General features: G+C 71.4%; 55 protein-coding genes (1 of these 55 running past the window's edge). 23 read left to right on the forward strand and 32 right to left on the reverse strand.

What is annotated here, in order from left to right:
- Positions 1–190: 190 nt before the first annotated feature.
- The 3 genes from AC07EQ_RS25425 to AC07EQ_RS25435 all read left to right on the forward strand — a co-directional run bounded on the left by AC07EQ_RS25425 (position 191) and on the right by AC07EQ_RS25435 (position 3,009).
- The gene (locus AC07EQ_RS25425) at positions 191–1,279 is read left to right on the forward strand and encodes an acyl-CoA dehydrogenase family protein (RefSeq protein ID WP_478390389.1); all 1,089 of its coding nucleotides are present in this window, start codon (positions 191–193) and stop codon (positions 1,277–1,279) included.
- Entirely contained in the window at positions 1,276–2,223 is a 948-nt protein-coding gene (locus AC07EQ_RS25430) for an acyl-CoA dehydrogenase family protein (protein ID WP_478390390.1), read from the forward strand. The genes AC07EQ_RS25425 and AC07EQ_RS25430 overlap by 4 nt, the downstream gene beginning before the upstream one ends.
- Before the next feature lie 168 nt (positions 2,224–2,391).
- Positions 2,392–3,009, forward strand: a complete 618-nt coding sequence (locus tag AC07EQ_RS25435) for a TetR/AcrR family transcriptional regulator (protein WP_358569158.1) — start codon at positions 2,392–2,394, stop codon at positions 3,007–3,009.
- Between the two features lie 4 nt (positions 3,010–3,013).
- On the opposite strand, the gene AC07EQ_RS25440 is transcribed toward AC07EQ_RS25435, so the two are convergent.
- Positions 3,014–3,385, reverse strand: a complete 372-nt coding sequence (locus AC07EQ_RS25440; RefSeq protein WP_358569161.1) for a MerR family transcriptional regulator — start codon at positions 3,383–3,385, stop codon at positions 3,014–3,016.
- Positions 3,386–3,433: 48 nt separating this feature from the next.
- Between AC07EQ_RS25440 and AC07EQ_RS25445 the strand changes: the two genes are divergently transcribed.
- Together AC07EQ_RS25445 and AC07EQ_RS25450 are read left to right on the forward strand one after the other, a co-directional pair.
- Positions 3,434–4,300 (forward strand): NAD(P)H-binding protein, encoded by an 867-nt coding sequence (locus AC07EQ_RS25445; protein WP_478390391.1) that lies wholly within the window; start codon positions 3,434–3,436, stop codon positions 4,298–4,300.
- A 330-nt stretch (positions 4,301–4,630) separates the two neighbouring features.
- The gene (locus AC07EQ_RS25450) at positions 4,631–5,920 is read left to right on the forward strand and encodes an MFS transporter (protein ID WP_478390392.1); all 1,290 of its coding nucleotides are present in this window, start codon (positions 4,631–4,633) and stop codon (positions 5,918–5,920) included.
- 285 nt (positions 5,921–6,205) lie between these two features.
- Here the strand turns inward: AC07EQ_RS25450 and AC07EQ_RS25455 are convergent, their stop codons facing one another.
- Genes AC07EQ_RS25455 through AC07EQ_RS25480 form a run of 6 tightly spaced genes read right to left on the reverse strand, consistent with a single transcriptional unit; the run spans position 6,206 to position 14,295 of the window.
- Entirely contained in the window at positions 6,206–7,966 is a 1,761-nt protein-coding gene (locus AC07EQ_RS25455; RefSeq protein ID WP_478390393.1) for an acyclic terpene utilization AtuA family protein, read from the reverse strand.
- A gap of 58 nt (positions 7,967–8,024) precedes the next feature.
- The gene (locus AC07EQ_RS25460) at positions 8,025–9,050 is read right to left on the reverse strand and encodes a phosphotransferase family protein (RefSeq protein WP_478390394.1); all 1,026 of its coding nucleotides are present in this window, start codon (positions 9,048–9,050) and stop codon (positions 8,025–8,027) included.
- Positions 9,051–9,095: 45 nt separating this feature from the next.
- Positions 9,096–10,754, reverse strand: a complete 1,659-nt coding sequence (locus tag AC07EQ_RS25465; RefSeq protein WP_478390395.1) for a class I adenylate-forming enzyme family protein — start codon at positions 10,752–10,754, stop codon at positions 9,096–9,098.
- A gap of 30 nt (positions 10,755–10,784) precedes the next feature.
- The gene (locus tag AC07EQ_RS25470) at positions 10,785–11,705 is read right to left on the reverse strand and encodes an SMP-30/gluconolactonase/LRE family protein (RefSeq protein ID WP_478390396.1); all 921 of its coding nucleotides are present in this window, start codon (positions 11,703–11,705) and stop codon (positions 10,785–10,787) included.
- The gene (locus AC07EQ_RS25475; protein WP_478390397.1) at positions 11,702–13,042 is read right to left on the reverse strand and encodes a phosphotransferase family protein; all 1,341 of its coding nucleotides are present in this window, start codon (positions 13,040–13,042) and stop codon (positions 11,702–11,704) included. Before AC07EQ_RS25475 ends, AC07EQ_RS25470 begins: the two co-directional genes overlap by 4 nt.
- On the reverse strand, positions 13,039–14,295 hold the full coding sequence (locus tag AC07EQ_RS25480; protein ID WP_478390398.1) for an acyl-CoA dehydrogenase family protein: 1,257 nt from the start codon (positions 14,293–14,295) through the stop codon (positions 13,039–13,041). The genes AC07EQ_RS25475 and AC07EQ_RS25480 overlap by 4 nt, the downstream gene beginning before the upstream one ends.
- Before the next feature lie 317 nt (positions 14,296–14,612).
- On the opposite strand from AC07EQ_RS25480, the gene AC07EQ_RS25485 reads away from it, so the two are divergent.
- Entirely contained in the window at positions 14,613–15,440 is an 828-nt protein-coding gene (locus AC07EQ_RS25485) for a crotonase/enoyl-CoA hydratase family protein (protein ID WP_478390399.1), read from the forward strand.
- Between the two features lie 433 nt (positions 15,441–15,873).
- Here AC07EQ_RS25485 and AC07EQ_RS25490 read toward each other — a convergent pair whose 3' ends face one another.
- Together AC07EQ_RS25490 and AC07EQ_RS25495 are read right to left on the reverse strand one after the other, a co-directional pair.
- Complete coding sequence (locus AC07EQ_RS25490; RefSeq protein WP_478390400.1) at positions 15,874–16,761, reverse strand: crotonase/enoyl-CoA hydratase family protein; 888 nt, start codon at positions 16,759–16,761, stop codon at positions 15,874–15,876.
- Entirely contained in the window at positions 16,758–17,543 is a 786-nt protein-coding gene (locus AC07EQ_RS25495) for an enoyl-CoA hydratase/isomerase family protein (RefSeq protein WP_478390521.1), read from the reverse strand. Before AC07EQ_RS25495 ends, AC07EQ_RS25490 begins: the two co-directional genes overlap by 4 nt.
- Positions 17,544–18,159: 616 nt before the next feature.
- Here AC07EQ_RS25495 and AC07EQ_RS25500 point away from each other — a divergent pair.
- On the forward strand, positions 18,160–18,852 hold the full coding sequence (locus AC07EQ_RS25500) for a histidine phosphatase family protein (RefSeq protein ID WP_478390522.1): 693 nt from the start codon (positions 18,160–18,162) through the stop codon (positions 18,850–18,852).
- Positions 18,853–19,204: 352 nt separating this feature from the next.
- Here the strand turns inward: AC07EQ_RS25500 and AC07EQ_RS25505 are convergent, their stop codons facing one another.
- The 6 genes from AC07EQ_RS25505 to AC07EQ_RS25530 form a co-directional block, all read right to left on the reverse strand.
- The gene (locus tag AC07EQ_RS25505; RefSeq protein WP_478390401.1) at positions 19,205–19,945 is read right to left on the reverse strand and encodes a polyamine aminopropyltransferase; all 741 of its coding nucleotides are present in this window, start codon (positions 19,943–19,945) and stop codon (positions 19,205–19,207) included.
- Between the two features lie 116 nt (positions 19,946–20,061).
- Positions 20,062–20,445 (reverse strand): four-helix bundle copper-binding protein, encoded by a 384-nt coding sequence (locus tag AC07EQ_RS25510; protein WP_478390402.1) that lies wholly within the window; start codon positions 20,443–20,445, stop codon positions 20,062–20,064.
- Positions 20,446–20,726: 281 nt separating this feature from the next.
- Entirely contained in the window at positions 20,727–21,683 is a 957-nt protein-coding gene (locus AC07EQ_RS25515; RefSeq protein ID WP_478390403.1) for an LLM class F420-dependent oxidoreductase, read from the reverse strand.
- A gap of 22 nt (positions 21,684–21,705) precedes the next feature.
- Positions 21,706–23,241, reverse strand: a complete 1,536-nt coding sequence (locus AC07EQ_RS25520; protein WP_478390404.1) for an acyl-CoA synthetase — start codon at positions 23,239–23,241, stop codon at positions 21,706–21,708.
- Positions 23,242–23,270: 29 nt separating this feature from the next.
- A complete protein-coding gene (locus AC07EQ_RS25525) occupies positions 23,271–23,930 on the reverse strand; it encodes a PaaI family thioesterase (RefSeq protein WP_478390405.1) in 660 nt (219 codons plus the stop codon).
- Positions 23,927–24,691, reverse strand: coding sequence for a crotonase/enoyl-CoA hydratase family protein (locus tag AC07EQ_RS25530; protein ID WP_358569209.1), 765 nt, complete (start codon positions 24,689–24,691; stop codon positions 23,927–23,929). The genes AC07EQ_RS25525 and AC07EQ_RS25530 overlap by 4 nt, the downstream gene beginning before the upstream one ends.
- Positions 24,692–25,042: 351 nt before the next feature.
- Here AC07EQ_RS25530 and AC07EQ_RS25535 point away from each other — a divergent pair, with 351 nt between their 5' ends.
- Positions 25,043–25,921 carry a LysR family transcriptional regulator gene (locus AC07EQ_RS25535; RefSeq protein ID WP_478390406.1) on the forward strand — a complete coding sequence of 293 codons (879 nt, stop codon included), beginning with the start codon at positions 25,043–25,045 and terminating at the stop codon, positions 25,919–25,921.
- An 81-nt stretch (positions 25,922–26,002) separates the two neighbouring features.
- On the opposite strand, the gene AC07EQ_RS25540 is transcribed toward AC07EQ_RS25535, so the two are convergent.
- The 7 genes from AC07EQ_RS25540 to AC07EQ_RS25570 all read right to left on the reverse strand — a co-directional run bounded on the left by AC07EQ_RS25540 (position 26,003) and on the right by AC07EQ_RS25570 (position 34,782).
- On the reverse strand, positions 26,003–26,875 hold the full coding sequence (locus AC07EQ_RS25540; protein WP_478390407.1) for a LysR family transcriptional regulator: 873 nt from the start codon (positions 26,873–26,875) through the stop codon (positions 26,003–26,005).
- 274 nt (positions 26,876–27,149) lie between these two features.
- Positions 27,150–27,722: a GNAT family N-acetyltransferase gene (locus AC07EQ_RS25545; RefSeq protein WP_478390408.1), complete on the reverse strand. Its 573-nt coding sequence runs from the start codon at positions 27,720–27,722 to the stop codon at positions 27,150–27,152.
- Between the two features lie 58 nt (positions 27,723–27,780).
- The gene (locus AC07EQ_RS25550) at positions 27,781–28,926 is read right to left on the reverse strand and encodes an acyl-CoA dehydrogenase family protein (protein WP_478390409.1); all 1,146 of its coding nucleotides are present in this window, start codon (positions 28,924–28,926) and stop codon (positions 27,781–27,783) included.
- Positions 28,927–29,067: 141 nt separating this feature from the next.
- On the reverse strand, positions 29,068–30,204 hold the full coding sequence (locus AC07EQ_RS25555; protein ID WP_478390410.1) for a thiolase family protein: 1,137 nt from the start codon (positions 30,202–30,204) through the stop codon (positions 29,068–29,070).
- Positions 30,205–30,318: 114 nt separating this feature from the next.
- Positions 30,319–31,854: an AMP-binding protein gene (locus tag AC07EQ_RS25560; protein ID WP_478390411.1), complete on the reverse strand. Its 1,536-nt coding sequence runs from the start codon at positions 31,852–31,854 to the stop codon at positions 30,319–30,321.
- 121 nt (positions 31,855–31,975) lie between these two features.
- Positions 31,976–33,295 carry an MFS transporter gene (locus AC07EQ_RS25565; protein WP_478390412.1) on the reverse strand — a complete coding sequence of 440 codons (1,320 nt, stop codon included), beginning with the start codon at positions 33,293–33,295 and terminating at the stop codon, positions 31,976–31,978.
- A 179-nt stretch (positions 33,296–33,474) separates the two neighbouring features.
- The gene (locus AC07EQ_RS25570; protein WP_478390413.1) at positions 33,475–34,782 is read right to left on the reverse strand and encodes an MFS transporter; all 1,308 of its coding nucleotides are present in this window, start codon (positions 34,780–34,782) and stop codon (positions 33,475–33,477) included.
- A gap of 459 nt (positions 34,783–35,241) precedes the next feature.
- Between AC07EQ_RS25570 and AC07EQ_RS25575 the strand changes: the two genes are divergently transcribed.
- From AC07EQ_RS25575 to AC07EQ_RS25605, 7 genes are all read left to right on the forward strand, one after another.
- On the forward strand, positions 35,242–36,384 hold the full coding sequence (locus AC07EQ_RS25575; RefSeq protein ID WP_478390414.1) for a lytic transglycosylase domain-containing protein: 1,143 nt from the start codon (positions 35,242–35,244) through the stop codon (positions 36,382–36,384).
- Between the two features lie 17 nt (positions 36,385–36,401).
- Complete coding sequence (locus tag AC07EQ_RS25580; RefSeq protein ID WP_478390415.1) at positions 36,402–37,271, forward strand: helix-turn-helix domain-containing protein; 870 nt, start codon at positions 36,402–36,404, stop codon at positions 37,269–37,271.
- Positions 37,246–37,689, forward strand: coding sequence for an acyl-CoA thioesterase (locus AC07EQ_RS25585; RefSeq protein ID WP_478390416.1), 444 nt, complete (start codon positions 37,246–37,248; stop codon positions 37,687–37,689). The genes AC07EQ_RS25580 and AC07EQ_RS25585 overlap by 26 nt, the downstream gene beginning before the upstream one ends.
- Positions 37,690–37,963: 274 nt before the next feature.
- On the forward strand, positions 37,964–38,776 hold the full coding sequence (locus AC07EQ_RS25590; protein ID WP_478390417.1) for a hypothetical protein: 813 nt from the start codon (positions 37,964–37,966) through the stop codon (positions 38,774–38,776).
- Positions 38,773–39,543, forward strand: a complete 771-nt coding sequence (locus AC07EQ_RS25595; protein WP_478390418.1) for an energy-coupling factor transporter transmembrane component T family protein — start codon at positions 38,773–38,775, stop codon at positions 39,541–39,543. Before AC07EQ_RS25590 ends, AC07EQ_RS25595 begins: the two co-directional genes overlap by 4 nt.
- Positions 39,540–40,394 (forward strand): energy-coupling factor ABC transporter ATP-binding protein, encoded by an 855-nt coding sequence (locus tag AC07EQ_RS25600; protein ID WP_478390419.1) that lies wholly within the window; start codon positions 39,540–39,542, stop codon positions 40,392–40,394. The genes AC07EQ_RS25595 and AC07EQ_RS25600 overlap by 4 nt, the downstream gene beginning before the upstream one ends.
- The gene (locus AC07EQ_RS25605; RefSeq protein ID WP_478390420.1) at positions 40,391–41,185 is read left to right on the forward strand and encodes an energy-coupling factor ABC transporter ATP-binding protein; all 795 of its coding nucleotides are present in this window, start codon (positions 40,391–40,393) and stop codon (positions 41,183–41,185) included. The genes AC07EQ_RS25600 and AC07EQ_RS25605 overlap by 4 nt, the downstream gene beginning before the upstream one ends.
- Positions 41,186–41,228: 43 nt before the next feature.
- Here the strand turns inward: AC07EQ_RS25605 and AC07EQ_RS25610 are convergent, their stop codons facing one another.
- On the reverse strand, positions 41,229–41,921 hold the full coding sequence (locus tag AC07EQ_RS25610) for a DUF2306 domain-containing protein (protein ID WP_478390421.1): 693 nt from the start codon (positions 41,919–41,921) through the stop codon (positions 41,229–41,231).
- Positions 41,922–41,978: 57 nt separating this feature from the next.
- Positions 41,979–42,233, reverse strand: coding sequence for an SHOCT domain-containing protein (locus AC07EQ_RS25615; protein ID WP_478390422.1), 255 nt, complete (start codon positions 42,231–42,233; stop codon positions 41,979–41,981).
- A 239-nt stretch (positions 42,234–42,472) separates the two neighbouring features.
- On the opposite strand from AC07EQ_RS25615, the gene AC07EQ_RS25620 reads away from it, so the two are divergent.
- The 3 genes from AC07EQ_RS25620 (at position 42,473) to AC07EQ_RS25630 (ending at position 45,420) form a co-directional block, all read left to right on the forward strand.
- Positions 42,473–43,465: an NAD(P)-dependent oxidoreductase gene (locus tag AC07EQ_RS25620; protein ID WP_478390423.1), complete on the forward strand. Its 993-nt coding sequence runs from the start codon at positions 42,473–42,475 to the stop codon at positions 43,463–43,465.
- Positions 43,462–44,448, forward strand: coding sequence for a DUF1015 family protein (locus AC07EQ_RS25625; RefSeq protein ID WP_478390424.1), 987 nt, complete (start codon positions 43,462–43,464; stop codon positions 44,446–44,448). Before AC07EQ_RS25620 ends, AC07EQ_RS25625 begins: the two co-directional genes overlap by 4 nt.
- A gap of 231 nt (positions 44,449–44,679) precedes the next feature.
- The gene (locus AC07EQ_RS25630; protein ID WP_478390425.1) at positions 44,680–45,420 is read left to right on the forward strand and encodes an NPP1 family protein; all 741 of its coding nucleotides are present in this window, start codon (positions 44,680–44,682) and stop codon (positions 45,418–45,420) included.
- Here the strand turns inward: AC07EQ_RS25630 and AC07EQ_RS25635 are convergent, their stop codons facing one another.
- Positions 45,421–46,263, reverse strand: coding sequence for an alpha/beta fold hydrolase (locus AC07EQ_RS25635; RefSeq protein ID WP_478390426.1), 843 nt, complete (start codon positions 46,261–46,263; stop codon positions 45,421–45,423). It lies immediately after the preceding gene.
- 168 nt (positions 46,264–46,431) lie between these two features.
- Positions 46,432–46,623 carry a hypothetical protein gene (locus AC07EQ_RS25640; protein WP_478390427.1) on the reverse strand — a complete coding sequence of 64 codons (192 nt, stop codon included), beginning with the start codon at positions 46,621–46,623 and terminating at the stop codon, positions 46,432–46,434.
- A gap of 118 nt (positions 46,624–46,741) precedes the next feature.
- Here AC07EQ_RS25640 and AC07EQ_RS25645 point away from each other — a divergent pair, with 118 nt between their 5' ends.
- Positions 46,742–47,704: a GlxA family transcriptional regulator gene (locus tag AC07EQ_RS25645; protein ID WP_478390428.1), complete on the forward strand. Its 963-nt coding sequence runs from the start codon at positions 46,742–46,744 to the stop codon at positions 47,702–47,704.
- 4 nt (positions 47,705–47,708) lie between these two features.
- Here AC07EQ_RS25645 and AC07EQ_RS25650 read toward each other — a convergent pair whose 3' ends face one another.
- The 5 genes from AC07EQ_RS25650 to AC07EQ_RS25670 all read right to left on the reverse strand — a co-directional run bounded on the left by AC07EQ_RS25650 (position 47,709) and on the right by AC07EQ_RS25670 (position 51,484).
- A complete protein-coding gene (locus AC07EQ_RS25650) occupies positions 47,709–48,092 on the reverse strand; it encodes a TraR/DksA family transcriptional regulator (protein ID WP_478390429.1) in 384 nt (127 codons plus the stop codon).
- 41 nt (positions 48,093–48,133) lie between these two features.
- Positions 48,134–49,150 (reverse strand): TerC family protein, encoded by a 1,017-nt coding sequence (locus tag AC07EQ_RS25655; protein ID WP_478390523.1) that lies wholly within the window; start codon positions 49,148–49,150, stop codon positions 48,134–48,136.
- A gap of 308 nt (positions 49,151–49,458) precedes the next feature.
- Positions 49,459–50,142: a class I SAM-dependent methyltransferase gene (locus AC07EQ_RS25660; RefSeq protein ID WP_478390430.1), complete on the reverse strand. Its 684-nt coding sequence runs from the start codon at positions 50,140–50,142 to the stop codon at positions 49,459–49,461.
- Positions 50,139–50,837, reverse strand: coding sequence for a TIGR04282 family arsenosugar biosynthesis glycosyltransferase (locus tag AC07EQ_RS25665; RefSeq protein ID WP_478390431.1), 699 nt, complete (start codon positions 50,835–50,837; stop codon positions 50,139–50,141). Before AC07EQ_RS25665 ends, AC07EQ_RS25660 begins: the two co-directional genes overlap by 4 nt.
- Positions 50,831–51,484 (reverse strand): glycosyltransferase family 2 protein, encoded by a 654-nt coding sequence (locus AC07EQ_RS25670; protein ID WP_478390432.1) that lies wholly within the window; start codon positions 51,482–51,484, stop codon positions 50,831–50,833. Before AC07EQ_RS25670 ends, AC07EQ_RS25665 begins: the two co-directional genes overlap by 7 nt.
- Positions 51,485–51,627: 143 nt before the next feature.
- On the opposite strand from AC07EQ_RS25670, the gene AC07EQ_RS25675 reads away from it, so the two are divergent.
- From AC07EQ_RS25675 to AC07EQ_RS25685, 3 genes are read left to right on the forward strand one after another with little or no spacing between them, the layout of a single operon-like run.
- Positions 51,628–52,953 (forward strand): hypothetical protein, encoded by a 1,326-nt coding sequence (locus tag AC07EQ_RS25675; RefSeq protein ID WP_478390433.1) that lies wholly within the window; start codon positions 51,628–51,630, stop codon positions 52,951–52,953.
- 4 nt (positions 52,954–52,957) lie between these two features.
- Positions 52,958–53,662 carry a response regulator transcription factor gene (locus tag AC07EQ_RS25680; RefSeq protein ID WP_478390434.1) on the forward strand — a complete coding sequence of 235 codons (705 nt, stop codon included), beginning with the start codon at positions 52,958–52,960 and terminating at the stop codon, positions 53,660–53,662.
- Between the two features lie 58 nt (positions 53,663–53,720).
- Positions 53,721–54,749 (forward strand): sensor histidine kinase, encoded by a 1,029-nt coding sequence (locus AC07EQ_RS25685; RefSeq protein WP_478390435.1) that lies wholly within the window; start codon positions 53,721–53,723, stop codon positions 54,747–54,749.
- Here the strand turns inward: AC07EQ_RS25685 and AC07EQ_RS25690 are convergent.
- On the reverse strand, positions 54,711–55,775 hold the full coding sequence (locus tag AC07EQ_RS25690) for an NAD-dependent epimerase/dehydratase family protein (RefSeq protein ID WP_478390436.1): 1,065 nt from the start codon (positions 55,773–55,775) through the stop codon (positions 54,711–54,713). The two genes, AC07EQ_RS25685 and AC07EQ_RS25690, sit on opposite strands and share 39 nt — an antisense overlap.
- Positions 55,776–55,911: 136 nt before the next feature.
- Here AC07EQ_RS25690 and AC07EQ_RS25695 point away from each other — a divergent pair, with 136 nt between their 5' ends.
- On the forward strand, positions 55,912–55,988 hold the 5' portion of the coding sequence (locus AC07EQ_RS25695; protein WP_478390437.1) for a molybdopterin-dependent oxidoreductase. The gene runs 1,444 nt beyond the window's last position; 77 of the gene's 1,521 nt are visible here — the first part of the coding sequence; it begins with the start codon at positions 55,912–55,914; its stop codon lies off the right edge, out of view.

Genomic DNA, 55,988 nt, shown 5'->3' on the forward strand with positions numbered 1-55,988 from the left:
ACGCAGTGCTCACGCCACCACGGGCGGGCACGACATCCCAGCAGCGATCAACTCTCCCGGCCTACCGATAGGGGCACGATCTTTCCGCAGGACTCAGGCGTCCAGGAAAACGAAGTGCTCACCTACCGGCCGGCTACCAACAGGAGTTTGCCGGATGGCTCACTCCCAGAACTGATTAGGAGACCGTCGCATGAGTCCGCTGTCCGACCTGCGCCGGGAAGTGCGGGACCTGTGCCGGAGTTGGCGGGCCGACGGCCGGTACCGGCCGCGGCCGGACGCCTGGCTGCGGTCCTTCGACCTCGACTTCAGCAAGGAGCTCGCCGAGCGCGGCTTGCTGGGCATGACCTGGCCGCGTTCGGTGGGCGGCGGCGAGCGGTCCAACCTGGCGCGGCTGGTGGTCACCGAGGAACTGCTGCGGACGGGCGCGCCGGTGGCCGCGCACTGGATCGGCGACCGGCAGATCGGCCCGTCGATCCTGCGGCACGGCACGCCGCGGCTGCAGCAGGAGATCCTGCCCGGCATCGCCGCGGGCGAGTTCGTGTTCTGCCTGGGCATGAGCGAACCCGACGCCGGCTCGGATCTCGCCGCGGTGCGCACCACCGGCACCCGCGTCGCGGGCGGCTGGCGCATCGACGGCCGGAAGATCTGGACCAGCCACGCGCACCGCGCCACGCACGCCTACCTGCTGGCGCGCACCGAGAAGTCCGAGGTGAAGCACGCCGGGCTCACCGAGTTCGTGCTGGACATGAGCGATCCCGGGGTGTCGGTGTCGCCGATCGTCGACATGGCCGGCTCGCACCACTTCAACGAGGTGGTGTTCGAGAACGTCTTCGTGCCCGAGGACCGGGTGATCGGCGTCGAGGGCAACGCATGGCGGCAGGTCACCGAACAGCTCGCCTACGAGCGCGGCGGGCCGGAGCGGGTGCTGTCCACGTATCCGGTGCTGGAAGAGCTGCTGGGCGGCGGCAACGAAGACGTGGCGGCCGAGGTCGGCGAGCTGGTGGCCCGGCTGGCGACGCTGCGGGCGTTGTGCGCACAGGTCGCCGCGGCGGTCGACGCGGGCGAGGCTCCCGTGCAGGCGGCCGCGACGTTGAAGTACCTCGGCACCGCGTTCGAACGCGACGTGCTCGAATGCGCCCGCCGGGCAATGGATTCCGGGATCGTCTCGCCCGAGAGCACGCTGGGCGAGGCCATCCTCGCCTCGCCCGGTTTCAGCATCCGCGGCGGTTCCTCGGAGGTGCTGCTGTCCATCCTCGCCAAGCAGGAGGCCCGACGTTGAGCAACTCGCTGATCACCGAGGTCGCCGCGGACGTGCTGTCCGGGGCGTCACCGGAGGCACCGGAGGGTGCGCTGCACCCGCTGTGGCCGACGCTGGTCGAACTGGGCTGGCCGCAGGTCGGCATCCCCGAGGAGCGCGGCGGAGCCGGCGGGACGCTGGGCGACCTGACGGAGCTGATCGCCGCGACGGCGGCGAGCGGCGTGAGCGTGCCGCTGCTGGAAACGTCGTTGGCGCAGTGGATTCTCGGCGAGCAGCTCCCGGCGGGGCTGGTCGTCGCGGCCACCGGCCTCGACAACGTCCCGTGGGCCAGGCACGCCGACCACGTCGTGGTGTGCCCCGAACGGGAATCCGCCTACCTGGCCGAGCCGAACGGCGACGTCGAGCACGGGCAGAACCTGGCCGGTGAACCGCGCGACACGATCCGGGTTTCGGGTGCCACGACTCCCCTGCCCGACGCTCCCCCGCACGACGCCGTGCTCGCCCGCGCCGCTGTGCTCAACGCGTCAGCGCTGCTCGGCGCCGCGCGCGGCGCCTACGCGCGCACCCGAGAGCACGTCACGCAGCGGGAGCAGTTCGGTCGCCCGCTCGTCGCGCTCAAGGCGGTGGCCAACGGGCTGGCCGAGATGAGCACCCACCTGGTCGCCACCGAAGCCGCGGTGGCGCGGGCGGTGCGGATCCACGAGGAGGACTCCGCGGAACGCGCCTTCGCCGCCTCGGCGGCCGCGAAGATCACCGCAGCCCGGACGGCCACCAGCATCGCCCGTGCCGCGCACCAGCTGCACGGAGCGATGGGCGTGACCCGCGAGCACTCGCTGCACCACGTCACGCGGAAGTTGTGGGCATGGCGCGACGAATACGGCAGCGAGCGACGCTGGTCGGCCGAGCTGGGGCGGGCGGCGCTCGCGGCAGGCGAGACCGGCCTGTGGGAGCAGCTCACCGCCTGAGCCACTGACTCGTGAGTGTTCGCTCCGGTAAGAACCGGAGTGAACGCTCACGAGCCTCGTCCCCCGCGGCCTTGGCAACTACCAGCCGGAACCGGCCCGAAGGGGCAAGCCGGACTGCCCGGCCCCGCACCATGTCCGATGCCGGGCCGCAGCCCGTATTCTGATGGCGTGACGGCGGCATCCGAATCCTCTGCCCACAACGGCTCCGCCATCCCGCGCGGCCAGGGCGGCGACGCGCTTTCCGTCGCGGCGCGCGAGATCTTCGCCGAACGCGGGTACCACGGCGCGTCCATCCGGGACATCGCCAAGCGGGCCGGGCTGAGCCTGTCCGCGCTGTACTACTGGCATTCCAGCAAGCAGGAGCTGTTCGCCGGGCTGCTGGAGGACAGCGTCAACGACTACGTGCAGGCCTGCGACGCGGCCCTGCGCGACTGCGGCGACGATCCGGCCGAGCGGCTGAGCGCGATCGTGCGCGCCACCGTGGACTACCGGGTGCGGCGGCGGGTGGAAAGCACCATCGCGGTGCGGGAGATCCGCAACCTGGAGGACGAGCACGCGCGTCGGCTCGGCGCGCTGCGCGAGTCGGCGACCCGGCTGTTCCAGGACATCATCGACGACGGCGTGCGGCGCGGGGAATTCCGCTGCGAGCACCCCGCCGAGGCCCGCCGCGCGATCCAGGCCGCCTGCAACGCGATCCCGCAGTGGTACGACCCGGAAAGCGATGTGGGCGCGGCCGAACTCGCCGACCGCTACGTGGCGATCGCGCTGCGCGTCGTCGGCGCCTGACGACTCAGAGCTCGCGGACGAAAGCCGCGCAGTCGGGGCAGTCGTCCAGGTATCGGTGCCGGCAGTCGGCGGTGTGCCGGAGGTACGTGATGGCCTGCTGCGTGCGGCGGACTTCGCTTTCGAGGGCGGCGATCTTCTCCCGCACGACCGCCTGCGCCGCCGACTTCTTCGGCGCCATGGCGGCGGTGACCTCGGGCAACGAGAGTCCCACGCGCCGTAGCTTCAGCACGGTGCGCGCCTGTTCCAGGGCGGCGTCGTCGAAGATGCGGTAGCCGTTGCCGTCGCGGGGCACGGCGAGCGCGCCTGCCTGTTCCCAGTGCCGCAGCACGTGGGCCTCGATGCCGAGCTCCGCGGCCGCTTCCCCGATGGTCCTCACCACGCGCACCTTGCCTTCATGTCGACCTGAACCCCTAGTGTCCGCGGCATGTCTGGAACCATTCTCCCCGCGGTCGGCGAGCGGACCTCATCAGTCCTGGTCACCGGCGCCACCGGCAACCTCGGCCGGGCAGTCGTCGACCGGTTGCGAACCCGCGGTGTGCGGGTTCGCTGCCTTTCCCGACGCCCGCTGCCGGGAATCGAGTCGGTGCGCGGCGACCTCACCGACCCCGCCGTCGTCCGCTCCGCGCTCGCAGGCGTGGACGCCGTGCTCCTCATGTGGCCGCTGCTCGATGCGGCCCCTGCCCACGAACTCGTCGCCGAGCTCGCCGCGGCGGCGCCTCGCGTCGTCTACGTGTCCTCGACGGCCATCGACGACGAAGCCGCCCGCCAGAGCGATCCCATCGTTCAGGTGCACGCGGACGTGGAAGCCCTGCTCGGGGATTCGGGCCTGCGGTGGGCGGCATTGCGCAGCGACACGTTGGCGTCCAACGCCCGGGGCTGGGCTGCTCAGTTGCAGGCAGGCGATGTGGTGTCCGGCCCGGACATCGCGCGGACGGCCGTCGTGGACGAGCGCGACGTGGCTGATGCGGCTGCGGCCGTGCTGCTCGGGGACGACGACCAACGTGGACCGTACGTGCTGACCGGCCCGGAGATCCTCGGTCGTGGCGACCAGGTCGCGTTGCTCGGTACCGCGCTGGGACGCCGCCTGCGCTTCGAGGCCGTTCCCCCTGATCTGGCGCGATCCCGGATGCTCGCGGACGGTCGTCCCGAGCACCTGGTGGAGGCGCTGGTCGCCGCTTCGGCGCACCGCCCGGAGTCGGGTCTCATCACCGGCGACGTGGAGCGCCTGACCGGCCGCCCGCCCGGCACCTTCGGGCGCTGGGCCGTCGACCACGCCGCCGATTTCAGCTGACCGGGCGCGTCGTGCTCGTTCCGATTCTGGGGGGCCGGAATGGAGGCACGTGGGACGTGACCGCTGGCGCAGGGCGCCGTTTTCGCGCGAAACCGTCGCTCCGCGTGAGGAGGGGACGCCGGTTTCGCGCGAAAACGCCACCGAAGTCAGGCGCCGGGACGAGCTTGCCCGGAACCTTTCTGGAACGCCCCCGGGAATCGGGGCGGTCCGGGATCGGCGAACTCGGCTCCGATTTCCGGGCCGCGAAGTTGACCTCCAGCATTGTCGAGATTCTAGCGTCGACCGCGTGATCGAGAACTTATCCGCCGACCCCTGGGGTCGTGAGCGGCCATGACGAAAAACGACACCCTGGCATCGACGCCCGCGCCGCCTGGATTTCCCCGCGTGCTGCTGCCCTTCCGCCGTTCCTCCTACCGCAGGCTCGCCACCGCCTTGTTCTTCGCGCTGTGCACGAGCGGGCTGTGGGTGGTCGCGCAGGTCTGGGAAGTGGTGCGGATCGGCGGCGGCGCCAGCGAACTGTCCTTCGTCGCGGCAGCGGCGTCGCTCGGCGCGCTGCTGCCCCTCCTGCTCGGCGGCGCGGTCGCCGACCGGGTGGCGCAGAAGACGATCCTGATCGCCGTCCAGGGCGCCCACACGCTCGTCCTGACCACCGCAGCCGTGCTGGCGCTGACCGACCAGCTCCGGTTGTGGCACCTCGTCGTGGTCGCATTCCTGGGCGGCACCGCCACGGCGTTCTACTTCCCCGCCTACTCCGCGTGGTTGCCCGCCTTGCTGGCCGAGGACGAGCTCATGGCGGTCAACGGGTTCGAAGGAATGCTGCGGCCGACCATCCAGCAGGCCGCCGGACCCGCGGTCGGCAGCGTCATCATCGCCGCCGCTTCCCCCGGCGCGGCGATGGCCGTGGCCGCGGCGACGGCCTTCGCCGCCTTCTGCGCGTTCCTGGTGGTTCCGCGCACGCCGGTGCGCAGACGGGGCGATGCGCGCAGCGTCGTCGCCGACATCGCCGAGGGATTCCGCTACATGGTGGCCACGCGGTGGCTGCTCGCGTCGCTGATCTTCGCCTCGCTCATGGTGATGATGCTGATGGGCCCGCTGCAGGTGGTGCTGCCGTTCCTCATCAAGGACCGGCTCGGCGGCGGGGCGGAGCAGCACGCGTTGGTGCTGGCCGCGTGGGGAATCGGCGGCGCCGTCGGCTCGCTGGTCATGGGCTCGCTGCGGATGCCTCGCCGCTACCTGACGGTGCTGATCGGGCTGTGGGGGGTGAGTTGCCTGCCGCTCGTGGCCATCGCGTTCGCGGGCGAGCTCTGGATCATCATCGCGGCCGCGTTCGTCGTCGGTGCGATGTTCTCCAGCCCGATGGTCCTGTGGGGAACGCTGCTCCAGCGCCGGGTTCCGCCGCACCTGCTGGGCCGGATCACCAGCCTCGACTTCTTCGTGTCGATCGCGTTCCTGCCCGTCTCGATGGCGGTGGCGGGCCCGGTCGCGGAGCTGATCGGGACGCAGGCGACCTTCCTGCTCGCCGGAACGGTGCCGGCGATCGCGGCCGCGGCGGCGATCGTCTTGGGCAGGCTGCCCGCCGACGAGCTCGCGCATCCGCTCACCCCGGAACGCTCCGCCTAGCGTCGCGCACCAACGCTGGCGGATCGAGCGAACGGCCTGTTCACCTCACCTACCGAGACAAACAGGCCGTTCACTCCACACCAACAACACCAAATGGACGGAGTGAACGGACCATTCACTCCACCCACCGAGACAAACAGGCCGTTCACTCCACACCAACAACACCAAATGGACGGAGTGAACGGACCATTCACTCCACCCACCGAGACAAACAGGCCGTTCACTCCACACCTGGGTTGCGGGCAGGCTCTGCGGCTGTCAGGCCGTCGGGGGCCGTCGCGGCCGTCACCGCCGGTCCAGCAGCTCCACCGGGACTTCTACGTGGCGGGCTCGGAGGAATTCGCCGACCGCCTTGCCGATCGGGTCGACCCGCAGGTTGCTGGAACCGCCGGTGCCCAGCAGTCCACGCAGGACGAAGTGCACCGCGCGGAGGTTGGGGAACTCGTGCCGGACGATCTCCAGGTCCTTCGCCTCCGGCATCAGCCGTCGCAGCTCCTCCGTGCTCAGCAGACCGCGCAGCCACGGCCAGGCCTTCGGGTCGTCGACCCACAGGCCCACGTTGCTGTTGCCGCCCTTGTCGCCGCTGCGCGCGTGCGCGATCCGGCCGAGCGGGACGCGGCGCGTTTCGCCCGCCGGGTTCGGCTCGGGCTCGGGATGCACGGGCTGCGCCGGTTGTTCGGTGGCCGGCGGCGGAGCGATCTGGATCCGGGTACCGTCGTCGAGCACCGCCTCGTGCGGCACGGCGTCCATCGCCAGCAGCGACGGCCAGTAGTCGATGCGCGGCTTGGGAGTCCCGGACTGGCGTGCGGCGCTGTCGGTGTAGAAGCCGGGGATGCTCGACAGGAACAGGCCGCCGAGCCCTTCCGCCAGCTTCTCCAGGGGTGCCCGCTCCGCGGTGGTGGCCATGATGCGCACCTGGACCGTGGCGTCCCACTGCCGTTCCGGGTCCTCCGCCGCGGTGCCGAGGGCGCTCACGTCGAGCTCCGCTTCCGCGCCGTCGAGCAGTGCCTCGGCCTGGGCGCGGATCAGCGCGACCTTCTCGTCGATGTCCAGCCCGGTGGCGTAGAGCGTCGAGACGAACTGGTGGCCGATCGGGGCGAACACCGCGACCTTGGTCGTGGGCGGTGGCGGCGAGCCGGTGGTGCCGGAGAGCTCCACCCGGTCCGGGCCGATCTGCCGCAGCCGCACGGTGTCCAGGTGCGCGGTGACGTCCGGGTTCAGGTAGCGCGGGCCCTGGATCTCGTACACCAGCTGCGCCGTCACGGTGTCCACTGTGACCATTCCGCCGTCGCGGGCGTGCTTGGTGATGATCGCGGTGCCGTCGGCGGCGATCTCGGCGACCGGGAATCCCGGCGCGACCATGCCGGGCACCTGGGTGAACCCGGAGAAGTTGCCGCCGACCGCCTGCGGGCCGCACTCGATGATGTGCCCGGCCACCACCGCGGCGGCGAGTTCGTCCCAGTCGGTGTTGCACCAGCCGTGCCACCAGGCGGCCGGGCCGACGGTCAGCGAGGCGTCGGTGACGCGACCGCAGACCACGATGTCGGCGCCTTCGCGCAGCGCGGCCGCGATGCCCCAGCCGCCCAGGTAGGCGTTGGCCGCGATCGGCCGGACTCCCCAGTCCGACAGCGGCGCGCCGCTGTCCAGGCTCTGCAACGGGTGCCCGGCGGCCTGCAGATCGTCCAATGCGGACAGCACGTTGTCGCCTTCGACGTGCGCGACGCGCAGCCGCACGCCCGCCTCGGCGATCAGCGCCCGCACGGCGTCGGCCAGGCCGGCCGGGTTGAAGCCGCCGGCGTTGACCACGACCCGCGTGCCGCGTTCGGCCAGCGTCGCCAGGTGCGGGCGCAGCTGGCCGAGGAAGTACTCGACGAAGCCCTTCGACGGGTCGCTGCGGTGCCGGGCCGCCAGCATGGCCAGCGTGAACTCGGCGAGGTAGTCGCCGATCAGCACGTCGCACGGATCGCCGGCCACGGCCTCCGCGAAGGCGCTGCGCCGGTCACCGAGGTAGCCGGAGAAGCCGGCGATGCGGATCGCGCGGGTCATGAGTTCCTCCTCTTCCGCGGTCGTGAGCGTTCGTTCCGGTAAGAACCGGCAGGAACGCTCACGAGAGCTCTTGCACCGCTTGCCAGGCGGCTTCGGCCTGGCGCAGTTCGTTCTTCGCGCGGGCTTCGGCGACGTAGCCGTCGTCGCCCATCACACCTGCCAGGTAGCGGGCCCGCACTCCGGCGCTGATGCAGCACGACCGCCACCGCTGGAACGCCACGTAGTACGGCAGGTCCGAGACGTCGCGGCCGACCAGCGCGACGTAGCGGTCGACCAGCTCCGCGCGGGTGGGGAAGCCCGGCTCGGCGGTGGGGCCGAGGGCGGTCGCGGGAGGCAGTTCGTCGCCCGGCTCCACCCAGGTCGCCAGCAGCCAGCCCAGGTCGGCGAGCGGCTCGCCGAGGGTGGCCAGCTCCCAGTCGAAGACGGCCAGCACCTCGCCGTCCGGCGAGAACGACAGGTTGCCCGGCCGGAAGTCGCCGTGCACGATGCCGGTCTCCTGCCTCGGCACCTTCGCCAGCAACACGTCGTGCACGGCGTCCAGCAGCGGCAGGTCCGGCGCGCCGGACTGGTGCACCTGCCGCTGCCAGCGGCGGAGCTGCCGCTCCAGGTAGCCGTCGCGACGCGCGACGTCGCCCAGCCCGACCGAGTCCGGGTCGACGCCGTGCAATGCCGCCATGCACTCCACCGTCGCCAGGCCCGCGCGCCGCCGCGCCGCAGCCGAGAACGACTCCGCCGAATCCGGGCCGGCGAGCACGTGGCCGTCGACGAAGCCCATCACGTAGAACTCGGCGCCGGTCACCGACTCGTCGGCGCAGTACGCGAGCGGGTCGGGAACCGGCACGCCGGTGCCGTGCAGGGCGGAGATGAACCGCCACTCGCGGCTCATGTCGTGCGCCGTCGTGAGCACGCCGCCGGTGGGCGGGCGGCGCAGGGCGCGCACCGCGCCGTCGGCGTCGACGACGCGGTAGGTCAGGTTCGACCGCCCGCCGGAGACCACCGAGAACGTCACCGGCGGGCGCAGTCCCGGCACGTTCTCGGCCAACCAGCGCTCGGTGTTCTCCGGCTCGATGCCACGCAGTTCCACGTCAACCTCGCACTACCTAGGCGTTCCAGTGACAGCCGCTTCGAATCAGTCCTTCACGGCGATCTGCTCGCGCAGTTGGCGTTTGAGAACCTTGCCGGTCGGCGTCCGCGGCAGCGCTTCCGCCCGCACCACCACGTGCGCTGGGACCTTGAAGGCCGCCAGCCGCGCCGCCACGTGCGACCGGAGTTCCTCCGGGGACACCGGGGAATGCAGGTTCACCACCGCCGCGACCTCTTCGCCGAGCGTCGGGTGCGGCAGGCCGATGACCGCGACGTCGGCCACCTCCGGGTGCTCGTAGAGGGCCGCTTCGACCTCCGCGCAGTACACGTTCTCGCCGCCGCGGATCACCACGTCCTTGAGCCGGTCCACCACGTACACCCAGTCGTCCTCGACGTAGCCGAGGTCGCCGGTGCGGAACCAGCCGTCGATGAAGGATTCCGCGGTGGCCTGCGGGTTGTTCCAGTAGCCGCGCACGATGTTCGGCCCGCGGAACCACAGCTCGCCGATCTCGCCGGGCGCCGTGTCATCGCCGGTGGCCGGGTCCACGACGCGCAGGTCCGTGCCCGGCATGCAGCGGCCGACGCTGTTGGAGCGGGCGAGGTAGTCCGCGCCCGCGTTGCCGACCACCGCCGAGGTCGTCTCGGTGAGGCCGTAGCCGTTGGAGGGCGCCACGCCGGTGCCGAAGGCGCCGATGCGCTGCACGAGGTCGGGCGGGATCGGCGCGCCGCCCATGTTCACGCCGTCCAGCCCGGCCACCGCGTCGCCCTGCTCGACCAGGTCCCGCATCACGGTCGGGACGCCGGCCGCGCTGGTCAGCCCCTCGGTCTTGATCAGCCGCGCCGCGGCCTCCCGGTCCCACCGGTACATGGTGGCCAGCTTCGCCCCGGCCAGCGTGCCGAAGTACAGCGTGGTGAGGCCGGCGATGTGGAACATCGGGAAGGTCAGCAGCACGCCGGGCTGTGGTCCCTCGCCCAGCGGCGGGAACTCGCCGCCGTTGGCCAGCGCCGCATGCACGCGCCGGTTCACCACCGTGTTCAGCAGGTTCGTGCAGTGGTTGCGGTGCGTGCCGATCGCGCCCTTGGGGCGGCCGGTGGTGCCGGAGGTGTAGAGGATCGTGGCGTCGTCGTCGGGCCCGATCGCCACGTCCGGCAGGTCCGCGTCCGCGGGCAGCGATGCCAGCAGCTCCGCCCACGCCCGCACGCCCGGCGCCGGATCACCGCCGCGCACCTCGACGACCGGGATGTCGCGGTCCAGCAGGGCGGTTCGCTGCGAGTCGGCGAACACCAGCTTCGCGCCGCAGTCGGTCAGGCCGAAGCGCAGTTCCGCGTCGGTCCACCAGGCGTTGAGCGGCACCGCGACGAGCCCGGCCGCCTGGATCGCCCAGAAGATCGGCACCCATTCCGGGTAGTTGCGCATCGCGATCGCCACGCGGTCGCCGGAGACCAGGCCGTACTCCTCGCGCAGGCTGCGCGCCAAGCCCGCCACCAGCCGGTAGTGCTCCGCGTAGGTGCACCGGTAGCCGTCGTAAACGAGGAAGTCGCGCGCGCCGTAGCCCCGGCTGAACAGCGCCACGTCGCGCAGCGTCGTCGGCCCCTTGGCGTACACCCGCATCGGGATGCCGCCGACGTCCTGCGGCACGATCTCGAACTCACCGCCCGGACCGGTGAGCTCCGCGAGCAACCGGCGTCGCTGGTCCTCCGGCACGTCCCCTCCTTGAGTGTCCACTGTGATCCGTCAAGCTCCGTGGTTGAGCCGCAGGCCCGGGCAGTGCCACTCGGTGGCGTAGAGGATGCCCCAGCCGGACGACGTGATGTAGGCGGTGCGCAGGTCCGGGCCGCCGAAGCAGATGTTGGTGACGTGGAAGTCGTGCTTCGGCGGCTTGATCACGTCCTTGAGCTCGCCGTCCGGCGACAGCACGCTGATCCCGCCGGTCACCAGCGTCGCCACGCACACGTTGCCCTCGGAATCCACGGCCAGCGAGTCCAGCAGCTGATAGCCCTCGAAGCCGTGCAGCAGCTTCGCTCCTGCCGGTCCCTTGCCGCCCCGGCCCAGCTTCCCCGGGCCCTCGACGTCCCAGTACCAGACTCGGCCGGTCGACGTTTCCGCCACGTAGACCCGCGAACCGTCCGGTGACAGCCCGACCCCGTTGGCGTCGGCCAGCGGGTAGGCGATCTCCTCGATGCGGCTGCCGTCGGCGGTGGCGTAGTACAGCCCGCCGCGGTCGGTCTCGCGCGGGCGGCGCTTGCCGAGATCGGTGAAGTAGAAGCCGCCCTCGGCGTCGAAGACGATGTCGTTGGGGCCGCGCAGGCCGTGGCCGTCGACGGCGGTGTAGAGGTCGGTGACCTCGCCGTCCGTGGTGACCCGCTGGATGCGGCCGCCGATGTAGTCGCCGGGCTGCATGCCGGGAACGTCCCGGCCGCCGATGTCGTGCCACTCGAACCCGCCGTTGTTGCAGACGTACACCGCGCCGTCCGGCCCGATCGCCGCCCCGTTGGGCCCGCCACCGCAGTCGGCGACCACCGAAACGTTGCCGTCCGGCGCGACCCGCGACAGCGTGCCGCGCTTGATCTCCACCAGCAGCACGGAGCCGTCGGCGAGGGCCACCGGCCCCTCCGGGAACTGCAGGCCCGATGCGATCGTCGTCAGCTCGGTCATGAGATTCCTCTCGGGTGCCGCGGATTGGCCACCGCGAGCCGGTCGAGCACCTGCTCCCACACGGCGGCGGCCGTTTCCGGTTGCCAGGGATCGAGTTCGCCGTCGCGGATCGCGCCTGCCAGCGCCGCCCGGCCGGCGAGCCCCAGATCCGCGAGCCGGCCTCGGTGCCGCTGCTCCTGCCGCTCCCCCAACGCCAGTTCGCGCTCCACAATGGACAGCGTGTTCGCAGCGACCCGGGACTGGAACCGCATCCTCCCGGTGCTGCCCGGCACGACCTCGTCGCGCAGGAAGTCCGCCACCGCCGCGACGAGTTCCGCCGCCGAAGGCCGCCCGTGCAGATCCGACACCGGCGCCCGGCGTTCCTGCCCGGGACCGGCCGGGCGCGGCACGCCGAGCTCGGCCAGCAGGTCGTGCTCCTGCTCGCAGACGCGCCGGCCGATCGCGGCCAGCTCCATCGACGGCCGCTCGCCGCTGAGGTGCCGTTGCGACTGCGAGCGGCAGATCACGCCCCACCGCGCGGTGCCGAGGATCTCCCACCAGCGCACCGCATCCGGGTCCGGCCGCTGCCCGGCGATCTCCGCGTAGCCGTCGAAGAGTTCTTCCCTGGTGCCGAAACCGCCGACCGGCAGCGGCGATCCGAACCGCCAGGCGTTGACGCACAGCCAGCCCAGGTCCTCCATCGGATCGCCGAGGTGCACCAGCTCCCAGTCCAGCACCGCCCGCAGCCCGTCCGGGCCGACGATCAGGTTCCCGTTGCGGAAATCGCCGTGCACCAACGTTCTTCCGGTGTCGGGCGGCCGGTTCGCGCGCAGCCAGCGGAACGCGATCTCGACCGCGGGCAGCGGTTCGCCGAGCTCCTCGTAGGTCGCCACGAGCTGGTCGAGCGGGTCGGCCGACGGCAGGTCCGGCGCGGGAACGCGGTGGATCAGCGCCGCCGCCCGGCCGAGGTCACGGGCCAGTTTCCCGCGCGCCGCGGCGAATTCCGGCTCGCGCAGCAGGCGCCGGGGAATCGACTCGCCGTCGACGTGCTCGGTGAGCACGTACGGCGAGCCGAGGATCGAGGCATCGGTGCTGTGGTCCACCAGCAGCGGTACCGGAACGCCCGCAGACCGCGCCGCTTCCAGCACCACCGCCTCGCGCGCCATGCCCTCCGGGCGCGCCGCGCCGACCGGGTCGCGCCGCAGCACCAGCCGCCGGGCTCCCCCGTCGAGCTCGACGAACCACGTCTCGCGGCTCGCCCCGCCGCTGGCCTGCGCCAGCCCGGTCACCTCGACCGGGCGGCCAAGCACCGCGGGCAGGCGACGCGCGAGCCCGTCCAGCGGCTCCGCCGCGCTCACCGGCGCCGCCCCGGCCCGGCGAAGCCGAACAGGTAACCGGCGACCTTCCGCTTCTGCACCTCTTCGGAACCTTCGGTGATCCGGTAGCGGCGGTGGTGCCGGTAGATGTGCTCGAACGGAGTGTGCCGGGTGTAGCCGAGCCCGCCGTGCACCTGCATCGCCTGGTCGGCCGCCTCGCACACCAGCCGGTTGGCGCGGAAGTTGCACATCGACACCCGGTCGCTGATCTCGAAGTGCGGCCTGCGGTCCAGCTCCCAGGCGGTCTTGCGCACCAGGCCGCGCAGCAGCTCGGCGTCGGTCTGCAGCTCCACCAGCGGCCACTGGATGGCCTGCCGGCCGGCCAGCGGCTGCCCGAAGGTGACCCGCTCGCGGGCGTATTCGACGCTGCGGTCGATGCAGTACTGGGCCGCGCCGACGCCCGAGGCCGCCTGCCTGATCCGGTTCTCGTGCACGAAGTGCTGCGCCAGCGCGAGCCCGCCGCCGGCCTCGCCGAACACCGCCGAGTCCGGCACCCGCACGTCGCGCAGGGTCACCTCGGCGTGGTCGGTGGGCATGTTGAAGGTCCACCAGTGGAAGTCGACGGAGAAGCCCGGCGCGTCGGTGGGCACGATGAACGCGGTGATGCCGGTGGCCTGGCCGGGCTCGCCGGAGGTGCGGGCGAAGACGATGTCGTGGGTCGCGGAGTGCATCCCGGAGTTGAACCGCTTGGCGCCGTTGATGATCCAGTCGCCGCCCGAGCGGATCGCGGTGGTCTCCAGCCAGGTGGCGTCGCTGCCGTGGTCGGGTTCGGTGAGACCGAACGCGAGCCGCTTGCGGCGCGCCAGCACGGGTTGGAGGAATTCCTCGCGCTGCTCCGGGGTTCCGAACGCCAGCAGCATGTGCACGACCGGGAAATTGCCCACCACCGACGACTCGTTCTGCAGGTCGTTGTGCAGGCCGAGGCCCTTCGCGGCGAGGTGCTCGCGGATCACGGCCATGTCGAAGTTGGTGCCGTCCGAACCGCCCACCTCCGCGGGCAGCCCGTAGCGCAGCCAGCCCGCCCGGTCGGCGCGGCGGAACATCTCGCCGAGCAGTTCCTCCCACTCCCGGCGCGGCGTGCCGCCCGCTTCGAAGTCGGTGCGGGCGAATTCCCGGCGGTGGTCGAAGAACCGCTCGTTGTCGTCCTGCTCCTGCAGCGGGCGGATCTCGGAGTCGATGAACGCGTCGAGCGCGGCGAGACGGCTGACCAGCTCGCCCGGGAGAGCGAAGTCCATGCGTTCTCCTCACGTGTCCCATCGGAATGCGGCGGGGATCACCCCCGCACCGCCGCCGGTTCTCGCGGCGTCATCCGGTGAGGACGGCCCCGATGCCGCGGACGTGCACAGGCCGGGGATCCCGCAGGGGCCGCAAGCCCGTTCTGAAGTCACCTCTTTAACGCTCGTTCAGTGACCCTAGACACGGCGCGGCCGGTAGCACAAGAGGACGAACGAGGGCGTTCTTGACGTCCCGCTCGACCGCCCCATAGCGTGCGGAAATCCCTGGTGCGCAAGGCGTAGTGCCCGCACCGGTTCCAGTGCTCTCAGGAGGGTTCGTGACGACAACGGCCGAGCAACGGGTCAGCTGCACCATCACCGACGGCGTGGCGGACGTGCGGCTGAACCGACCGGACAAGCTCAACGCGCTCGACCAGGCCATGTTCGACGCCCTGGTCGCGACCGGGCTGCGGCTGCGCGACGACGACGGCGTGCGGGCTGTGGTGCTCTCCGGCGAGGGCCGGGCCTTCTGCGCCGGCCTGGACTTCGCCAACTTCCAGCAGATGGCCGACGGCAGCGGCCGGCTGCCCGACCGCAAGGCCGTCACCACCGAGCCGATCGGCCCGGCTAAGGCGCGCGGTCAGCAGGCGGCGCACGTGTGGGCGACGCTGCCGGTGCCGGTGATCGCGGCGGTGCACGGCGTGACGTTCGGCGGCGGCCTGCAGGTGACGCTGGGCGCGGACATCCGGCTCGTGGCGCCGGACGCGAAGCTGTCGGTGATGGAGATCAAGTGGGGAATCGCGCCGGACATGACCGGCACCCAGCTGCTCCCGGAGCTCGTGGGCCGCGACGTCGCCAAGGAGCTGACCTACACCGGCCGCGTCATCAGCGGCGAGGAGGCGGCCGCCCTGGGCCTGTGCACCCGCGTCGAAGCCGACCCGCTGACCGCGGCCCTCGCCCTGGCGGCCGAGATCGCCACCAAGAGCCCGGAAGCGATCCGCTACTCCAAGCAGCTCCTCGACATGGCGGGACACGTGAGCCTCGCCGAGGGCTTCGAGGCGGAGCAGACCGCGATCAAGGCCCTGATCGGCAGCCCCAACCAGGTCGAAGCGGTCAAGTCGAACCTCGAGAAGCGCGCCCCGAACTTCGCCGACCCCACCACCTGAACCCCCGACGTCTCGCTGTCAGGGATCCCCAGTTTCAATTGAAACTGGGAACCCCGACAACCCACCGTCTCAATGAGCGTTTTTCATCCTGGTCGACCCGCAGCCGCGGGCCGCAAAGCCGCACGTCGATGGGATGTCGCATGCGCCGCAGGCGCATAGCCCACCTACGACACTCGCACCGCCGCGGGTTCTCAGAGGTTCCCTGGCGAGGACGGCCCTGACGCCGTGTATTGGGCATACATCAGTCAGGGCACCCACAGACCAGGGAGCCTCTGAGGTTCCGCCACCCGCACCGCCACGCAAAACGAGGTTGGAAAAACCTCAATTGAAACTGTGCCTGGGCACTGGGAGACCCCAGTTTCAATTGAAACTCGGGTTCCCGGGGTCTGGGACCACCGTGAGGGACGGTTTCAATTGAAACTGGGGCGTTGGGTCAGACGCCGTCGGGGCGCCTGGGCCAGGGCGGGATGAAGTCCGGGTAGTCCTGGCTGACCTTGAGCGGGAACTCGGCCGGGCGCTTGGCCAGGAACGACGCGACGCCCTCGGCCGCGTCGGCGGCCGCGCCGAGGTGGTTGATGCCCCTGGAATCCAGGCGGTGCGCCTCCCACGGCGAATCCGCGCTGAGCATGCCCCACAGCAGCTGGCGGGCCACCGCCACCGAAACACCCGAGGTGTTGTCGGCGATCTCGCGGGCGATCGCCCGGGCCGTCGGGAGCAGCTCGTCGTCGGGGACCACGCGGGAGACCAGGCGACCCGCCAGCGCCTCCTCGGCGCCGAAGACCCGGCCGGTGGCCACCCACTCCATCGCCTGCGAGATGCCGACGACGCGCGGCAGGAACCACGTGGAGGCCGCCTCCGGCAGGATGCCGCGGCGGGCGAAGACCAGGCCGAACTTCGCCGACTCGGCGGCCAGCCGGATGTCCATCGGCAGCGTCATGGTCACGCCCACCCCGACCGCCGGGCCGTTGAACGCCGCGATCACCGGCTTGCGCGACGCCGCGATGCGCAGCGCCACCGTGCCGCCGCCGTCGCGCGGCACACCGCCGATCTCCCCGGCCGCCCACCGGTCCTTCGCGCGTTCGGCGTCGGCATCGGCGTTGAAGGTGTCCGAGCCGGAGCTGAGGTCCGCACCGGCGCAGAAGCCGCGGCCGGCGCCCGTGACGATCACCGCGCGCACCGAGTCGTCGGCGTCGGTGGTGTCGAAGGCGTCGATCAGCTCGGCGCGCATGACGTGCGTGAAGGCGTTGAGCTTGTCCGGCCGGTTCAGCGTGATGGTCGCGATGCCGTCGGCGGCCTCGTAGGCGATCTGCTGGTAGCTCATCGCACCATCCACTCGCCGGTGAACACCGCTTCCACCTTGTTCACGAACGCCTCCCGCGCGGCCGGGCCGTCCGCGGTGGCGAAGTTGACGACCTGGGCGCGGGCCTCGTTCTCCAGCGCCTCCCGGAAGCTCTGGTGCGCGCCGGCGTGCAGCATGTCCTTGCTCTGCGCCATCGCGATCGGCGGGCCCTGCGCCAGCCGCCCCGCGACGTCGGCGACGAACTCGTCGAGCTCGTGGTCCTCCTTGATCCAGGTGACCAGCCCGAGTTCCAGGGCCTCCTTCGCGCCGATGATCTCGCCGAGCAGCGCGAGCCGCTTCGCCTGCTGCATCCCGACGATCCGCGGCAGCAGCCAGGAGCCGCCGAAGTCCAGCGACAGGCCGCGCTTGGAGAAGATCTGCGAGAACCGCGCATCCGGCGTGGACACCACCAGGTCGCAGCCCAGCGCCAGGTTCCAGCCCGCGCCGACGGCGACGCCGCGCACCTTCGCCACCACCGGCTTGGGCAGTTCGTACAGCGTCAGCGCGACATCGTTGATGCCGTGCATCCGGTGCAGCGGGTGCTGCGAGCCGCGGTCGGTGCTGAGGTCCGCGCCGGCGCAGAAGTCACCGCCCTCGCCGGTGAGCACCACGGCTCGCACGCTGTCTTCGCTCGCCGCGTGCTCGAGCGCCTTCTGCAACGCCAGCCAGGTCTGCCCGTCGATGGCGTTCTTCCGGCGCGGCCGGTTGATCGTCACCGTCAGCACGGGGCCGTCCTGGGCCAGCAGAACCGTGTCACCGTCCATTGTGCTCACACGTTCCCATCGTTTCGCGTGCGGCGGCGCGACCCGCCAGCCGTGTATCGTTCGTTAAGTTAGCATCCGGTGGCACCACCTCCCAAGCATCGATCGGCGCTTGAAAACCACGCGGCGCAATGGAAAAGTCGAGGCTCGGGCGCCTCGGCGCGCGCCGAGATCCGACCCCGGCGGGGAAGGGGAACGATGGCCATCAACGACGATGACGACTTCCTGCGCGCGGCGATAGGCGAGGCCTAGATCCCGGCGCTGCTGCCCGCGCCGGCCCAGCTGACCGGAGACCTGTCGCTGCTGCGCGACGACCTGCGACCCGACCCGACCGACCGGTTCAGCCCGCAGGGCGCGCTCGGCGACGAGCAGCTGGCCGCATCCAATCACCTAGGCAGGCGCGCAGCCTCGTATCGACTTCGGTGGGCCAGATGCTTGAATGATCGTTGTGAAGGCGAATACGGAACCGCACCATGACCGGGAGGAACCTCCCGCCTTCAGGCGGGAGAGGACGTCAAAGCTTCTCCTTCACCGACACACAACACATGGAGCACTGGAAGCGCACGAAGCGGCCCGATCCGGCCGACTTCCTGCTGCGCGGCGGAGAAAGCGAGTGAGCATGTCCGAAGTGGAGTACCGGCAGGCGCGGTTCTCGGCACCGGCCGGATCCACCGATGTCCTGCTGATCCGGCACGGCGAATCCGAACCGGCGCGACCGGGCCGGTCGTTCCCGCTGGTCGACGGCCAAGGCGACCCGGAGCTCGCGCCGGCTGGCCGGGAGCACGCCGAGCGGGTCGCGCGGCGCCTGGTCGGCGAGGACCTCGACGCGATCTACGTGACCACGCTGCGGCGAACGGCCCAGACGGCGGCGCCGCTGGCCGCCCGCCTCGGCCTGACGCCGCGGGTCGAGCCCGGCATGCGCGAAGTGCACCTGGGCGACTGGGAAGGCGGGCTGTTCCGGCAGAAGGTCGCGCAGAACGACCCGGTGATCCAGAAGATGCACGCCGAACAGCGCTGGGACGTCATCCCGGGCGCGGAATCCACCGAGGACCTGACCACCCGGGTGCGCGAGGCGATCGAACGCCTCGCCGGCGCGCACCCGGACCAGCGCATCGCGGTGTTCACCCACGGCGGCGTCATCGGCCAGGTGATAGCCATGGCGGCGGGCTCCCGCCCGATGGCGTTCCTGGGCGCGAACAACGGTTCGATCTCGCAGATCGTGGTCACCGGGGACCGCTGGATCATCCGCCGCTTCAACGACTCGGCGCACCTCGACGAAGGCCTCGGCCAAGCGGCAGCCGCCCTGAGCTGACACCTGTGGGTCTTCCGGCCAGCGCTGCCCGGAAGACCCGCGATCCGACCCCTCCGGCAAGCGAGACCGTTGGGTTCAGCCGTGCCTGAAGAGTCATCCAGGCGCCGACCCGATTCTCAACACCTGATAATCCCGGGCGACGGGAGCAACTGCCCCGTGAGCCTGTTGAGTACCCAACGTACACACGCGCGTTGAACAGCGGAACCACTACTTCAGGACCCGTTCCCGACAGCAAAGCGACCGGGCGCCAGCTGGTCCGCCACGCTGTCCGGGATCGCCTCCGACGCGCCCTTGCGGTCGCCGGACTCCCATGCCCGCCATCTCGGCTTGAGCTCCTCGCGCCGCCCGCTGATTACGCGCTGCGCATCGCATTTCCCTGCCCAAGGCGAGCGACGTAGACGGTGTTGGCAGCTTTCCCGCCCCCATATGGATTGTCGAAGTCCACTACGTGAGCTTCGGCGGTAGCGAAGACCGCGGTGAGCGTCGAGGCGAAATCCTCGTCCGGCGGATCATCGGACCACAGTGCGAACACCCCGCCCGGTTGAAGGTGCCGGGCGAGTCGACGCAGCCCTTCGGGGGTGTAGAACGAGGCGTGGCCGGGGTCCAGGACGTGACGGGGCGAGTGGTCGATGTCGACGAGGATCGCGTGGAACCTCCGACCGGGCACATCCGGGTCGAACCCCGCAGCCGCACGGGCCATGCCGAAGAAATCACCGTGCACGAAACGATTTCGCGGGTCGACGGACAGCGACTCGCCCAACGGCAGCAGCCGGCGCCGGTGCCACTCGATCACCTCGCCCAGTCCTTCGACAACGGTCAGCGAGCGCACGCGCGCATCCGCCAGCGCGGCCCACGCCGTGTAGCCGAGCCCGAGCCCACCGACCACGACGTCGAGACCAGTGTCAGGCAGCCCGGCCAGACCCAGCCTCGCGAGCTCGACCTCGGCGACCGTGAACAGGCTCGACATCAGGTACTCGTCGTCGAGCTTGACCTCGTAGACGTCCACTTCGAGCAGCGGATCCCGTCGGCGTCGCAGGCTGACCACGCCGATCGGCGTCTCCCGCCAGTCTATTTCCTCAAAGCGCGAGCTCAATTCCGCCATCCAATTCGGGTCGTCTTCTCGCTGCACCGTGCCAACCCGGCCCGCGATCACCGGGCCACGTCCACCGCCCGGCCGGACGCGTGGCAGCCGACGTGGCCCGACTCCGATCACGCGGACTGCATGGCTTGCGGCGTCATCTGACGGCACATGCCGGCACACCGCGTCATCATGTCCGCCAACTCGGACATCTCTCGACTTTCCATCCGCCTGCACGCCTCGGCACTCATCTCGCACATGTCCGCGCACATCCCGCACATCCGCACGCACATCTGCACCATGTCCGAACTGGCTTTCGCCATGCTCGAACAGCGCATCATCATGTCCGCGCACATGCGACACATGTCCGCGCAGGACATCATCATCATGCTCATCTGCATGGCCGGCTCGCTGTGGATTTCCATGCAGCGGGACAGCATCTGCTCGCACATGTCGTGGCACTTGTTGCACGTCTCGATGCATTGCTGCATTTCGGTGCTCATCTGCCGTGTCATTCGTGAACCTCCAACGATCTCCGATCCGATCGGGGGGCGAACCAACGGGCGCGCAAACGCGCTCCGGTTAGCACCCCAAGGAGCTCTGCGTACTCCTGACCAGGCAAGATCGCACTTCGTGGCTACGAGGTCAGGCTCCGACCGCGAGTTGGGGTCACCCATGTCCGCCGACGTTCATCGCGGTCCTCCCGACGCGCCACGGCAGGACGGAACGCGCACGTGCGCACGTTCGGGGCAATACGCATCCCGAACGTGCGCACGTGCGTTGAACACCAGAAAAGCTACTTCAGGCCCAGGGAGCGGATGGCTGTGGCCGGGTCACCCTGGGTCATCAGGGCGATCGCCGGGGTGGTGACCCCGTTGGCCATGTACTGCTGGATCCGCTCCCGGCAGTGCGCCGCCGGGCCGTGGACCACCAGGTCGTCGACCACGCTGTCCGGGATCGCCGCCAGCGCCGCCTTCCGGTCTCCCGACTCCCACGCCTGCCACATCGGCTTGAGCTCCTCGCGCCCCAGCCACTCGTGGAACGCCCGGTACACCGGCACGTTCATGTACGCCGCGATCTGCCGCCGGGCCACGCCGCGCGCCGTGTCCGCGTCGGTGTCGGGCATGACGAAGATCCGCGCCACGATCTCCTTGTCCGGCCCGCCCTCGTGCACGTGCGGGACCACGGTGCGCACGTCGTCGGCGGACAGCCAGTTGATGATCGCCCCGTCGGCCTCCCGGCCCGCCAGCCGCAGCATGCCCGGCCGCAGCGCGGCGACCAGCAGCGGCGGTGGCGGATCGGCGACGACGCCCGCGGTGAAGCCCTGCACCTGGAACGTGTCGTAGTTCTCGGTGACCTTCTCGCCGCGCAGCGCCTTGCGCAGGAACCGCAGCGTGTCGCGCACCCGCTTGTAGGGCTCCTCGAACGGAATGCCGTTCCAGCGCTGCACGATCACGTTCGACGACGTGCCGATGCCCAGCGCGAACCGGCCCGGCGCGGCCGCCGCCAGCGTCGCCGCGCTCATCGCCAGCGTCGCCGGGCCGCGGGTGTAGACCGGGACGATCGCGGTGCCCAGTCGCAGCTTCGGCGCCCACGAGCTGGCCAGCGCCAGCGGGGTGAACGCGTCGGTGCCGTTGGCTTCCGCCGACCACACGTCGGTGTAGCCCAGGTCCGGGAGTTCGGTGATCAGCTCCCGCTGGTCGGCCAGCGGCAGCCCCTGGAACGGGACCGTGATGCCCCAACGTCGTTCCACGACAATCCCTTTCGTCGTTGCGTCACGGACGCGCGTAGCGCGCCTTGAGCTTTCCCTTGACCAGCTTCCCCGTCGGCGTCCGCGGGAGCTCGTCGAGGAAGTCCACGCTGCGCGGCGCCTTGTAGTGCGCCACCCGCTCCCGGGCGTAGGCGAGGATCTCCCGCTCCAGCTCCGGCCCGGGCTCGGCGCCCGGAGCCGGTTGCACCACCGCCTTGACCGACTCGCCCATCTCGTCGTCGGGCACCCCGAACACCGCGACGTCGAGGATGGCCGGGTGCAGCGCCAGCACGTTCTCCACCTCCTGCGGGTAGATGTTCACCCCGCCGGAGATGATCATGAACGCCTTGCGGTCGGTGAGGAACAGGAAGCCGTCCTCGTCGAGATAGCCGAGATCGCCCATGGTGGCCCAGTTCTCGTGCTCGGCATGCTTCACCGACCGGGTCTTCTCCCGGTCTCCCAGGTATTCGAAGGTGATCTCGTCCCGCTGGAAGTAGATCCCGCCGACCTCGCCGGGCGGCAGCAGCCGGCCGTCGTCGTCGCAGATCCGGACCTCGCCGAGCACTGCGACGCCCACCGAGCCGGGCTTCTCCAGCCACCGCGCGGAATCGATCATCGTCATGCCGATGCCCTCGGTGGAGGCGTAGTACTCGATGAGGACCGGTCCCCACCAGTCGATCATCTGCCGCTTGACGTCGACCGGGCACGGCGCGGCGGCGTGCACCGCGACCCGGTGCGTGGAGAGGTCGTAGCGCCGCCGGACCTCCGGATCGAGCTTGAGCATCCGGACGAACATGGTCGGCACCCACTGGCTGTGCGTGATGCCGTAGCGCTCGATGGCCTGCAGAGCGCCTTCGGCGTCGAAGCGCTCCATCATCACCACCGTTCCGCCGAGCGCGTGCACCGAAGCGCAGTACCGCAGCGGCGCCGCGTGGTACACCGGCGCGGGCGAGAGGTAGACGGAGTTCTCGTCGAATCCGTAGACGCCGCGCAGGAGGTCGACGAGCGTGTCACCGGGCTCGTCCACCTGCCGGTCGGGCAGGTTCGGCTTGATCCCCTTGGGGCGCCCGGTGGTTCCGGAGGAGTACAGCAGGTCCGCGCCGCGCGGCTGCACCGCGGGCACCTCGTCGGACGCAGCGGCCAGGGCCTCCTCGTAGGCCTCGTAGCCGGGCACCGAGCCGCCGTAGGCCATCCGCACGCGCACCTCGGGAACCCGGTCCGCCACGTTCGCCGCGAGCTCGCCCAACGCGGCCGAGACCACCAGCGCGCGGGCGCCGGAATCGTTGACTATGTAAGCGATCTCGTCGGATTGCAGGTGGTTGTTGACCGCGCACACGTACAGCCCGGAACGCACCGCCGCCCAGTAGACCTCGTAGGCGTGGACCGAGTTGTCGGTGAGCAGCGCGACCACGTCGCCCTTGGCCAGCCCGGCAGCGCGCAGCAGGTTCGCCAGCCGCAGGGATCGGTCGTCGAGCTCGCGATAGGTCAGCCGCTCCCCCGAACTGGCCATGATCAGCGCAGGCTTGTCGGGGTTCGCGGCGGCGTGGATTCCTGGAAACATGCGGCTCCTCCTCGAACCTCATGCGACGGTCACACGATGCGCTCCAGCTCTCCGAACAGCCGCTTGTTCTGCTCGGCGTTGGGCACCACGAAGGTGCCTTCGGCTTCCACCAGCACGGTGTCGGGATCGTCGGCGGTGCTGATCGTGGCGACCGAATTCGTCCACCGCCCGTCGAGCTGGACCACGCGGCCGACGATGCGCAGCGGCGCCGTCAGCGGCACCGGCCGCCGGTAGCGGAGCGCCAGCTTCACGGTCATGCCGGGCTTGCCGTTCGCGGCGTGCGCGTGCCCGAGGATCTGGTCCAGCAGCATCGCGCTGATGCCGCCGTGCACATAGCTGGGCGGCCCCTCGTAGGCCAGGCCGAGTTCGCAGGTGCCGATCGCGACGCCGTCGACGATCTCCACCCGCATCGGCGGCGCGATCGGGTTGCCCGGCCCGGCGGCTGGGCTGTACATCCGCCGGGGCCGCCGCCCGTCGTCCACAGTGGCCAGTTGGCCGCGTTCGCGGCGCGCGGCGGCCAGCGCCGGCACCAGAGCGCGGACCTGTTCCGCGGTCTCGACCAGCGTCTCGGTGTCGACCTCCGTGGACACCGCGGCGTCGATCAGCTCGCGCACCGCGGCGCCGAGCTCACGAACCGCTTGCCGGCGCTCCCGCAGGTCGGTTTCGGCGTCGTGCGACAAGGCGCTCACTCACCTCGCCAAACCGGCGCGCGCTTCTCGGCGAACGCCAGCGCGCCTTCCTGGGCGTCCGCGGACTTGAACACCGGCGCGCTGATCTCGGCCTGGTTCGCGAAGGCCTCCGCGTCGGTCCAGCGGACCGCCCCGGCCACGATCTGCTTGGTGGCGCGGACGGCCAGCGGGCCGTTGACGGCCACCCGGGCGGCCAGCGCCTTCGCCCCGGCCAGCGCGCCGCCGGGCTCGGTGAGCTCGTTGACCAGGCCGTGCGCGTGGGCGACCTCGGCGGTCAGCGGGTCGCCGGTCAGCGCGACCTGCATGGCCAGCTGGTACGGCAGCGTCTTCGGCAGCCGCAGCAGGCCGCCCGCGGCCGCGACCAGGCCGCGCTTGACCTCAGGAAGGCCGAACTTCGCCTCGCGGGAGGCGACGATCAGATCGCAGGCCAGCGCCAGCTCGCAGCCGCCGGCCAGGGCCCAGCCCTCGACGGCGGCGATCAGCGGCTTCGACGGCGGGCGTTCGGTGACCCCGCCGAAGCCGCGGCCGGGGATCGACGGCCGCTCGCCGCGGGTGAACGCCTTGAGGTCCATGCCCGCGCAGAAGGTGCCGCCCGCGCCGGTGAGGATGCCGATCACCGCGTCCGACCGCTCCTCGAGCTCGTCGATCGCGGCGGCCAGCCCCTCGGCCACGGTGCGGTTCACCGCGTTGCGGGCTTCGGGCCGGTCGATCGTGATCACGGCGACGCCATCGGCGATCTCGGTCAGGACGCTGTCACCCACGCTGTCTCCTCCGGTTAGGCAAAGAGCGGCCTCCAGTTTTACCCGCCCGCCACCGGCAGTCCAGACCGACCGTCCGGTCTGACGCAGATCGAGCGCCGCACAGACCCATAGCCACGACCAATAGCACCCGCTCCCGCACTTCGCCTTTCTCCACGCACGCAACTCGCACCGCCGCGGGTTCTCAAAGGTGTCCTGCGGGGAAACCCCGCACCCCGGGCTATCTCGGGAGGACAGCCCCAGCGCCGCGTATTGGACATACACAAGTCGGGGATCCCGGACCGAGAAGGCTTGTGAGGTTCCGCCACCCGCACCGCCACGCAAAACGACCAGAGAACGGCCTATCCTGCGGAGATGGATCTGCGGTTGGTCGAGTACTTCGTGGCGGTCATCGACCACGGCAGCGTCACCAAGGCCGCGCAGGCCCTCTACATCGCGCAGCCGTCGTTGTCGCAGGCGATCCGGAGCCTGGAGCGGCAGCTCGGGGTGCAGCTGTTCCACCGCACCGGCCGCCAGCTGGTGCTCAGCCCCGACGGCGAGGCGTTCGCCGAACCGGCCCGCCGGATCCTCCGGGACGTCGACCGGGCGCGCAGCGCGGTGCACGACGTGCGCGCGATGGGCAGCGGGCAGCTGGACATCGCGGCGCTGGCGACGCTGGCCGCGCACCCGCTGCCGGAGCTGGCCGGCGAGTTCCAGCGGCGCTATCCCGGGGTGCTGCTCAACGTCATCGACCCCGGCGGATCGGCCCGCGTCGTGGACGAGGTGCGGCGCGGCCACGCCGAGCTCGGCCTCACCAAGCTGCCGCCGCAGAACTCGTCGCTGCGGTCCCGCGAGCTGTGCACGCAGGAGATCGTGCTGGTACTGCCGCCCGAGCTGGCCGACCGGCTGCCCGACCCGGTGCCGCTGGACGCGGTCGCCGGCATCCCGCTGGTCCTGGAGTTCACCGACAGCACCACCCGCACCATCGTCGACGACGTCCTGGATCCGGCGGTGCAGACGGTCGCGGTGGAATGCGCGAACCGGCAAGCGGTCTGGGACCTGGTGGCGCACGGCGCCGGCGCCACGTTCCTCCCCCGCCACCTCGCCGAAACGGAACTCGAAGGCGTGGTGCTGCGCTCCACCGCGCCGGAGACCTGGCGCAGCGTCGGATTCGTGCACCGCCCGGGGCCGCTGTCCCCGGCGGCCGAAGCATTCCTGGACATCGCCGGAATCGACGTTTCCGCTGGTCAGTGACCGTGCGTATTTTGTGTCGCCATAGCAGGACAAAGTGCGCACGGGCCCGGGCCTGCGGAAACGCCGCTCCGGGCCGTGCGATCAGCGCGGGGTTCGGGCCATCCGGAGGAACGCCCGTCCGGCCGGCGACAGCACCGCCGGGTCGTAGAGCACGCCGTACGGCAGGCTGATCGGCGGGTCGATCGCGCGCACCAGCGCGCCGCGCGCCGCGGCCTGTGCCGCCAGCGGCTGCGCCAGGATCGTGCCGCCGACGCCTGCCAGCACGAACGGCAGCATGGACTCCCGGTGCTGCACGATCGCCGAGGGCCGAGTGCGCTTCCGGGCCGCGCTGAGGGCCTTCTCGATGGCGGTGCGGCCGGTGCTCTTGGGCACGATCACCAGCGGCAGGTCCGGCAGCTCGGTCAGCGGCAGCGGATCGCGCTCGGGCACCGCGGTGCCCGGCGGGAACACCAGCCAGTACTCGTGCTCGCCGAGCTCCTCGACCTGCAGGTCCGACGAGGGGACCGGAAGATTCGTGAACACGATCTCGCAGTGGCCCTCGCGGATCAGCGCCACGGCGCCTTCCTCGTCGCGGAGGTCGGCCAACCGCAGCGAGACGTTCGGGTAGCGCTTCCGGAACCGGCCGACCAGCTGCGCGACCGGGTGCACGGCCAGCGGTGCGGCCACGTGGATGTCGAGCCGCCCGCGCGGCAGCCCCGCGGCGTCGACCATGGTCGCCTCGGCGGCGACGACATCGCGGAGGATCTGCCGCGCCGGCCCGACGAACGCCTGCCCGGCCGAGGTCAGCACCATGCCGCGGCCGATGCGGTGGAACAGGTCGACCCCGAGTTCCCGCTCCAGCCCGCGGATCGCCTGCGAGACGGTGGGTTGCGCCAGTTGCAGAGCGCTCGCCGCGGCGTTGATGCCCTTGTGATCGACGACCGCCAGGAAATACTCCACCTGGTGCAGTTCCACCCGGGCAGCTTAAGGGAAGATTTCAGATAGTTTGCGTGGCGGTGCCGGTAGCGGAACCTCAGACGTCGCCTGGACTCCGGGATCCCCGACTTGAGTATGACCAATACGCGGCGCTGGGGCTGTCCTCGCCAGACGACATCTGAGAACCTGCGGCGGTGCGAGCTGAGTCCCACACCGCATGCGGCTGACGCCGCATCCCGGAACGACTTTCGCCTGTTAATGCGACGTGAACAGCGGGGTGTGTCCCGCGCCACTGCCGCTCGGTTTCGGCTGTTCAGTCGGGCGCGAACGTGCTCGGGTCGGCGGGGACCTCGAAGATGATCTCCAGGCCGTCCTCGTCGTCCCACTGCTCGCCGACCTCGGCGAAGCCGAATCCGGCGATCGTGGCCAGCGAGGCCGCGTTGTCCGGGGTGATCGCCGCCCGCACCGTCTCGACCTCCGGTTCGGACACCGCCCGGCGCAGCAGCTCGACCAGCATGGCCCGCGCGTATCCGCGGCGCCGGAACTCCGGCACGACGGAATAGCCGATCTCCACCATGCCCGCCGCATCCGGCGGGCCGTGGAACCCGCAGTGCCCGACGACCGGGCCGTCCGCCCCGACCACTGCGAAGCGCACCATCCAGCACGCCCCGGCCGGATCCGCCGCCATCTGGTCCAGCCGCATCCGCCAGAGCCACTTCGCCCGGTCCGTCACGAAGTACTCGGACAGCGCGACACCGGCCGCGACGCCGGCGGCGGGCAGGTCTCCGGCCAGCAACGCCGACATCGACCTGTCCGCCAGCTCTACGAAGCGCACGCGCTGCTGCGCGGCGGGAAGCGGCTCGCGCCGGTCGGCTCGCTCGGTCACCGCCCGATGCTCCCGGGGCGAGCCGCCCGGTGTCCAACGAATTGATCCGCGCCCGGCCTCACAGCCCCAGCGACTTGGCGATGATCGTCTTCATCACCTCGGTGGTGCCGCCGAAGATGCGGGTCACCCGGGCATCGGCGTACATGCGGGCGATCGGGTACTCCAGCATGTAGCCGTAGCCGCCGTGCAGCTGCAGGCAGCGGTCGATCACCCTGGACTGCAGTTCCGTGCAGTACACCTTGACCTTCGCCGCGTCCGCCGCGCTGAGCTCGCCGGCGTCGTGCTCGTCGAGCGCGCGCTCCAGCATCGCCCGCCCGGCCTCGATCTCCACCTCGCACCCGGCGAGCTCGAACTTGCTGTTCTGGAAGCTGGCCACCGGCTTGCCGAAGACCTTGCGCTCCTTCACGTACGCCACGGTGGTCCGCAGCGCCGCCTCCGCCGCGGCCTGCCCGGCGACCGCGATGCCCAGCCGCTCCTGCGGCAGGTTCGCGCTCAGGTACTCGAAGGCCCTGCCTTCCTCGCCCAGCAGGTTCGCCGCGGGCACCCGCACGTCGTCGAAGAACAGCTCCGCGGTGTCCTGCGCCTTCAGCCCGAGCTTGTCGAGGTTGCGGCCGCGGCTGAACCCGGCCATGTCCCGCTCGACGACCAGCAGCGACAGGCCGTCCCGGCGGTTCTCCCCGTGCCCGGTGCGGGCCACCACGATCACCAGGTCCGCGTTGTGGCCGCCGGTGATGAACGTCTTGGCCCCGTTGAGCATGTAGTACTCGCCCTCGCGGGTGGCGGTGGTCGCCATGCCCGCCAGGTCCGACCCGGTGCCCGGCTCGGTCATGGCGATGGCGCTCATCAGCTCGCCGCTGGCCAGCCCGGGCAGCCAGCGCTTGCGCTGCTCCTCGTTGCAGATGTCGATGAAGTACGGCACGACCACGTTGGCGTGCACCGAGAAGCCGCCCAGCGAAACCCCGGCGCGGGCGGTCTCCTCGGTGATGACCGCGTTGAACTTGAAGCTGCTCGTGCCCCCGCCGCCGTACTCCTCCGGCACCTGCAGGCCGAGCATGCCGATCTCGCCGGCCTTGTTGAACAGGTCCCTGGGCACCAGCCCGGTCTTCTCCCAGTCGGCGAAGTAGGGCACGACCTCCTTGGCCAGGAACTCCCGGACGACCTCGCGGAACGCCTCGTGTTCCGCGTCGTAAGCGGTGCTGCGCATCCGCCCTCCTCCAGAATCTTCTTGTGCCCGAAGGGAATCCAGGCACAGGTCGTGTTTGGGTCGTGAGCGGCGGCCGGACCTCGTGAGTGAAGATTCCGGTTCCTACCGGCATGAGCACTCACGAACGGCAGCCTCGTCGGATCAGAGCAGTTCGAGGATCGTGGCGTTGGCCATGCCGCCGCCTTCGCACATCGTCTGCAGGCCGTAGCGGATCCCGTTGTCCCGCATGTGGTGGACCAGCCGGGTCATCAGGACCGCGCCCGAGCCGCCCAGCGGGTGGCCGACGGCGATCGCGCCGCCCAGCGGGTTGAGGCGGGCCGGGTCCGCGCCGGTCTCGGCGAGCCACGCCAGCGGCACCGGGGCGAACGCCTCGTTGACCTCGAAGGCGCCGATGTCGTCGATGCCCAGCCCGGCCTTGCGCAGCGCCTTGAGGGTCGCCGGCCACGGGGCGGACAGCATCATCACCGGGTCGTCGCCGGCCAGCACCGCGGTGTGCACCCGCGCGATCGGCTTCAGCCCGCGTTCCTTGGCGATCTCGCTGGTGGTGATCAGCAGGGCGCCGGTGCCGTCGGAGATCTGCGAGGAGTTCCCGGCGTGGATGACGCCGTCCTCGCGGAACACGGTCTTCAGCTTGCCCAGCGACTCCAGGGTTCCGCCGCGGCGGATGCCCTCGTCGGACTCCAGCACGCCCGGCAGCTTCGCCAGCTGGGCGTCCAGCGCGCCGGCGTCGACGGCCGCGGCCGCATTGGCGTGCGAGGACAGCGAGTACTCGTCGAGCTGCTGGCGGGAGAAGCCCCACTTCTCGGCCACCATCTCGGCGCCGATGCCCTGGTTGAAGCCCTTGACGCCGTAGCGGTCGAGCACCGACTGCGCCATCGGCTTCTCCACGCCCTGCCGAGCGAAGCCCATCGGCACCCGGCTCATCGACTCCACGCCGCCGGCGACGGCGATGTCGTAGTACCCGGCGATGACGCCCGCGGCCGCGGCGTGCACCGCCTGCTGGCTCGATCCGCACTGCCGGTCCACCGAGGTCGCGGGCACCGACTCGGGCCATCCCGCGGCCAGCACCGCGGTGCGCGCGATGTTGCCGGCCTGCTCACCGGCCTGGCTGACGCAGCCCCACACCACGTCGTCCACGTCGCCCGGCTCGATCCCGGCGCGCTCGACCAGCGCGGACAGCGCGTGCGCGGACAGGTCGGCCGGGTGGATCCCGGCGAGCGCGCCGTTGCGCTTGCCCACCGGCGTGCGAACGGCCTCGACGATGACAGCGTCCCTCATGCGTTTCTCCTGTCTGGCAAGCGGTTGCACACGGTCGGTTCCCTCGTTCCGAATGAACCACCGCGCGCGGGGCGGGCGCAAAGATCGGGCGTGGAACGTTCGGATAGGCCGCGCCTATGCACCCCAGTAGGGGGCGCGGAGCTCGCGGCGCAGCAGCTTGCCGGTGTCGGTGCGGGGCAGCTGCGGGCTGAGCTCGACGCGGCGCGGCACCTTGAACCCGGCCAGCCGCTCTCGGCAGTGCGCGGTCAGCCGCTCGGCCAGGCCGTCGGCCGCCTCCGGCGCCGGCTGCACGATCGCCAGCACCGACTGGCCCCACTCCTCGTCGGGGATCCCGATCACGGCCACGTCGGCCACCTCGGGGTGCGCGAGCAGCGCCGCCTCGACCTCGGCCGGGTAGATGTTGACGCCGCCGGAGAGGATCAGGTCGGTGCGCCGGTCGCAGAGGAACAGCCAGCCGTCGGCGTCTACGTAGCCGACGTCGCCGACGGTGATGAGGTCGCCGTGCCGGGCGGTGGCGGTCTTCTCCGGGTCCTTGAAGTACTCGATGCCGGAGATGCCGCTGCGGAAGTACACGGTGCCGGTCTCCCCGGCGGGCAGCTGCTCACCCTGCTCGTCCAGGACTTCGATCTCGGCTCCGGGCAGGGGAAATCCGACGGTGCCCGGCTTGGTCAGCCACTCGGCGGACCGCACCGCCGTGGCGGATCCCTCGGTGGCGCCGTAGAACTCCGTCAGCACCGGGCCGAGCCATTCGATGCAGCGAGTCTTGACGTCGACCGGGCACGGCGCGCCGGCGTGCACGACGCTGCGCAGGCTCGACGTGTCGTAGCGGTCGCGCACCTCTGCGGGCAGCCGCAGCAGGCGGTGCAGCACCGTCGGCACCGTGAACGTCGCGGTCACCCGGTGCTCGTCGATCAGCCGCAGGACCTCCTCCGGTTTCGCCCGTTCGCTGAGCACCACGGTGTGCCCGAAGTTCAGCCCGGTGAACGCGAAGGTGCCGGGCGCGGCGTGGTACAGCGGCGAGAGCACGAGGTGCACGCCCGCGCCGGGCTCGATGTCCAGCCGTCCCATGAAGTCGAGGTGGTACTGCGAGACGGCCGGCGGACGGCCGGTCAGCGGGCGCCGCACGCCCTTCGGGCGCCCGGTGGTGCCGGAGGTGTAGAGCATGACCTCGCCGCCGGTCCGCTCGTCCGGGGCGGTCCGCGACTGCCCGTCGAACAGCTCCTCGTAGTCCCGCCAGCCCGGCGAACCGCCGACGGCGAACCGCAACTCCGCAGGCACCCCTGCATCGTCCAGCACCGGGCCGCACAGCTCGGTCAGCGAGGCGTCCACCACGACCAGCTTGGCCTCGCTGTTCTCCGCGATGTAGCCGATCTCCGCCGCCGCCAGGTGGTTGTTGATCGGCGTGAAGTACAGCCCGGACTGCCAGGTCGCCAGCCGCAGCTCGAAGTACGGCAGTCCATTGTGGATGACCGCGCCGACGCTGTCGCCGGGGCGCAGCCCCATCGCGCGCAGCGCGTGCGAGAGCTGGTTCGCCCGCTCGGCGAGCTCCGCGAAGCTCACGGCCCGCCCGGTCACGTCGATCACGGCGGGACGGCCCGGATCGGCCTGCGCGATGTTGAACACTCCCAGCTCGCCGACCGCGAGGGACATGCCTACCTCCCTGTACCTCAACAATGAACCTCACCCGGGCACCGACCCGGTTGGCCGCAATTTCCATTGAAATTGGACCTTCGATTTCAATGGAAATTGCGGCGGGACCCGCCGCGGCGCCTCAGCCGAGGATGCGGCGGGCGTCGCGCTCCGGGTCGACCAGCAGTGCCATCACGATCCCGCCGGCGACCACGGCCAGCCCGAAGATCTGGAACGCCTGGGCGTATCCGGCGCCCGGCGTCGGCGCGGCGTCGACGAGCGCGCCGGTCAGCGCGGGCGCGAACAGCCCGGAAAGCGTCTGCAGTGCGAGGAAGCAGCCCAGCGCACCGGGCTGCTGCCGGGTCGGGCTGATCTGCGACACGACCGCGTTCATCACCGGCAGCGAGACGACCATGAACCCGTAGGCCACCACGACCACGGCCACCGCGGCCCACGTGCCGCCGACGTAGGGCAGCAGCGCCAGCAGGCCGCCGCCGATCAGCAGCGACACGGCCGGGATCAGGCCGCGCTGCACGCGGGAGCTCGCGCCCCGCGAGATCATCCGGTCGGTGAGCCAGCCGGCCCCGATCATGCCGATCATGCCCGTGATGCTGGGCAGGCCGAACATGCTGCCCGCCTCCACCCGGCTGAACCCGAGCCCGGTCTCGAAGTACGACGGCAGCCAGGTGAGGATCACCGACACCATCCCGTAGACGGTGAAGGTGCCGACCACGCCGCCGATGAAGCTGCGGCTGAGCGCGATGTGCCGGAACGGCACGCGGAGACCGGTGTCGTCGCGCTGGGCGGCGGCCTTGCCGCGCGGCGTCGCGTACGGGCCCTCGCGGCCGATCAGCAGCCAGGCGACGCACCAGACCACGCCGATCAGCGCCAGCGCCAGGAAGGCCGCGCGCCAGCCCCAGGCGACCACGATCAGCGTGAGCAGCGGGGCGACCGCGATCTTGGCGATGGAGGCGCCGGAGTTCAGCCACGCGGCCGGCAGGCTGCGCTTCTCCTTCGGGAACCACTCGAACGCCCCGGCGCTGGCCATCGCGGTGGCCGGGCCTTCGGCGGCGCCGAGCGCGATGCGGCTGATCAGCAGCGCCGCGCCGGTCGCCGACAGCAGCACCGGCACCTGGGTCACCGACCACAGCACGGCCAGCCCGAGCAGCACCCACTTGGTCTTGACCTTGTTCGCCAGGAAGCCGACCGCGACGCCGCTGATGCTGTAGAGGAAGAAGAAGGCGCTGCCGATGAAGCCGATCTCGGCGCTGGTGAGGCCGAGCTCCGTCTTCAGGGGCTGGGCCACGATGCCCAGCACCGCCTTGTCCGCCCAGTTCACGATCATGAACAGGACGAGCATCGCGGTGATGGTCCAGGCCATCGCAGGCCGGAAGGCCGGGCCGGCGGCGGGTGCGGCAGTCCTGTCGTCGGCGGGGCTGCGCTGCAGGTTGCCAGCGGTCATGCGGGACCGTCCCTTCGTTGGAATGCCCGGTTCGGCGCATTGAGCCCGCCGGCACGGCCATTCAACGAGAGCCCCATCACACGGTCAAAGATGCTTGCCTGAACGCATCGATAGGCCAGCGCTATCGGTCGTGAGCGTTTTGGATCGTCATGGCGATCCAAAACGCTCACGACGCTGGTTCAGCCGAGGATGCGCGCGGCGTCCCGGTCCGGGTTGACCAGCAGCAACGTCGCGATGCCGCCCACCATCACGGCGATGCCGAAGACCTGGAACGCCAGCGCGAATCCCTCGCCAGGGCTGGCGGCCATGTCCACCAGCACACCGGTCAGCGCCGGGGCGATGAGCCCGGACGACGTCTGCAGGGCCAGGAACACGCCCAGCGCGCCGGCCTGCTGGCGAGGCGGGCAGATCTGCGACAACGCCGCGTTCGCCAGCGGCAACGACACGACGCCGATGCCGTAGCCGAGCACGACCGCCGAGATGGCCAGCACCGGCGAGCCGAGGTACGGCAGCAGCGCCAGGAGCCCGCCGCCGATCAGCAGCGACACCGCGGGCACGATGCCGCGCTGCACCCGCGAGCTGGAGCCCGCCGACACGCGGCGGTCGCTGATCCACGACACGCCCAGCATCGCGATCATGCCCGAGATGCTGGGCAGGCCGAACATGGCGCCGGCCTGCAGCCGGTCGATGCCCAGGCCCACCTCGAAGTACGACGGCAGCCAGGTGAGGATCACCGACACCATCCCGTACATGGTGAAGGTGCCGAGGACGCCGCCGACGAAGGTGCCGGAGAGCGCGATCTTGCGGAACGGGACCCGCTGCTGCATCGCGGGGTCCTCGGCCACGGCGGCCTGGCTCCGGTGCGGCGAGAACGGGCCCTCGCGGCCGATCAGCGCCCAGGCTACGCACCACACCACGCCGATCAGCGCGAGCGACAGGAAGGCCGCGCGCCAGCCCCACACCGCGACGATCAGCGCCAGCACCGGGGCGATCGCGATCTTGGCGATGGAAGCGCCGGAGGACAGCCACGCCGACGGGAAGCTGCGCTTCTCCTTCGGGAACCACTCGAACGCCCCGGCGTTGGCCATCGCGCCGGCCGGGCCTTCCGCCGCGCCGAGCCCGATGCGGCTGATCAGCAGCGTCACCGCGCTGGCCGACACCAGCACCGGCACCATCGTCAGCGACCACAGCGCCGCCAGCGCCAGCAGCACCCACTTGGTCCGCACCCGGTTGCCGATGAACCCGACGAGGAGCCCGGTGATGCTGAACAGGAAGAAGAAGGCGCTTCCGATGAAGCCGATCTGCGACGAGGTCAGGCCCAGGTCTTCCTTCAGCGGCTGCGCGGCGATGCCGAACACCGTCTTGTCGGCCCAGTTGACCACGATGAACAGCACCAGCATGCCGGTGATGGCCCAGGCCATCACCGGCCGGTACTCCGGTGGCGCGGCAGTACCGGGGGTTGCTTCATGCACTCTGCTTGCGGACATGCGCACGTGGTCCCTTCGGCGGAAGCGGATTGCGGTGCGGAATGCCGGGCGATGGGCGCGCGGCGGCACCGGAGGATCACTACCGCCGATTGAACGAGACGCACGTCACAGGGTCAAAGAGCTGGGCGCTAACGCACCGATAGGCAGCCACTATGGACAGTGGTGCCACCAATTCGATGAGAAACCCGTTACCGGTCAACTTATTTCGCGGAACGAAGCAGTTCAAGAGTCCCGATGGATCCGGACGCGAAACCACCTCATGTGTCTACATAGGACAACACGTCGGGTCGCCACTGCCGGCCGCGCACCCGATCGGACGCCGCGTCGCTGAGCCGTTCGCCGCAACCTGCTGGTCGCCCGGAATTCGTGGTCCGGACCTCTACTGGTGGTTCACAAGGTCGTCACCTTCCGGAAAGGTCGGGGCCCAGCATGGCCAGACCGGCATGGAGGTGACGGAAGTTGGGCCCGGACGCCCAGAGCCGCGGCGAGCGCTTCACGGCGGTGACGACCGGCGTGCTGGCCGCGCTGCTGCCGCTGCTCGCGATCAGCGGCGACGCCCTGATCGACCCGGCAACCGGTCCCGCTCGGGCCGCACCGGAACTCCCGCCGGACGTGGGGACCAACGGCCGGCTGCCCGTCGACGACCGGCTCAGCCCGGAGTTCCTGGACGAGGTGCGCACCGAGCAGGACCTGGCCGCGCACGCCGAACCGGCCGACCGGGTGCCGGCCGGCCCGCTGGGCATACCCGCACCGGTGCTGGCCGCCTACCAGCGCGCCGAGCGGACGCTGGCGCGCACCGATCCGGGCTGCGGACTGCACTGGTCGGTGCTCGCCGGGATCGGGCGCATCGAGTCGAACCACGCCCGGTCCGGCCGGGTGGACGTCAACGGCCGGACGCTGTCGCCGATCCTGGGCCCGCAGCTGGCCGGCGGGCCGGGGGTGGCCGCCATTCGCGACACCGACGGCGGGCGGCTGGACGGCGACCGCGCGTGGGACCGCGCGGTCGGGCCGATGCAGTTCATCCCGTCCACGTGGCGCAGCCACGCCGCCGACGGCGACGGCGACGGAGCCCGCGATCCGCACAACGTCTTCGACGCGACGCTCGCATCGGGCCAATACCTGTGCAGCGGCGGCGGAAATCTGCGCGACCGAACGCAGCTGGCCGCCGCCGTGTTCCGCTACAACCACTCCGAGTCGTACGTCCGCTCGGTGCTCAGCTGGGCCGACGCCTACGCCCGCGGCGTCATGCCCACCCCGAGTGACACGACGACCCCGGGCGACCCCGTGCTGCTCGCGTTCACCCCGCCGCTCCCAGGCGCTCCCCCACCGCCGGGCGCACCGCTGCCGCCAGGCGCTCCCCCACCCGCCGCCGGAGCTCCGCCCGCGCCGTCCTGGACGCCTCCGCCACCCTCACCACCAGGCACGACACCACCACCGCCGTCCGAGCCGCCGCCACCACCGCCACCGCCACCGCCGTCGTCGGAACCGCCGCCATCGGAGCCACCGCCGTCGTCCGCGCCTCCACCGACGAGCTCGGTGCCGCCGCCGAGCAGCTCGCAACCACCGCCCAGCGGCGAATCGACCACGCCGCCGAGCGCATGACGAGGCATGCTGGGCGCATGGGAATCCCGCTGCGCCCCTGGGCCGCCTCGCCCGCCGGAACCGGCACGCGGTGGTCGCACTACCGGGAATTCGGCCCTGCGAAAGAGGTTTCGAGCACCGTCTCGCTCTGCTGGCAGGGATTCGCCGGGTGGGACCGGGAGTTGCGGATCCTCCCGGACGGCTGCGCCGACCTGGTGTGGGACGGGCGCAGCCTCGACGTGGTGATCACCGCCGGAGCCCCGGAACGCCGCTGGCTGCCGGGAACCGCCCGGACGCTGGGCCTGCGGCTGCGTCGCGGCGGCGCTGGCTCGCTGCTGGGCCGCGGGCTCTCCGAGCTCCCGGCCGGGACGACGAGGCTTGCCGAGCTGTGGGGCCGGCGAGCGGGGCGGGCCGAAGAGCTGCTGGCAGCGTCGAAGTCCTTCGAGGAGCGGCGAAACGTGCTGGAGGCGCTGGTCGCCGAGCGGCTGCGAGACGTCCAGCCGGATCCACGGGCCATCGCCGCGGCGCACGGTCTTGGTACGGCTGGGGCGAAACCCGCGGACGTCGCCGACGAGCTCGGCATCAGCGAACGAGGACTCCGACGGCTCCTGCGGCGCGAAACCGGGTGCGGCCCCAAGCAACTGCAACGCATCCTCCGCTTCCAGCGGTTCCACCGCCGCCTGCCCGCGCTGGCGCGCGGACGCACGTCGCTGGCGGTCGTCGCCGCCGAGCTCGGCTACGCCGACCAGTCGCACCTGGGACGCGAATGCCGCCTGCTGTCCGGCTCTTCGCCCGCTGCGCTGGTGCGCAGCTGGGCCCGGCAGGACGCGTTGGCCGAAAAGTTCCAGACGGCGCGACCCGGAACGGCCAGGATCGGGCCCCGTGACAACCCGTTCCGAAACCGCTGAACCCTTCCGCACCACCATCTCGGTCCGCAGCGACGACCTCGACGTCAACGGCCACGTGCGCGGGCCCGCGTACCTCGCCTACGGCGACCACGCCCGGTGGGCGTGCCTCGCCGCCGCCGGCGTCGACCGCGAACGACTGCGCGCCCAGCACGACGTGGGCCCGGTCAACCTGGAGACCACCGTCCGCTTCCACCGCGAACTACGACCGCTGGACCAGGTCGAGGTGACCTGCGCCTTCCGGTGGGGCGAGGGCAAGACGTCCCGCGTCGTGCAGGAGCTGCGTGCCCCGGACGGCACCCTGGTCGCGGAGGTCGAAAGCGTCTCCGGCCTCCTGGACCTGACCCGGCGCCGCCTGGTCGCCGACCCGGCCCGCTACTGGCGCGAGCTGGCCACCCGCCCGGAACTGCTGGGCCTGTGAACCACTTCCGCAGCGGGTTTCCGCTGATCACTGCGGGAAACATCGCCCCGGAAGACCGTCGCGCGCAAAACCGCGGGAACTCCCTTCAGCAGCACCCGAAACCGCGGGCCGGCCTCAGCGGGAACGCCGGGCAAGCTCGGGGTTTACCGACGGGGAACGGTGTGGCAGGCTGCTGCAAACGCTTGCAGTGGCCTGGCTGCCGCCCGTCGTCGCCGGTTGTCGCCCGTCCAGGGCCGCTCGGCGCTCCGGTCGGGCCTGCGCGGGAGGAAACGCCATGAGCACCGTCCACTCAGGTCACCGGCTGCCGCCGTGGGGATACGTCGCCGCGGGCACCGCGGTCATCCTCGCGACGTACCTCTACCTCCTGATCGAGCGACCGTCGAGCCTGCACGAGAGCGGGCACGGCAGCTCCGCCGCGCTGATCGCGCTCGGCGGCTACCTGATCGGCTCGCTGCTGGTCATCGCCGGCGCCAGCGCCCGGCTGCCGACCTCCACGGTGGCGATGCTGCCGGTGGCGATCGCGATCAACGTGGTGATCGGGCAGCTGGTCAACATGCTGGGCCTGCCGGTGTACCTGGACTCGATCGGCACCGTGATCGTCGGCGCGCTCGCCGGGCCCGCCGCGGGCGCGGCGACCGGGGCGCTGTCCAACATCATCTGGGGCCTGACGATCTCGCCGCCGCTGCTGCCGTTCTCCGTCGCAGCCGCGGCGATCGGCGTGCTGGCCGGGCTGGTGGCGCGCATCGGCGCGTTCCGGCGGCTGTGGACCGCGCTGCCTGCGGGCCTGATCGCCGGTGTCGTCGCCGGGGTGCTCTCCGCGCCGATCGCGGCGTTCGTCTTCGGCGGCGGCGGTTCGCCGGGACGCACTGCGTTGCAGGCCGCTTTCCAGGCCTTCGGCAACAGCCTGCTGGACGCCGCGACGCTGACCGGGCTGGCCACCGATCCACTGGACAAGGTGGTCACCTTCGCGGTCGCCTTCCTGATGCTCGCCGCGCTGCCGGCGAGGTTCCGGGAACGCTCACCGTTCGTCCGCAGGCACGCGGTGTTCGGGCGGCGCACCGCGGTGCTGGAAGGACTGGCGCGATGACCTTCTACCAGTTCGGCGAGTCCAGGCTGCACCGGCTCAACCCGATCACCAAGCTGGTGTTCGCGATCGTCGTGATCATCGCCGCGTTCGCCATCAACGCGGCCTGGTTCGCCGCGCTGCTGTGGCTGCTGCTGGTCGCGGCGGCAGCCACGGCGGGCGTACTGGGCCGGTTCGGCTCGGTGACGCTGAAGTTCTTCGCCCCGTTCCTGCTGCTGATCTTCCTCGCACAGGGCCTGTTCTACCCAGGCGAAGGGCCGGTGCTCGCCGAGCTCGGCCCGCTGCAGGTGCAGCAGGACGGGCTGCTGTTCGCCACCCAGACCGGGCTCAGGCTGCTGGTGCTGGTCGACGCGTTCCTGTTCCTGCTGCTGACAACGCATCCCGGCACCCTGATGACCGCGCTGGTGCAACGCGGACTGCCGCCCAACATCAGCTACGTGGTGTCCGCGACGCTGCAGATCATCCCCACCTTCCGGGCACGCGCGCAGCTGATCCGGCAGGCGCAGCAGGCTCGCGGCCTCGCGCTCGACGGCGGCCCGGTGCGCCGCGCCCGGACCTTGCTGCCGCTGGTCGGGCCGCTGGTGCTGGGCGCCTTCACCGACGTCGAAGAGCGGGCGATCGCCATGGAAGCGCGTGCCTTCGGCGGCCCGACTCGGCGCACCATCTTCGAGGTCATCCCGGATTCGGCCGGGCAGCGGGTGGCGCGCTGGGCGTTGTGGATCTGCGCGGCCGCCGCCCTGGCCGCCAACGCGCTTGGAGTGTTCTCGTGATCGAGTTCAACCGGTTCAGCTACGCCTATCCGACGAGCACCGCTCCGGTGCTGCGCGACATCGAGGTGGCGATCCCGGAGGGCCAGGTGTGCGGGCTGGCCGGCGCCGGCGGCGCGGGCAAGTCGACGCTGGGCTACGCCGCGGCGGGCGTGATCCCGCACGCGCTCGGCGGCGACTTCACCGGCCAGGTCACCACCGCGGGCCGGGTCGTGGCGGACACGCCGCTGGCCGAGGTGGTCACCGAGATCGGGCTGGTGCTGCAGAACCCGTTCAACCAGATCTCCGGCGCGAAGTACTCGGTTCGCGCGGAACTGGCCTTCGGGCTGGAGAACCTCGGCGTCGCGCGGGCGGAGATGGTCGACCGCATCGACGGGATGCTGGAGCGGCTGCAGATCACCCACCTCGCGGACCGCTCGCCGTACGAGCTTTCCGGTGGCCAGCAACAACTCGTCGCGTTGGCGGCGGTGCTGGTGATGCGGCCCCGGGTGCTGGTGCTCGACGAGCCGACATCGCAGCTCGACCCGGCCGGCAGCCGCCTGGTGTTCACGGCCCTGCAGGAGTTGCGCGACACGGGCATCACGATGCTGCTGATCGAGCACAAGCTCGAACAGCTGGCGGAGTTCGCCGACCGCGTCCTGGTCCTCGCCGAGGGCTCGGTCCGGCTCGACGGCGATCCCGAGGAGGTCCTGGCCGATCCGCGCCTGCCGGAGTGGGGCGTCGGCACGACGCGGTTCACCGACGCGGCCCGCCGCGCGGCCGAGCTCGGGTGCTGGCCGGCGGGCCGGGATCTACCGGTCACCCTGCCGACCGCCGTCGCCGGATTCACCGAAGTGCTGGGAGAAACCCGATGAGCATCGAGATCGATTCGCTGGTCTACCGCTTCCCGAGCGGCGTGACGGCGCTGGACGGCGTCTCGCTGAGCATCCGCGCGGGCGAGAAAGTGGCCGTGGTGGGCCAGAACGGCGCGGGCAAGACGACCTTGGTGCGTCACCTCAACGGCATGGTCAAGCCCACCGCGGGCCGGGTGGTGGTCGACGGCTGGAACACCGCGGACCACACCATCGCCCAGCTGGCGACCAAGGTCGGCTACCTGTTCCAGAACCCGGATCAGCAGCTGTTCGCCCGAACGGTCCGCCAGGACGTCGAGTTCGGGCCCCGGAACCTGGGCCACCCGCAGGCCCGCCGGGCGGAACTGGTGACCTGGGCACTCGAAACCACCGGCCTCACCGACAGTGCCGACGCGCACCCGTACGAACTGTCCCTGTCGGACCGCAAACGCGCCGCCCTGGCCGCGGTCCTCGCGATGGACACCCCGATCGTCGTCCTCGACGAGTCGACCACGGGCCAGGACCACAAAGCGGTCCAGAACATCGCGAAGATCATCGAAACCCTCCACACCCAGGGCAGGACGATCGTGGCGATCACCCACGACATGGACTTCTGCGCGGAGAACTTCGACCGGGTGATCTCGATGTCGGCCGGCCGAGTCCTGTCGGACGCCCCACCGGACCAAGCCTTCGCCGACGAAGAAGCGGTGCGGAACGCGGCCCTGGAATCTCCCCAGATCCTCCGCCTGTCCCAAGCCCTGGCGCTGCCCCCGACCACCTCGGTCACCACCTTCACCGAGTACTTGACCAGGTGAGGAGCAACGTTTCCGCACGCGACCGGCATCGCGACCCGGGCACTCATGCACGTGCTGCCTCGGGGTGGCCCTGTGAGCTGGGGATCGGGCGGGTTCTCTCCCGGCGGAGAAGGAATTCCACGATGGTCAGGTTGATGATCCAGCCCAGCCACTGGCCGATCGGGATCGTCATGTCCACTGCCGCCGGGACCGAGCCGCCGTACATCGCGCCGATGAACGGGAACTGGGCGAGCAGCAGCAACGGCACCACGATGCGCGACGTCACGGCCAGGAACGTCAACGCGTAGTTGCGCATCATCCACGCCCGGTGGGCCGCGAAGTCGCGCCGCCGCGCGGCCCGGACCGCCAGCGCTCCCGTGACCAGCCAGCCGACCGCCGGGATGAGCAGGCCGACCCTGGTGAGGGCGTGCTCGGCCAGCAGCGCCACCGGGATGCCGGTCAGGCCCGCGGGCAGCACCCCGGCCAGCAGGTAGGCCCGGCCGACCGCCCGGTGCAGCCGGCGGCGGGCCCGCAGCGCGGGGATGAACTGCAGCGGCCCGAGCACGAGCGCGACCGCCGCCGTGAAGATGTGCACGAGCAGCAGGATCCAGTGCGCCTCGCCGCGCACCTGGATCCGGCTCGCGTCCACGTCGAGGAGCACGTACGGCACGGCCAGCGCGGTACCGCCGACGACCGCGGTGGTCAGCAGCAGCCAGCCGCGCCGCGCCGATCTCCGCACGCCCGATTTCGCCGTCATCGTTCCGCCTTCCGTCGGGGTGGCCGCCGGAACCCCGGTTCCGGCGGCCACCGGAGATCAGCCCAGCTCGGCCAGCCGCTCGCGGTACTCGTCGGTGCCGATCTCCCCCTTGGCGAACCGCTCGGCCAGGATCTCCTTCGCCCGCTCGACGGCGGAGCGCCGCCGCGGCCGGCCGCGAACCGCCAGCCAGACCACCGTCGCGATCAGCGCGGCGACCAGCACCAGGAAGAACAGCCCGATCAGCCATCCCGGGCCGTGCGACCCGTGCCAGCCCGGATTCGGGCCCCACTGCACCAAGAACTCGGTCAACATCACTGCCACCTCCGAAACCGCTCCCGTTGGTCGGATCGAGTCTCGGCCCGGCGGGCGGCGCTGTCGTCGGTCACCGAGCGACACCCGGACTACCGCGCACGACGTAGCCGGCGTACGCAGCACCGCGGATCGGGTGTTGACGCCGCTTCTCCCCGGCGGTCACCATTGCGCCATGCGCATCTCGATGCGCATTGAGGAACAGTCCCGACGTCGCTTCCGGTCCAGGTGGGGAGTTGCCGATGAGGATCCTGCTCGCCGACGCGTTCCCGGCCGCGCACCTCGCGGAGCTGGCCGACCACGGCCACGACTGCGCCTACCGGCCGGACACCACCGCCGATCAGCTCCCCGACCGGCTCGACGGGTTCGACGTGCTGGTGGTCCGCAGCACCCGGGTTGCCGCCGCCGCGCTCGAACGCGCCGACGGACTGCGGCTGGTCATCCGGGCGGGAGCCGGCACCAACACGATCGACCGCGAAGCGGCGTCCCGGCTCGGGATCCGCGTCTGCAACGTGCCCGGGCGCAACGCCGCCGCGGTGGCCGAGCTCGCGTTCGCGCTGCTGCTGGCGCTGGATCGCAACATCTGCGACAACGTCGCCGATCTGCGGGCCGGGCGTTGGGACAAGAAGCGCTACTCGCGCGCACGCGGCATCTTCGGCCGCCGGGTCGGCGTCATCGGCCTCGGCCAGATCGGCCTGGCCTTCGCCGAACGCGCCGCGGCGTTCGGGATGGCGGTGCACGCCGTGGCCAAGCCCGGACGCGCGCCGGAGACGCTGGAGCGCGCGAACGCGATCGGCGTTCGCTTCGTCGACGACCTGACCACCCTCGCCCGCACCTGCGACGTGCTCTCCCTGCACGCGCCCGCGACCGACGCCACGCGGCACCTGATCGACGCCGACCTGCTGGCGCACGTGCAGCCTGGCACGATCATCCTCAACACCGCGCGCGGGGAGCTCGTCGACGAGGAGGCTCTCATCGAGGCCATGGCGGACAAGGACATCCGCGTCGGCGTCGACGTCTACGCCGACGAGCCGACGACGAGCACCGGGCGCATCGAGTCCCGGCTGGCCCGGCATCCGAACGTCTACGGCACCCACCACATCGGGGCGTCCACCGAGCAGGCGCAGCGGGCGGTCGCCGCCGAGGTGGTGCGGATGGTGGACGCGTTCGAGTCGGGCACGGTGCTGCACTGCGTGAACCCGCAACCCGCAACGCATTCCGGCGAACGCTCGTGAACGCCACCCGGCAGGACGGCGCCGGGATCACCGCCCGGCCGCCGCGCGTGCTGCTGCACGGCAGCGGAGACCCCGGGCCGGCGGTGGTGGTCTACCGGCTGGAGTCCGGCGGGCACCGGCAGACCGGTGTCGTCGTCGAGGTGTCGATCGACGACTACCGCGGCGGCCGGATCCGCCGCCACGAAGCCACCCAACCGGCCCGGGTGCGCGAGCTCGAAGAGCAGGCCGAGGCGACCGGGGTCGAGCGGATGCCGGTCATGCTCGTCCACAGAGGACACCTGTCGATCGCCGACATCACCGCGGAGGCTCCGAGCGCACGGCTGCACGACGGGAGCGCCACGCACACGGTGTGGGTCCGGCGCGACGAAGCGGGCGCGCGGGCGTTGTGCGACGAGATCGGCCGCATCGGCAACCTCTACATCGCCGACGGCCACCACCGGATGCTGGCCGCCGATCGCTACGCCGCCCGGCGTGGCCTCGGCTCCGGTCACCCGGGCGCCTTCACGCTCGCGGCGCTGTTCCCCAGCGACGAGATGCGCATCCTCGGCTACCACCGCTGCTTCGCCCTGGCGCCGGGCAGCACCGCGCGGGACGTGCTGGACCGCCTCGCCGAGAATCCGCTGACCGAGCGGATCGAGGAATCCCCGGCGGCGGACACGGAACCCGGCGTGGTGGCGGTCGGCCTCGGCGACCGGTGGTACCGCCTGCGGCTGCGCGCCTCGGGCGTTCTCGACGCCTTCGCCATCGAGCAGGAGCTCCTGCCGAAGCTGCACGACCTCACCGCGGGCGAGGCCGCGGCCGACAGGCAGCACGCGGTGGAGGCCTGCTGGTGCGGCGACCGGAACGCGTTCCGCCTGATCCCGCACCCACCGACGATCGATCAGGTGCTGAGCACCTCGGACGAGGGCCGGCCGATGCCGCCGAAGTCGACCTGGTTCGACCCGAAACCGACCGCGGAGCTGTTCCTCCGCCCGCTCATCTGAGCGAATTTCCGGAGCAGCTGGGCACCTTTCCATTCCCGCCGGGACACCGGATCGCGAAACTCCTGCCCGCACGGCAGATTCCGCATTACGATCACGCGCCGACCGCGTCGATCAGGAGGTTTCGCCGTGCTGGAGAACGCCGCGGAGGAAAGACCGCGAACGAAGCAAACCGCACGCCCGAACGGCGCACCGGCCGGGCGCCGAAGCCGAGTGCGGCCGGGCAGGCGGTCGTTGACCGCCATCGCCGGAGCCGCGCTGCTGGTCGTCGGGCTGCCGGGGACCGCCTACGCGGAACCGCCCGCGGCGCTGCCCGCGAGCTTCGACGAGGCCGACGGCAAGTGGCAGCCGGCCTTCGACTACGACGGCGACGGCTGCTACCCCACCCCGGCGGTCGGCCCCGACGGCGCGATCGCCGAGGGCCTGAAGCCCTCCGGCGCGCTCGACGGGAACTGCCACGACCAGTCGGACCTCGACAACACCAACTCGTACTCCCGCGCCAAGTGCGACGACAACGGCTGGTGCGCGTACCTCTACGACCTGTACTTCGAGAAGGACCAGGCGCTCGGCGGCGTGGACGACATCTTCGGCCACCGGCACGACATCGAGCACGTCGTGGTGTGGGTGCGCGACGACGAGGCGAAGTACGTGTCGACGTCGGCGCACGGCAACTACTCCACGCGGCCCGCTTCCGAGGTCTCCTGGGAGGGGAGCCACCCCAAGATCGTCTACCACAAGGACGGCGCCAGCACGCACTGCTTCCGCCTGGCGGGCCGCGACGAGCAGCCGGAGAACCACTACGGGTCCTGGCAGTACCCGGACCTGGTCAGCTGGAACAACTTCCCGCCCGGCATCCGGGACAGGCTGACCGGGGCCGACTTCGGCTCGGCGAGCCTGGCGATCAAGGACGGCGCCTTCGAGCAGAACCTGGAGAAGGCCAAGCCGGCAGAAGTCGGGTTCAACGCCTACGAGTGATCACCGCGGCGGCTGGAGGATGGCCTCGGCGAGCGCGTCCGGGGCCTCCTCCGGAATCCAGTGGCTGACGCCTTCGAGCTGCACGAACCGGTACGGCGCCGCCACGTGGTCGCCGCACCGCAGCGCCCCCGCCCGGCCCAGGGCCCCGTCCTCGGTGCTCCACACGTACGTCGTCGGGACGGTCACGGACGCGAGTTCGTCCATGCGGCCCATCGCCCGGTACCAGTTCAGGGCGGCCGTCAGCGCGCCCGGCTCGCCGAGCACCCGGATGTGCTCGTCCACCAGCTCCGCGGGTACCCCGTCGCTGAACACGGCGCGCAGCCGCTTCGCGCCGTCGGCCAGCAGCACCTGCTCGGCCTTGCCCTCCTGCCGGAAGAGCTTGATGTACTCGGAGCGGCGCTGCTGGTCGGCGTCGTTGCGCAGCGCCCAGCCGAAGGCGGCCGGATGCGGCACGGACACCGTGGTCAGCGTGCGGACCCGGTCCGGGTGCCAGCCCGCGAGATGCCAGGCCACCACCGAGCCCCAGTCGTGGCCGACGACGTCCACTTCGGACAGACCCAGCGCGTCGATGATGCCCACCGCGTCGGCGACCAGGTGGGCGATCCCGTACTGGTCGGCGCCGTCGGGCCGGGCACCGGGCGAGTAGCCGCGCTGGTTCGGCGCGATCGTGCGCAACCCGGCCGCGACCAGCCGCGCCGAGACGAGGTCCCAGCTCCGCGCCGTCTCCGGGAAGCCGTGCAGCAACAGCACCGGGCGTCCCTGCGCGCCGCCGGCGAGGGCGACGTCGAAGGTCAGCGGTCCGACGTCGATCCGTTCGTGGTCGCCCGAAACATCCTGCGTCATCAGCCGTCGCTCCGAGTCAGGTTCCGCATCCGAGGGCGCCAACATACCATCCGGTCGGTACGCTCCGCCAGGACCGCCGGCGTGACTGTCCACTAGGGACTCACCGTGCCCCGTTCGGCTCGTGAGCGCTGTGGAGCGCCATAGCCCTCCAAAACGCTCACGAGCAGCTCACCCCGGGAGCACTCCCCCGCGCAGTTCCCAGCGGCGGGTGATCGGGTTCCGGGCCCACCGGAGTTCGGTCTCCTGCTCCCACGGCTGGAGCGCGTCGAGGTGGCGGGCCCACAGCCGGTTCTGGGTCGCGAAGTACCGCCTGATCCCGGCCAGCCGGTTCTGCTGCTTGCTCCGAAGTGGCGTGCGCATCGTGTTCATCCCCGAGAAGAGGTCCGTTCGATGGCACTCAGTTTCCGATGGACCAATTCCTGCCAACAGTGGCAGCGATGCCGTTGTGCCGCAAAATCCTGCCAGCTATCGTTCAGGCATGCTGCGTTCCGTGGCAGCGGTCGTCCTGGACGGCGCCGCTCCGTTCGAACTCGGCGTGCTGTGCGAGGTTTTCGGCCTCGACCGCACCGCCGACGGGGTTCCACCGATCGAGTTCCGGGTGTGCGGGCAGCGCCCGGGAGAGCCGCTGAGCACGTCGGTGGGGATGAACATCGTCCCCGGGCACGGGCTGGAAGGACTGGACGGGGCCGATGTCGTCGCGGTCCCGGCGGGCCGGATCCGGGACATCTACCCGGCGGAAGCGCTTGGGGGCCTGCGAGACGCCGTCGCCCGTGGCGCCACTGTGCTCTCGGTGTGCTCCGGCGCGTTCATGCTCGGCGCGGCCGGGCTACTCGACGGCCGACCCTGCACGACGCACTGGTACTACGCAACCGAGTTCCGCCGCAGGTTCCCGACCGCCCGGCTCGACCCGGACGTGCTCTACGTCGACGACGGGAACGTCGTGACCAGCGCGGGCACCGCCGCCGGGATCGACGCGTGCCTGCACCTGGTGCGCCGCGAGCTCGGTTCGGCCGCGGCGATGAAGATCGCCCGCCGGATGGTCGTCCCGCCGCAGCGCGACGGCGGGCAGCGCCAGTTCATCGACCTGCCGGTGCCCGAATGCTCCGGCGACAGCCTGCAACCGCTGCTGAGCTGGCTGCAGGAGAGCCTGGACGACGAGCACACCATCGCCAGCCTCGCGGGACGGGCGCAGATGTCGCAGCGCACGTTCGCGCGGCGATTCGTCGCCGAAACCGGGACGACCCCGAACCAGTGGCTGGCCACCCAGCGGGTGCTGCACGCCCGGCGGCTGCTGGAGGACACGCAGCTCGGCATCGACCAGATCGCGCGCGAGTGCGGGTTCAGCACGGCCGCGCTGCTGCGCCACCACTTCCGCCGCATCGTCGGCGTCACGCCGCGCGACTACCGGCGGACCTTCTCCCGGCCCGCAGAGGTGGGTTGAGCGCTCAGCGACGGGTGGCGCAGGCGATGCAGGTCGTCACGGCCGGCAGCGCCTCCAGGCGCTCCGGCGCGATGGGCTTCCCGCATCGCGCGCACACCCCGTAGGTGCCCTTGTCCAGGCGGGCTGCGGCCCGGTCCAGCTCGTCGAGCTCGTGGCGGGCGTCCGCGAGCAAGCCCCGCACCTGGGCGCGCTCGTACGCGAGCGTCGCGCCCTCCGGATCGTGCTCGTCGTCGGTGCCGGTCCACGTCGAGACCTCGCCGATGGACTCCAGGTGGCGCTCCAGGGACTCGACGCGCGCCAGCGCGCTGGCACGCTCCTCGGCCAGCAGTTCCGACGCCGTCCGCGGCCCGGGCGGGGACGGCGCGTCCTGCGACGTCCGCTTGTTCATAACGAGGTGAACGCCGCCGCCCGGCCGCCTATTCCGCCGGTTCAGTCGTTGCGATCGCCGCTGTGCGCCGGTTCCAGGGCATCGGTGGTCTCCGCCGGGGCCTTCGCCGCGGAGCGGGAGCGGAGCAGGCTCGCTGCGGTCGTCACCGCCAGGGTGAGCACGATGAAGCCCAGCGAGGCGGCGATGCCGATGTCCGGGACGGCGAAGCGGATCTCGTCGATGTGCGAGCCGTGCAGCGCCTCGATGATCAGCTTCAGCCCGATGAAGCCGAGGACCACCGCGAGGCCGTAGCTGAGGTAGACCAGGCGGTCCAGCAGCCCGCCGATGACGAAGTAGAGCTGCCGCAGCCCCATCAGCGCGAAGGCGTTCGCGGTGAAGATGATGAACCCGTCCTTGGTGAGCCCGAAGATCGCGGGCATCGAGTCGAGCGCGAAGATGACGTTGGCCAGCCCGAGCGCGGTGACGACCACGATCATCGGGGTGAACATCCGCCGCCCGTCGACGCGGGTGGTCAGCTTGCCGCCGTCGTAGGACTCGGACGTGGGCAGCACCCGCTGCAGCGCGCGGGTGATCGCGTTGTCCGGCTCCTCGGGCTCATCGCCGGCGCCGTCCCTGGCGACCTTGATCGCGGTGTAGACGAGGAACGCGCCGAAGATGTAGAAGACCCAGTTGAAGGCGCTGAGGGCGGCGACGCCGGCGGCGATGCACAGGCCGCGCAGCACCAGCGAGAGCACGATGCCGATGAACAGCACGCGGTGCTGGTGCTCCTTCGGCACGGCGAACCGCGACATGATGATGACGAACACGAAGAGGTTGTCGACCGAGAGGCTGTACTCGGTCACGTAACCGGCGAAGAACTCCGCGCCGCTGGTAGGCCCGGCGAAGACGAACAGGATCGCGCCGAAGACGGCCGCGAGGGCGACGTAGCCGGCGACCCACAGGCTCGCCTCCCGGACCCCGACCGCGTGCGGACGCCGGCCGACGAACACCAGGTCGCCCACGATGAGAACGGCCAGCGCCGCCAGGGTCGCGATCCACACCCACACCGGGAAGTTCACCGGCACGTCACCTCCGTGCGCCAACGCGCGCCGGGACCGGACGCGATTCCAGCCCAGGCGATTTGCATGCAGTATACTGTATGAGCTCATTGCTGAACGGAACCACTGCGGCAATTCGGCTCAGGAATCGAGAAAACTGCCCATCCGGAGCAAATGTTCAAGAAACAAGGGGAATTCCGCGTCAACCGAACGAATCGGCCGCGACGGCACGATTCCGGCATTCGAGCTCATCCCCGGCTTTTCTATGCTCCACATGGGACAGAAAGTTCGTCCGCACCGGTGGATCATGACTGCCCGCACGGATGGCGTCAACGTCGGCCCGGCCACACCACCGGCCGTCCCGGGAGCCCGGCTCCCCCGGATGCCGGCGGCAACGCGCGGGAATCCAGCGCCGCGAACCACCTCCCACAACGCTCGACCAGGTGGCGCAGCTCGAAACAGGTCGCGGCGGCCAACCGGCCGATCACGTCCGCTCCCACGATCGCCCAGCGGAACGCGGGACCGCACCCGCCGGCGTGCGCGACCCGACCGGTGCCCTGCCACAGCCCGGTGCCCGGCGGTTCGACCTCCACCCAGGCACGCCCGCCGGGCCGCAACAGCTGGTGCACCCGGCGGAGCAGCGCCCGTGGATCGCCGCCGATGCCGATGTTGCCGTCGACGAGCAGCGCCTCGCGCCAGTCACCTTCGCCGGGGACCGGGTGGAACACGTCGCGGCACAGCGCCACGGCATCCCGGCTGATCGTGAGGCGGACGGCGAGCCGGGAGGTGTCGATGCCGAGCGCCACCACCCCGCTACCGGTGAGCGCCGATGTGAGCCGCCCCGGGCCGCAGCCGATGTCGAGCGTCGGGCCCCGGCACGTGCGCAGCAGGTACCGATCGGCGGCGTCGGGCAATGCGGACCAGCGTTGCCCGGGCAGCGACCGGGCAACACCGTCACTGGTCAGCAAGGTGCAGCCGCCACGGCGCAGGGCGACGTCGAACTCACCGCTCATCGGAGGCAATCCTCGGGCGCGCCACCGGCTCGGGGAGCTCGCACGGGAAGGCTTGCCGTGAAACGGGAATTCGGCACCGAATCCGCGACGCGCAAGGCGTCTTCCATGGTGTCCACATCGGCCAGTCGCGGCAGCGCGGCCACGCGCAGGCCCGCGGCGCGCAGCGCGGCCAGCGTTCGTGCGCCCGTGTCGGCGCGAGAGGTGGGCACCCTGCGCAGGAGTTGCGCATCGGCGCCGGACCGGAACCCGGCCACCCACCAGCCGCCGTCCTCCGCCAGGCCGAGTGCCGCGTCCGCGCTGCCGAGCGCCTGGCACGCCTCGGTGAGCAGCTCGGGCGTCACCTGCGGGGTGTCCATCCCGATCTGCACGATCGGAAGGCCCGGATGCGCGGCGGCGGTGTCGGCGTGCGCGGCGGCCAACCGGGCGGGGAAGCCCTCACCGCGTTGGCCGAGGACGGTCCAGCCGCGCAATGCGTTGCGCAGCGGGACCGAACCGACGGCCGCGTCCAGGTCCCCGGCCATCGCGATCACCGGCCGGGCGCCGGGAGTGCTCCGCACGGCGTCCATTGTGTCCAGCAGGCTCGCGGCGGCGATGCGGGCCGCTTCGGCGTGCGTCGCCGGCGGGCACAACCGCGTCTTGACCAAGCCCGGTACGGGAGCTTTCGCCACCACGAGGAGCGCCGTCGGGCTCACCACAGCACCCCCGCCATGTCGCGGACCGCGCGAACCGTGCCGAGCACGGAGCCGGAGACCTTCGACCGGGTTCCGGACGCGCGGGGCCGGTACGCCACGTCCAGCTCGCGCACCCGCCAGTTCGCCTCCGCCGCCTTGCACAGCAGTTCGAGCGGATACCCGAAGGCGCGGTCCGCGATGTCGAGCCGCAGCAGGTCGGTTCGCCTGGCGGCGCGGATCGGGGCGATGTCGTGGACCGGCAGGCCCCGGCGCCGCAGCAACCCGGCGATCACCGCGTTCCCGGTCCTCGCATGCCACGGCCAGGCTTCAGGCGACACCGGAACACGGCGTCCGGCCGCCAGGTCCGCCGTCCCCTGACGCACCACGGCGACCAGCGATGGCAGCACGCCCGGGTCCAGCGAGCCGTCGCAGTCCAGGAAGCAGACGAACTCCGATGTCGCGGCCGTCAACCCGGCGTGCACGGCTGCGCCGTAACCACGCCGGGGCTCCCGGACCACCACCGCGCCGTGCGCCGCCGCGACCTCGGCCGAGCCATCGGTGGAACCGTTGTCCACCACCAGCGGGCGGAATCCTGGCGGCATCGCGGCGAGCACCCCTGGCAGCGCGGCCGCCTCGTCCAAGCACGGCAGCACCACGTCCACATCGTCCATGCCAGCCAGTGAAACTCACCGCCGATGGCCCGGAAACTCTTGCCGAGCTTAAGGAATCATTACGGACGAGAAGTTCTTACGAGGTTCTGACGGATCGCGCCGCCGAGTTGGCCGACGAGTCCGGCGGGATTACCTTCGCAGTGGTGCGACTCCTCCCCCGACGCGCCGAAGCCCGGCCGGCGCGCGCCGATCTGATCGCGTTCGCCATCGCCATCGCCGCGATCGCGGCAGGGGCGGTGGCCGGTTTCCTGCTGAACCGAGCGGGCGCTCCGCTGTACGCCGACGCGGCACCGCTGTTCGGGTACTGGCTACCCCGCATCGGTCCGGGCACACCTCTCGCGCTGGCCACCGCGGGCGCCGTCATCGCCTGGGGCCCCGCGCTCGCCGCGCGCCTGCCCTGGGGCAGGCTGCTCGCGGCCGCATACCTCACCGCGCTGCTGTGGACCTTCTCGCTGGCGATGATCGACGGCTGGCAGGGCGGCCTCGCCGGCCGGCTCACCGACTGGACGGAGTACCTGCACGACGTCCCGCGCGTGACCGACATCGGCGGCATGCTCGGCTCGTTCACCGAGCACATCCTGGCCGGACAGCCCGGTTCCTGGACGGTCCACGTTTCCGGGCACCCACCGGGTGTTCTGCTGTGCTACGTCTGGCTGGAGCGGGTCGGCCTCGGCGGCGGCGCGTGGGCCGCGATCGTGACGGTGCTGCTCGGTGCACTCGTGGTGGTGGCGGTGCCGACCACCGTGCGGGCCCTGGCCGGAGCCACGGCCGCCCGGGCGGTCGTGCCGTTCGTGGTCCTGTTCCCGGGTGCGGTGTGGGCCGGTGTTTCCGCCGACGGGATGTTCGCCGGGATCGCGGCCACCGGAGTGGCGCTGCTCGCCATCGCATCGGTGCGGACCGGGCCGGTCGCCTGGCTCGCCGCGGTTCTCGCCGGTGTCCTGCTCGGGTTCGGGCTGTTCCTGAGCTACGGCCTGGTGCTGATGTTCCCGTTCGTGTGCGTGGTGCTGCTGCGCACCCGCGGGGTTCGGGCGTTCCTGCTCGCGGCGGCCGGCGCTGCCTGCGTGGTCTCAGCATTCGCGCTGTACGGGTTCTGGTGGCTGGACGGCTACCATCTGGTCATCCAGCGTTACCAGCAGGGCGACTTCGCCCAGCGGCCGTACGGCTACTGGGTGGGCGGCAACATCGCCGCGCTGCTGATCTCGGCCGGCCCGCTGGCCGCGGTGGCGACCCGGCGGGCGGTCGCGGACCGGGGCGCGGCGGCGTGGCTGGTGCTGGCCGCCGCGACGGCCGTCCTGGCCGCCGACGTCTCCGGGCTGAGCAAGGCCGAGGTGGAGCGGATCTGGCTGCCGTTCGCGGTGTGGTTCGCTGTCGGGGCCGCACTCCTACCGGCCCGGCACCACCGCTGGTGGCTGGCCGGGCAGGCGGTGACCGCGTTGGCGGTGAACCACTTGATCGCGACGAACTGGTGAGCCGATGAAGCACGAGGCCGAGGCGCGACGGGTGGTCGTCGTCGACGACGACCACGCAGTCCGCGACGTGCTGCGCAGATATCTGGAACGCTCCGGCTACGAGGTCGACCTCGCCGAAGACGGCGAGACGGCGCTTCGGCTGTTCGCCGAGCGGGAACCGGATCTGGTGGTGCTCGACCTGATGCTGCCCGGCGTCGGCGGGCTGGAGGTGTGCCGCCAGGTGCGGGCACGCGGCCAGGTCCCGGTGGTGATGCTGACCGCGCTGGGCGATGAGTCCGACCGCGTGCTCGGGTTGGAGCTCGGTGCCGACGACTACGTCGTCAAGCCGTTCAGCCCACGTGAGCTGGTGCTGCGCGTCGGCTCCGTGCTTCGCCGCGCCCGCGCCGCGCCCGCCGATGCCCGCGAACCCCTGGTCGACGGCGCCCTGCGGCTGGACCTGGAGGCACGGCGCGGCACGCTGGACGGAGTCGAGCTGGCGTTGACCGGCCGCGAATTCGACCTGCTGGCGTTCCTGCTGCGCAATCCGGGCCGGGCCTTCACCCGGCCGGAACTGCTGGAAGCGGTGTGGGGCTGGAACTTCGGCGACCACTCGACCGTGACCGTCCACATGAGACGACTGCGGGAGAAGATCGAGCCGGACCCGGCGCGCCCCAACCGGATCAGCACGGTCTGGGGCGTCGGCTACCGGTACGACCCGGCAGGCTCGTGAGCGGCAGTGGTCGCGCTGACGGCCATGAGCACTCACGACGGAGCGGGAGGGACTCGCGATGGACGTGATCACCGAGCTCAGCCACGTCGCGCCGTACGCGATCGGCCTGTCCCTGCCGGTGGCGCTGGTGGGCGCCGGCCTGCTCTACGTGCTGCGGCGGCGCTCGCTGGCCACCGCGTTGACCGTGCTGGTCCTGACCCCGCTGCTGGCCACGCTGGCCGGGGTCCTCGGCGTCACCGGGTTCATGTTCGGCCCGCAGCTGACGACCGTCGTCGTGATCTGCACAGCGGTCGCCGTCGTCACCGTGCCGGTCGCCGTGCTGCTGGGTCGCAGCATCGCCCGGCGCAGCGTGTGGGAGCGGGAGGCCCGGGCCCGGGAACGGGCCGCCGAGGCGTCGCGGCGCGAACTGGTCGCGTGGATCAGCCACGACCTGCGCACCCCGCTGGCGGGAATCCGGGCGATGTCCGAGGCGCTGGCCGACGGCGTGGTCGACGAGCCGTGCGAGGTGTGCGACTACGCCACCCGGATCCGGACCGAGGCCGAACGCCTGTCCGGCATGGTGGAGGACCTCTTCGAGCTGTCCCGGATCACCGCCGGCGCGGTGCGGCTCGACTTCTCCGCCGTCCCGCTGCAAGACGTCGTCAGCGAGGCGGTCGCGGCGGAGAACCCGCTGGCGCAGCGGCGCGGGATCCAGCTGCGGACCGAGACCAGCGACTGGCCGGTGGTGTCCGGCAGCGATCCCGAACTCGCCCGCGTGGTGCGGAACCTGCTGTCGAACGCGATCCGCCACACCGCGCCGGAGGGCCCGGTCGTGCTGGCCGCCGGCCGCGACGGCGCGCACGCCTGGCTCCGGGTGGACGACGCCTGCGGTGGGATCGCGCCCGACGAGCTGGAGCGGGTCTTCGACGTGGCGTTCCGCGGAACCCGGGCACGCCGCGACGAGGCGGGCGCCGGGCTCGGCCTGGCGATCGCGCGCGGGCTGGTGCAGGCCCATCACGGCACGATCGCCGTCCGCAACCACGGGCCCGGCTGCCGCTTCGAGGTCCGGCTACCGCTCGCCCCCGCCGATCGCGGCGGGCTCCCGTAGCGGCGCGTGCGCGAAAGCCCGCACGCCGGCGGCGAAATCGACCGATGCCCGGAATCCGAGCACCCGCGCCGCCTTCGCGGGATCGGCCACGATGTGCCGCACGTCGTTGGGCCGCGCACCGCCCACGATGCGTGGTGCCGGGCCGCCGCAGGCCCGCGCGAGCTCGTCCGCGAGGTCGCCGATCGTGTGCGGCCGGCCGGAGCAGATGTTGAGCGCGTCCAGTTCTCCTTGCGGCGGTTCGGTTTCCACCGCCGCGACGTTGGCGGCGGCGACGTCGGTGACGTGCACGAAATCCCGCCGTTGGCGGCCGTCCTCCAGCACGACCGGCGCTTCGCCGTTGTGCAGCGCGGAGCGGAACAGCGACGCGACGCCCGCGTACGGGGTTCCGCTGGGCATCCACGGCCCGTAGACGTTGTGGTAGCGCAAAGCCCGAACGCCACCGCCGGTTTGGCGGGCCCACGCCGCGGCCAGGTGCTCCTGCGCGAGCTTGGTCGCCGCGTACGTGCTGCGCGGGTCCAGCGCGGCGTCCTCGGGAACCAACTCCGGTTCGAGCGGGGTTCCGCAGGCGGGGCATCGGGGTTCGAACTGCCCGGCTGCGATGTCGTCGGCTCGCCGCGGGGCGGGCCGGACCAGCGCGTGCCGCGGGCAGCGGTAGCGTCCCTCGCCGTAGACGACCATCGACGACGCCAGCACCAGGCGGCGCACCCCGGTCGCGTGCATCGCGGCGAGCAGCACCGCGGTGCCGAAGTCGTTGTGCGAGGCGTAGTCGGGCATGTCCGACGGATCGACGCCGTGGCCGACCATGGCGGCCTGGTGGCACACGACGTCCACGCCGTCGAGCAGCTCGCGCACCACGCCGGAATCCCGCACGTCGCCCCGCACCAACCGGTGGCGCGAGCGGGGTTCGGCGCCGTGCGCTTGCGGCAGGAAGACGTCGAGCAGCACGACTTCGTGCCCCCGATCGGCCAATGCGTCCGCGACGGCCGCCCCGATGAACCCGGCCCCGCCGGTTACCAGAATTCGCACGCCCCGACGGTAAGGCCGGACGGCGCCGACCGGCGGGCCGAAAGCCGCGACGTCATGATTCCGTCAGATCTTGCCATTGTCTTACGAGGCCGATCAGCCCGTGGCGAGGACGGCCCGAGCCGCGTCGAATGGAGGCATGACCTCGGTACCGATCCCACGGCGGCGCGCCGCCGCGATCGGCCTGCTCGCCACCGCCGCCGCGCTCGGCGCGGG

The sequence above is a fragment of the Saccharopolyspora sp. NPDC045839 genome (assembly GCF_056431645.1).

Bases quoted from the DNA above. Each gene is read 5' to 3' on its own strand.
- AC07EQ_RS25450 (WP_478390392.1), top strand. From the start codon at position 4,631: ATGACGAAAAACGACACCCTGGCATCGACGCCCGCGCCGCCTGGATTT.
- AC07EQ_RS25480 (WP_478390398.1), bottom strand. From the start codon at position 14,295: ATGGACTTCGCTCTCCCGGGCGAGCTGGTCAGCCGTCTCGCCGCGCTC.
- AC07EQ_RS25510 (WP_478390402.1), bottom strand. From the start codon at position 20,445: ATGACACGGCAGATGAGCACCGAAATGCAGCAATGCATCGAGACGTGC.
- AC07EQ_RS25520 (WP_478390404.1), bottom strand. From the start codon at position 23,241: ATGTTTCCAGGAATCCACGCCGCCGCGAACCCCGACAAGCCTGCGCTG.
- AC07EQ_RS25610 (WP_478390421.1), bottom strand. From the start codon at position 41,921: ATGACGGCGAAATCGGGCGTGCGGAGATCGGCGCGGCGCGGCTGGCTG.
- AC07EQ_RS25560 (WP_478390411.1), bottom strand. From the start codon at position 31,854: ATGTCCCTCGCGGTCGGCGAGCTGGGAGTGTTCAACATCGCGCAGGCC.
- AC07EQ_RS25640 (WP_478390427.1), bottom strand. From the start codon at position 46,623: ATGCGCACGCCACTTCGGAGCAAGCAGCAGAACCGGCTGGCCGGGATC.
- AC07EQ_RS25645 (WP_478390428.1), top strand. From the start codon at position 46,742: ATGCTGCGTTCCGTGGCAGCGGTCGTCCTGGACGGCGCCGCTCCGTTC.
- AC07EQ_RS25670 (WP_478390432.1), bottom strand. From the start codon at position 51,484: ATGGACGATGTGGACGTGGTGCTGCCGTGCTTGGACGAGGCGGCCGCG.
- AC07EQ_RS25470 (WP_478390396.1), bottom strand. From the start codon at position 11,705: ATGACCGAGCTGACGACGATCGCATCGGGCCTGCAGTTCCCGGAGGGG.
- AC07EQ_RS25550 (WP_478390409.1), bottom strand. From the start codon at position 28,926: ATGCGCAGCACCGCTTACGACGCGGAACACGAGGCGTTCCGCGAGGTC.
- AC07EQ_RS25620 (WP_478390423.1), top strand. From the start codon at position 42,473: ATGAGGATCCTGCTCGCCGACGCGTTCCCGGCCGCGCACCTCGCGGAG.
- AC07EQ_RS25445 (WP_478390391.1), top strand. From the start codon at position 3,434: ATGTCTGGAACCATTCTCCCCGCGGTCGGCGAGCGGACCTCATCAGTC.
- AC07EQ_RS25565 (WP_478390412.1), bottom strand. From the start codon at position 33,295: ATGACCGCTGGCAACCTGCAGCGCAGCCCCGCCGACGACAGGACTGCC.
- AC07EQ_RS25495 (WP_478390521.1), bottom strand. From the start codon at position 17,543: ATGGACGGTGACACGGTTCTGCTGGCCCAGGACGGCCCCGTGCTGACG.
- AC07EQ_RS25685 (WP_478390435.1), top strand. From the start codon at position 53,721: ATGGACGTGATCACCGAGCTCAGCCACGTCGCGCCGTACGCGATCGGC.
- AC07EQ_RS25660 (WP_478390430.1), bottom strand. From the start codon at position 50,142: ATGAGCGGTGAGTTCGACGTCGCCCTGCGCCGTGGCGGCTGCACCTTG.
- AC07EQ_RS25535 (WP_478390406.1), top strand. From the start codon at position 25,043: ATGGATCTGCGGTTGGTCGAGTACTTCGTGGCGGTCATCGACCACGGC.
- AC07EQ_RS25500 (WP_478390522.1), top strand. From the start codon at position 18,160: ATGTCCGAAGTGGAGTACCGGCAGGCGCGGTTCTCGGCACCGGCCGGA.
- AC07EQ_RS25635 (WP_478390426.1), bottom strand. From the start codon at position 46,263: ATGACGCAGGATGTTTCGGGCGACCACGAACGGATCGACGTCGGACCG.
- AC07EQ_RS25425 (WP_478390389.1), top strand. From the start codon at position 191: ATGAGTCCGCTGTCCGACCTGCGCCGGGAAGTGCGGGACCTGTGCCGG.
- AC07EQ_RS25615 (WP_478390422.1), bottom strand. From the start codon at position 42,233: ATGTTGACCGAGTTCTTGGTGCAGTGGGGCCCGAATCCGGGCTGGCAC.
- AC07EQ_RS25555 (WP_478390410.1), bottom strand. From the start codon at position 30,204: ATGAGGGACGCTGTCATCGTCGAGGCCGTTCGCACGCCGGTGGGCAAG.
- AC07EQ_RS25680 (WP_478390434.1), top strand. From the start codon at position 52,958: ATGAAGCACGAGGCCGAGGCGCGACGGGTGGTCGTCGTCGACGACGAC.
- AC07EQ_RS25595 (WP_478390418.1), top strand. From the start codon at position 38,773: ATGACCTTCTACCAGTTCGGCGAGTCCAGGCTGCACCGGCTCAACCCG.
- AC07EQ_RS25580 (WP_478390415.1), top strand. From the start codon at position 36,402: ATGGGAATCCCGCTGCGCCCCTGGGCCGCCTCGCCCGCCGGAACCGGC.
- AC07EQ_RS25455 (WP_478390393.1), bottom strand. From the start codon at position 7,966: ATGACCCGCGCGATCCGCATCGCCGGCTTCTCCGGCTACCTCGGTGAC.
- AC07EQ_RS25605 (WP_478390420.1), top strand. From the start codon at position 40,391: ATGAGCATCGAGATCGATTCGCTGGTCTACCGCTTCCCGAGCGGCGTG.
- AC07EQ_RS25590 (WP_478390417.1), top strand. From the start codon at position 37,964: ATGAGCACCGTCCACTCAGGTCACCGGCTGCCGCCGTGGGGATACGTC.
- AC07EQ_RS25650 (WP_478390429.1), bottom strand. From the start codon at position 48,092: ATGAACAAGCGGACGTCGCAGGACGCGCCGTCCCCGCCCGGGCCGCGG.
- AC07EQ_RS25570 (WP_478390413.1), bottom strand. From the start codon at position 34,782: ATGTCCGCAAGCAGAGTGCATGAAGCAACCCCCGGTACTGCCGCGCCA.
- AC07EQ_RS25490 (WP_478390400.1), bottom strand. From the start codon at position 16,761: ATGAGCTACCAGCAGATCGCCTACGAGGCCGCCGACGGCATCGCGACC.